Consider the following 55956-nt stretch of genomic DNA (forward strand, 5'->3'; position numbering starts at 1 on the left):
GGTGGGGACGGTGCAAGGCGGTGTTGCAAAAGGCGTCGTTTCGCTTAGAATCCTATCGCATTCTGAATTCAGAAGTCCATAAAATCTTCGGTGTTCAGAATTCAGAACACGATGAAACCCCAAAGGAGACACCGCCATGAGCCACCTACTGACCATTTCAGACGCCGTTTCGACCCACGCCAGGCTGACGCCGGACAAGCTCGGCACACGCGATTCGAAGCGTTCGCTGACCTACGCGCAGTGGGACGAACGCGCGAGCCGGCTCGCGGCGGGGATGCTCGGGCTGGGCCTGGGGCGGGGCGACCGCGTGGCGGTGCTGGCCTACAACTGCGTCGAGTGGATGGAGATCTACGTCGGCCTGGCGCGCGCCGGGCTGGTCGCGGTGCCGCTCAACTTCCGCCTGACCGCGCCCGAGATCGCCTACATCCTCGGCAATTGCGAGGCCGGGGCGCTGATCGCCGGCTCCGAGTTCGTCGAGACGGTCGATTCGATCGGCGCAGAACTGGGCGCGCTGCGGGGTCGCTGCGTCGTCATGGGTGGCGAGGGGCCCGCGGGGGAGGGCTGGATCGCCTATGAGGACCTCGTCGCGCGGGCGAGCGCCACGGTGGAGTTCCCGCGCGTGAATCCGGAAGAGATGTGCGCGCTGCTCTACACCTCGGGCACGACGGGCAAGCCCAAGGGGGCGATCCGCGCCCACGCCGGCAGCACGCTGATCGCTCTGGCGACAGCGCTGGAGATGGGCTTCACGCGCGAGGATACCGGGCTGCTGGTGATGCCGATGTGCCACGCGAACTCGCTGTACTTCGGCACGACCTTCATCCACATCGGCGCGACCTGCATCGTCGACGACCGCCGCAGCTTCGATCCGGAAGGCCTCGTCGCGACGCTCGCGCAGGAAAAGGTCACCTTCACGTCGCTGGTGCCCACGCACTACATCATGGTCCTCGCGCTGTCCGAAGAGGTGAAGAAGCGCTACGACGTGAGCAGCGTCGGCAAGCTGATGATCTCGTCCGCGCCCGCGCGCAAGGACACCAAGCTCGCGATCCTCGAATACTTCTCCAACGGCAGGCTGTATGAGCTCTACGGTTCGACCGAGGCCGGCTGGGTCACGCTGCTGCGGCCGGAGGAGCAGATCGTCAAGCTCGGCTCGGTCGGTCGCGAATGGGCGGGCAGCGGCGCGATCCGCATGCTAGACGAGAACGGGCAGGAAGTGCCGGACGGCGAGGTGGGCGAGCTCTTCTCGCGCACGTCCTACGTGTTCGACGGCTACTGGAAGAACCCCGAGAAGACCGCCGAGGCCTTCCGCGGCGAATGGTGCTCGGTGGGCGACATGGCGCGCCGCGACGAGGACGGCTACATCTGGCTGGTCGATCGCAAGAGCAACATGATCATCAGCGGCGGCGAGAACATCTACCCGTCGGAAGTCGAAGGCGTGCTCGGTGGCCATCCCAAGATCAAGGACGTCGCCGTGATCGGCATCCCGCACGACAAGTGGGGCGAGACCGTGCAGGCGGTGATCGTGCTGCACGACGGCCAGAGCGCCGACGCCGAGGAGATGCAGGCGTGGTGCCGGGAGCGCCTGGCGGGTTTCAAATGTCCGCGATCGGTGGTATTCATCGCGGACTCCGAGATGCCGCGCACCGCGACGGGCAAGATCCTGCACCGCGTGCTGCGCCAGCGTCTCGTTCCCCCCGAGGCCCTTTCGGCCTGACGGGGCGAGGGCGGCGGTCCGCATGGAGCGCCGCCCCACCGATTTCCCGGCCTCGCGGTGAGGAGGCGATCCCGACAAGAGAGCGTGCATGCAACAGATCCTGCTGGTGACCTTCCCCTTCTTTGCGCTGGTGCTGTGCGGCTATCTCGCCGGGCGCCGCCGTATGCTGCCGCTGGAGGCGATCCCGGGCCTGAATACCTTCGTGCTGTACTTCGCGCTGCCGTGCATGCTGTACCGCTTCGCCGCCGGCACGCCGATCGTGAAGCTCCTCGACGTGGGCGCTTTCGCGCTCTGGGTGGTGTGCGCGCTGGTGATGGTGGCGCTGACCATCGTCACGACGAAGAAGGGCGCCATCGGCTGGAACGATGCCTCCTTCGGCGCGCTCGTCGCCGCCTTCCCCAACTCGGGCTTCATGGGCATGCCGCTGCTGGTGTCGCTGCTCGGCGCCCGCGCGGCCGCGCCGGCGATGGTGCCGCTGGCCGTCGACATGGTCATCACCTCTTCGCTGTGCATCGCGCTGTCGCGCCTGAGCGCCGCTAATGCGGGCGGGGCGCGGCGGGCTGCCGTGAATGCCTTGAAGAGCGTGCTGGTGAATCCGCTCCCCTGGGCGATCATGCTCGGCGGGCTGTCGTCGGCGACCGGCTTCCTGCCGTGGAAGCCGCTGATGCGCGTGGTCGAGATGCTGGCCGATGCCGGCTCGCCGACGGCGCTGTTCACCATCGGCGCGGTGCTCGCGCGCTCGCAGATGTCCGTGCAGGCGCAGCACCCGGCGCGGCGCGGCGTCGGCGACGTGCCGCTGGTCGTGCTCTACAAGCTGATCGTGCACCCGGCGCTGATCTTCGGCGTCGGCACGCTCGCGATGTGGCTGGGCCTGCCGCTGGACCCCTTCACGCTGACCGTGCTCGTGCTCGTCGCGGCATTGCCCAGCGCGAGCAACGTGCCGATGCTCACCGAGCGCTTCGGGGCCGATACTGGACGGGTTGCGCGGATCGTCCTGCTGACGACCGCGTGCGCCTTCCTGACCTTCTCTGCCGCCGTTGCGCTGCTGGTAGAGTAGGGCAGGCAGGAGATCGAGGATCGCGCCGGCCCCGGTGGCGCTTTCCTGGCGGGTCGCCCGGCCCGATTTTCCCGGCTGATCGTCCCACCGCCGGGCCCGCTTCTGCGGGGGCTGCCGAAAGCCTTACGGGCATTGTGGAGTTCTGAATTCAAAAAATTTAGAAAATTCATTGCACTCTGAATTCAGAATTTGTAGAGTGTATCCACGATACCAATCAGAAGAACTCCCGCGCAAACCCTGGGCAGGGAGTCGAACCGATGGAGACGACTCGAATGAAACGCAAGCCCTCCCGCGTGGCCCTTGCCGCGCACATTCCCCAGCGATCGGTTCTCGCGCGAGCGTCGATACCGAGCTGAGCGACGCGTCCCGGCACGGCCGGGCACGATACCTGATCGTGTCCGCCGGTCGAGCGATGGGTACCCAATGCCCTTCGTCCTTGCCGGGACAGCGGTCGCAACACCCGTACAAATCGCCCGTCGTCCCGCCAGTGGCGGGGAAACCCTGGCTTGGCACCGGCTCCTGGGGCTGGTCGACATCGCGCCCGCGCCGCGTTCAGCGCCGGGTGCCGATCGTCACCCCTTCCAGTTCGGGGCTCGCCGGGACAAGCCGGGTGGCAAGCATCCCATAGGCAATGGCCGATTGGATTCATCGAAGAAGTGAAAATCTGGAGACATCAATGCTGAAGAAACTGCTTCTCTCTGTCGCCGGTGCCGCAGCGCTGGCCCTCACGTCGCTGACGGCCGCCGCGCAGGACGTGAGCTGGCGCCTGGCCCACGTGTTCCCCGAGCAGAGCTCGGTGGGTGAGGCCGCGAACATGTTCGCGAAGCTCGCCGCGGAGCGCAGCAACGGCCGCATCAAGATCGCCGTTTTCCCGTCCGGCCAGCTCGGCGGCGACGAGGCGATCGGGCGCGAGCTGGTGCGCGGCACGATCGAGATGGGCTTCGTGAACCCGAACTCGATGGTGGGCATGGACCCGCTGTTCGACTTCCACATCCTGCCCTTCATCGCGACGAGTTATGCGGATGCGGATCGCATCTACTACGGCGAGGACAACATCCTCCGCCAGACGCTGCGCGAGACGATCGAGCGCAATCGCATGAAGATCCTGGGCTACTTCGAGAACGACTTCCGCGCGATCTCGAACTCGAAGCGCCCGGTGAAGACGGTCGATGACCTCAAGGGCCTCAAGCTGCGCGTCGTCCCCTCGCAGTCGCTGAAGATGTTCTTCGAGAAGGCCGGTAGCCAGGTCGTCATCATGCCCTTCCCGGAGCTCTTCACGGCGCTGCAGCAGGGCACCGTCGACGGCCAGGAGAACGGTGTCATCCTCATCAAGCAGGCGCGCTTCTACGAGGCACAGAAGCACGTCACGCTGCTCAACCACTCCTACGTGATGTCGACGATCACGGCGAGCCAGCGCGCGCTGGGCAAGCTGTCCCCGGCCGACCAGGAGCTGCTGCAGAGCATCGGCAAGGAAGTCGGCGAGTGGCAGGTGAAGCGCAACCGCGCGAATTCCAAGGTCGCGCTGGATGAGCTGCGCAAGGCCGGCATCGAGATCCACGAACCGACCGCGCAGGAGATCGCGCAGTTCCGCGCGCTGGGCGAGAAGGTGTGGGCCGAGATGACGCCGGTGTACGGCGAGAAGCGCATCGCCGAGCTCAGAAAGCTCGTCGCAGCGAAGTAAGTCCCGGAGGTCGCCATGAAATCGAGTTCCCCAGGCAAGGGTTCCACCTGGTTCCGCAGGACGAGAAGAGTGGAGCACGTGGTCTATTCGGTCGAAAAGGCCATCTGCGGCGCCTCGCTCTTCGTGATGTTGTTCGCGACGGCCTTCACGGTGGTCGCGCGCAACCTGAAGCTGTCCTGGCCGAACTACGGGGAACTCGGCCTGGCGGCCTTGATTCCGCTGACCCTGGTCGGCGGCGCGATGTGCACCTACCTCGGGTCGCACATCGCCGTGGAGCTTGCGCAGGCGGTGCCGTCGCGGCGGCTGAAGAATTTCTGTCACTTCGCCGTCGCCGTGGCGACGATCGCGTTTGCGGCCATCTATGCATACAGCGGCGTCGTGCTCGTCGATGAGTTCCTCCTCACCGGCGACAAGATGCTCGACCTCGACACGCCCTACTGGATCCTCGCGCTGTTCTTCCCGATCGGCATGGGGCTGATGATTTTCCACGCGTTGATGCAGATCCTGGCGATCCTCACCGGGCATTCGCTGAATGCGGAAGCGGAGGCCGCCCGATGATCGCCCTGCTGTTCATATTCCTGCTGGTCGGCGTCCCCGTCGGCATCGCGTTCTCGCTCGCGATCCTGGTCCAGGCCGACAAGTGGAACGTTTCCCTCGAGTTCGTCGCGCAGACGACGCTCGACGCGCTGCTGAATTACCCCTTCCTCGCCATTCCCCTGTTCATCCTGAGCGGCGAGCTGATGTCGCGTGGCGGCATCACGCGCCAGCTGGTGCGCTTCAGCACGCGCCTGTTCGGCTGGTCGCAGGCCGCGATGGGCCATGTGATGATCCTCGCCAGCGCCATCATGGGCGCGATCACCGGCTCGTCCGTGGCGGCGGTCGCCGCGATCGGCCGCGCCATCGGCCCGGAGATGCTCAAGCGCGGCTACCAGCCGGGCTACGTCGGCGCGTTGAACGCCTCCGCGGGCCTGCTGGGCGTGCTCCTGCCGCCTTCGATTCCCCTGATCCTGTATGGCTCCGCGGTCGGCGTGTCGATCACGACGCTGTTCCTTGCGACCCTGGTCCCCGGTCTCATGTTCGCCGCGGCCTTCATGATCGTGCATGCCCTGCGGGCGCGGCACGTGCTGCAAGGGGGCGTCGAATTGGCCGTCGATGCGAGCGCCGAGTCGGCCTCCGCCGGCGGAAACGGCAGATTCGGACTCGTCGCGGCGCTGTTCATGCCCATCCTGGTTCTCGGGGGCATCTATTCCGGAGTCCTCACGCCCACGGAGGCGGCGTCGGTGGCGGCGCTGTATGCGCTGTTCTATGCGATCCTGAATCGCAGCGTACGGATGATGGAGCTCGGCGATGCCTTCGTGAAGGCTGCGGCGAGCGGCGCCGCGATCATGTTCATCATCGGCTTCACGACCGTCTTCAACCGCGGCCTGGTCCTGCAGCAGATACCGCAGCAGATCGCGGCGCTGTCGACGAGCTACATCGACAGCCCCCTGGTGTTCCTGCTCGTCGCGAACCTGGTGCTGCTGCTGGTCGGCATGTTCATGGAGACCAGCGCGGCGACCCTGCTGATGGGCCCGCTGCTGGCCCCGGCGGCCGTGCAGTACGGCATCGACCCCATCCATTTCGGCATCATCCTCGTCATCAACATCGAGATCGGCCTGCTGACGCCGCCGCTGGCTGCGAACCTGTATGTCGCGGCACTGGTGAACAAGATTCCGCTGATCCCGCTGATACGCCAGCTGGCGTGGTTCCTCGGCGCCTGCCTGGTGTGCCTAGCCCTGGTGACCTACGTGCCGGAGATCGCGCTGTGGTACGAGTTCCTGCCGTGGAAGCCTTGAATGAAGACCATCGACACCTCCCTGCTGCGTGTCGGCTATGAGGAGTTCAACCCCGCCGCGACCCGCTCGGTCGTGCTGCTGCACGGCTGGCCGGACAGCATCCGCACCTGGTCCGAGGTCGCGTCAGGATTGGCCGAAGCGGGCTGGCGCGTCATCGTGCCCGCGCTGCGCGGCTTCGCGCCGACACGCTTCCTGCACGCGGACACGCCGCGCGCGGGCCAGCTCACGGCGCTCGGGCGCGACCTGCTCGAGTTCATCGATGCGCTGGGCCTGGAGCAGCCGGCCCTGGTCGGGCACGACTGGGGCGCACGCGCGGCGGGCATCGCCTGCGGGCTGCGGCCGGGCGTGGCGAGCCATCTCGCGATGCTGTCGGTCGGCTACGGGACCAATGATCCCTCTCAGCCCTTGAGCGTCGAGCAGGCCCGCAACTACTGGTACCACTGGTTCATGGCGACGCCGCGCGGCGACCGCATGGTCCGCGAGAAGCGGCGCGACTTCGCCCGCATCATGTGGGACACCTGGGCTCCTGCGGGCTGGTATGCGCAGGACGAATTCGACACGACGGCCGCCGCGTTCGACAACGAGGACTGGCCGGACGTCACGCTGCACTCCTACCGGCACCGCTGGGGACACGCCGAGGGCGATCCCCGCTACGACGCCGACGAGGCCGCGATGCGCCCCGCGCCCGTGCTGCAGGTCCCGACGCTGGTGCTGCACGGCGAGGAGGACGGGGTCAATCATCCCGACATGTCGGCGGGCAAGGAGTCGTACTTCACCGGCCCCTACGTGCGCCGGCTGCTGCCCGGAGTCGGACACTTTCCGCAGCGCGAGGCGCCGCAGCAGGTGCTGGACGCGCTCCTGCAATTCCTGAGGGAAGGCCGCTAAGGCCGCATCTACCTCGTCGAACGCCTATCCTTGCTCATAATGTGGGAATTCTGAATTCAAAAAAACGCAAAAACATCTTGCACTCTGAATTCAGAATTTGTAGAGTGTGCAACACACGAATCACCCACAAGAATCCTCACGCAAGGGATCGCGCAGGGGGTCAAACGATGGAGACGAGTCGAATGGAAGAGAAAGTCGCTTGTGGTTGCGCAGCGCCTGCGCCCGTCAATACGGAACGCCGCAAGATCTTCAAGATTGCCGCGGTCGGACTTGCTGCAGGAATGGGCCTTCAGGGGCGTAGCGCCCATGCCCTCGAGACGGTGCCCGAAGCGCTGCGCCACGCAACCGGCGATCTGTTGGTCGAGGAAGATGCCGAAGGTGAGCCCGCCCCGCTGAAGGTCGCGGACCTGCGAGTCGGCAAACCGCTGCTGGCATTCCCCTATCACCCCGAATCGAAGCTGGTTCGTTCCGAGACCCGCCTGAACAAGGTCGTCCTGCTCCGTTTCAAGGAAGAAGACCTTGATGCCGAGACCAAGGCGCTGTCGGCCGGCGGCGTGCTGGCGTTCTCGGCGATCTGTACGCACATGGGCTGCGACATCAAGACCTTCATGACCAGCGAGAAGGTGTTCGCGTGCTTCTGCCACGCGTCCAAGTTTCGTCCGCTCGAGCGCGGATCGGTTGCCGGCGGTCCTGCCCCGCGTCCGCTCCCCGTGCTGCCGCTGAAGCTCGACGGCGACACGCTCGTCATCGCGGGGCCGTTCGCGACTCCGCCCGGATTCACCGCGCAGGCCTGAGCCCGCCCCGGTTTTGCATCCCCGTGGCCTCGCTTGCGGCCGCGGTTTCCAACAAAAGAGAGGAGACAAGAAGATGAAGGGTCTGATGAAGGGCATCGCCGTTTGTGCCGTCGCCGTGCTGCCCGCGGCGGTGTCCGCTGCGCTCGGCGACTACGCGCCCGTTACCGATGCGCGGCTCAAGAACCCGGAAGCCGGCAACTGGCTGCAATATCGCGGCAACTACGCGGGTTGGGGCTATAGCCCGCTGTCGCAGATCACCGACAAGAACGTCGGCAAGCTGCAGCTCGCCTGGGCGTTCGCGACCGGCCAGAAGGAAGGCCACCAGTCGCCGCCGATCGTGAACAACGGCTACATGTTCGTCACGACCCCCGGCGCCCAGGTCATCGCCCTCGAGGCCAAGACCGGCAAGGAGCTGTGGCGCTACAAGAAGGAACTGCCGGGCGAGATGCTGCAGCTGCATCCGACCAACCGCGGCGTCGCGCTGTACGGCGACCGCGTCTATGTCGCGACCGTCGACGCGCACCTCGTGGCGCTGGACGCCAAGACCGGCAAGGAGCTGTGGGTCAAGCAGGTCGGTGACTGGAAGGCGCTGCAGTACATCACCCTCGCCCCGCTCGCGGCCAAGGGAAAGATCATGGTCGGCTCGTCCGGCGGCGAGACCGGCGTGCGTGGTTACGTCGCGGCCTTCGACGCCCAGACCGGCGAAGAGGCGTGGCGCACCTACACCACGGCGGCCCCGGGCGAACCCGGCGGCGACACCTGGCCGGGCGAAACCTACAAGAACGGCGGCGGCAGCATCTGGATCACCGGCACCTACGACCCGGACACGAACCTCGCCTACTGGGGCACGGGCAACCCGGCGCCGTGGCCGACCGAAGGGCGCAAGGGCGACAACCTGTACACGGGCTCCACCATCACGCTCGATGTCGACACCGGCGCGCTCAAGAGCTACTTCCAGTACAACCCCAACGATGCTTGGGACTGGGACGAAGTTTCCGCGCCGCTGCTGATCGACACCGAGGTCAAGGGCAAGAAGGTCAAGACCGCGGTACATGCCGGCCGTAACGGCTTCCTGTGGGTCCTGGATCGCGACGGCCAGAAGCTGAACTTCGTCGATGCCTACCCCTACGTCAATAACAACACGATCAAGTCGATCGACCCGAAGACCGGCCGCCCGACCTACATCGAGGAGCGCCGTCCGGGCATGGGCAAGGGCAACGTCCATTTCTGCCCCTCGCTGTGGGGCGGCAAGGACTGGACGCCGGAGGCCTACAACCCGAAGACCGGCCTGTTCTACATCCCGGCCAACAACAACCTGTGCGCCGAGCTGCCGGAACCGGAGCCGACCAAGTACAAGAAGGGTGACCTGTACATCGGCTACCCGATCGAGGCGATCCTGACCGGCCTGCGCTGGGAATCGGGCAAGAAGGACGCGCCGAAGACGATGGGTGAGATCCAGGCCTGGGACCTGAAGACCGGCAAGCAGGTGTGGGCGCACAAGTTCCCGACCTTCAACTGGGGTCCGCTGCTCACCACCGGCGGCAACCTCGTGTTCGGCGGCGGCACCAACGACCGCATGTTCCGCGCCTTTAACGCGACCACCGGCAAGCTGCTGTGGGAAGCGGCGACCCCGTCGGGCGTGACCGGCGTGCCGACCTCGTTCGAGGTCGACGGCGAGCAGTACATCGCCGTGCAGTCGGGCTGGGGCGTCGATGCGCAGCGCATGCAGGGCGGCGTCGATAACCTGGTTGGCTATCAGACCGTCGTCCCGCAGGGCGGCACGGTGATGGTCTACAAGCTGGCGAAGTGATCCTGGACGGGCCGTCTTTCGGCGGCCCGGTTTTTTTGTCCCGGTTCAATGAATTCAGAGTTCGAGCCGTGGGGCCGCGGCGATGCCCGCGGAGCACATGAGGACAGGCAAATGAACAAGTCGTACCGCAACTTCATCGATAACCAGTTCGTGGATGCCGAAGGCGGCGCCACCCTCGAGGTGCGCAACCCGGCGAACAACGAACTCCTGGGCGTCGTCCCGGCCTCCACCCAGGCGGACGTCGACCGTGCCGTCGAGGCCGCGCGTCGCGCCCAGCCGGCGTGGGAGCGCCTGCCGGCGATCGAGCGCGCGAACCACCTGCGCCGCGTCGCGAACAAGATCCGCGACAACAAGGAGCGCCTGGCGCGCACGATCACGCTGGAGCAGGGCAAGATCCTCGATCTCGCCCGCGTGGAAGTCGACTTCACGGCCAACTATATGGACTACATGGCCGAGTGGGCGCGCCGCATCGAAGGCGAGATCATCCCCAGCGACCGTCCGGGCGAGACGATCTTCCTGCACCGCAAGCCCATCGGCGTCACCGCCGGCGTGCTGCCGTGGAACTTCCCGTTCTTCCTCATCGCCCGCAAGATGGCCCCGGCGCTCGTCACCGGCAACACCATCGTCATCAAGTCGAGCGAGGAGACGCCGCTCAACGCGGTCGAGTTCGCCGAGATCGTCGCCGAGTGCGACCTGCCGACCGGCGTGTTCAGCCTCGTCAGCGGAGCGGGCGCCACCGGTGCCGCGCTGTGCGCGCACAAGGACGTCGGCCTCATCAGCTTCACCGGCAGCGTCGAGACCGGCATCCGCATCATGGAGACCGCGGCGCGCAACCTGACCCGCGTGAACCTGGAGCTGGGCGGCAAGGCGCCGGCCATCGTGCTGAACGACGCCGACCTGGAGCTCACCGCCCGCGCGCTGCATGCGTCGCGCGTGCTCAACACCGGGCAGGTGTGCAACGCCGCCGAGCGCGTGTATGTGCAGCGCGGCATCGCATCGGCGCTGGCCGAGAAGGTCGCTGCGCTGATGGCTGAGACGCGCTACGGCAACCCGATCGCCGAGCAGGGCCTGCACATGGGGCCGCTGGTGAACCAGATGGGGCTCGACAAGGTCGCCGCGCTGGTCGAGAGCGCACGCAAGCAGGGCGCGGAAGTGCTCACCGGCGGCAAGGTCGCGAACCGCGAGGGCTACCACTTCGAGCCGACCGTGCTGGCGGGCTGCCGCGCCGACATGGATGTGATGACCAAGGAGATCTTCGGGCCGGTGCTGCCGCTGCAGATCGTCGAGGACCTCGACGAAGCGCTCGCGCTCGCCAACGACTCGGAGTACGGCCTGACCTCGTCGATCTTCACGCGCGACCTCAACGCCGCGATGAAGGCCACCCGCGAGCTGCGCTTCGGCGAGACCTACATCAACCGCGAGCACTTCGAGGCGATGCAGGGCTTCCACGCCGGCCGGCGCAAATCGGGCATCGGCGGCGCGGACGGCAAGCACGGCCTGTACGAGTACACCGAAACCCACGTGGTCTATCTCCAGACCCACTGAACCGACTCATCCAACTGGCAGGGAGCAGGGACCGGGACCGCATCGCGCGGGTCCCGGCGGGATGACTCACGTCCGCGCGATTGAAAAAGCGGTGCCTTCGGGCGCCATCCAATAGAAGAAGCAGGAGACCGAAAGTGAAAAACCAGACGAGCCTGAAGAAGTCGTGTGTCACCAAACTGATCCAGGGCGCGGCGGTGGCGGCTCTGTGTGCGGGGGCAACCGTCGCGAACGCAGAGGTCACGCGAGGGTTTATCGGGGCGCACGAATATGCGCTGCCCGATCCCAGCGGCATGAAGCCGTGGAACGTGTTCGTCGAATACACCACCTTCCAGAAGACCAGCAAGGTGTGGAACGACAGCGGCAGCAAGAAGAGCTCCGACGACATCGAATCCTTCGTCAGCCTGTCCAAGTTCGTGCACTTCTGGGAGATCACCAACGGCGTCGGAATCGCCTGGGAACTGATCGTGCCGAAGGTGAGCGTGCAGAACCGCGACACCGGCGACGGCGTGAGCGGCATCGCCGACCTGCTGACCGGCCCGGCGTTCTGGATCAAGCCGAACGAGAACTGGACGCTCGGCACCGACATGGCCTTCGTGCAGGTGCCGGTCGGCGACCGCGACCTGCGCAGCACGCGCTGGAACGTCGTCGCGTCGGTGTTCTGGGATGCGCAGTACGGCAAGTTCAACTACACCGGCAACCTCGGCACGACGATCAACGGTCCGACCGAACGCAAGGGCGCGGCGGATCCGGCCAACCCGTACTACTTCAACAACCGCTTCGGCTACCGCGTGTCGCAGCTCGTCGAGCCCTACGTCGGCGTGGACTACCAGTGGCAGGACAGCAAGGACGGCGTTGCGGAAGCGCACGAGCTGGCCGGTGCGGTCGGCGTGATGTTCCACATGGCACCGAACTACCACCTTTCCGTGCATTACCAAGGTGGCATCGACGGCAAGAACATGCCGGTGTCGAACAACCTGAACGTGCGTTTCGCGTACGTGTTCTGACCTGCGTGGCGGGGGAGCTCCGGCTCCCCCGCGCGCGTGAGTACATCCGGGTCGGCGGAAGGCGCTTCCGCCGCCCGTGCCAGCAAACAAGAAGATGCCGACAATGGAACGTGCGATCCGTATCCACTCTCCGGGAGGTCCGGAGGTGCTGCGCCTGGAGGAGGTGTCCGTGGGGATGCCCGGGCCGGGCGAAGTCCGCATCCGGCACCGCGCCTGCGGCCTGAACTTCATCGACGTCTATTACCGCAGCGGACTCTACCCGCTGGACATGCCGGCCGGTATCGGCATGGAGGGTGCCGGCGTCATCGATGCGGTGGGCGAGGGCGTGTCCCACCTGAGGGCGGGCGATCGCGCGGCCTACGCGTGCCAGCCTCCGGGCGCCTACAGCAGCGCCCGCGTGATGCCGGCGAAGAACGTGGTGCGCCTGCCCGACGAGATCGATTACGAGACTGGTGCGGCGATGATGCTCAAGGGGCTCACCGTGCAGTACCTGCTGCGCAAGACGCAGCCGCAGGGCGGTTTGCAGCCCGGCGATTTCGTGCTGTTCCACGCGGCTGCCGGCGGCGTCGGGCTGATCGCCTGCCAGTGGGCGCGAGCGATGGGCCTGCAGCTGATCGGCACGGCCGGCTCGCCTGAAAAGTGCGCCCTCGCGCTGCAGAACGGCGCCACCTACGCCATCGATTACCGCAAGGAGAATTTTGTCGCGCGCGTCGCCGAGATCACCGGCGGACGCGGCGTGAAGGCCGTGTACGACTCCGTCGGCAAGGACACCTTTGCCGGTTCGATCGAGTGCCTGCGGCCCTTCGGCCTGCTCGCGGTGTTCGGCTCGTCGTCGGGGCCGGTACCGCCTTTCGGGCTGCAGATGCTCGCGGCGAAATCCCTCTACGTCAGCCGTCCGACGCTGTTCACCCACCTCGCGAGCCGTGAGGCGACGCAGGAGATGGCCGACGATCTGTTCGGGATGGTCGCGCGCGGCGAAATCGTGATTCCCGTCGAACGCCGCTATGCGCTCGAGAACGCCGCGCGTGCCCATGCGGAGCTCGAGGCCCGTCTCACCACCGGCTGCAGCGTGCTGATCCCGTGATCAAGGCGGCGCCCTTCCTCCCCTGGTCGTCGCTTGCGCCCGCCCGCGGCGTCGCGGTCCCGCGCAGCCCGGTGTCGCTCTCGTCGCGCGTCGGTCTCGTGCTCCTCGCCGTGCTGCTCGCCGCGCTGGCGGCGGGCACGGCGTGGTGGGTGGGGGAGACGCGTCGTGCGATCAAGGAGGAGGTGAACGCCGCGAGCCAGGTCGCCCAGCAGTGGGTCGTCGTCCTAGTGTCCGAAACGCTGCGCGATTCCGACGAAGGACAAGTGCGGCTGATGGAGCACCTGCGCGCGGTCGGACGGCTGCGCGCCAATCGCCTCGAAGTCGTGGGCGCCGACGGCCGCCTGCTTCATGTGTCGCCCGAATCGACCTACAAGGCGGGGCGTTTTGCGCCCGTGTGGTTTTCCGACTGGGTGGAGCCGACGCTGCAGGTGCGCCGTTTCGACGCCGGCGACCGCACTATCCTGCTGCGACCCGACGCCTCGCGCTCTGTGCTCGACGCCTGGGACGACCTGCGTGCCGGCTTGAGCACGCTGCTGCTGGTGCTGATCGCCGGCGTCGCGGCGTCGCGCTGGGCGGTGCGTCGTGCCCTGGCGCCCCTCGCCGAGATCGACCGTGCGCTGGCGCGCGGTACCGAGGGACGCTTCGACCAGCGCCTGCCCAATTACCGCGTCGCGGAACTCGACCGCGTCGCGAGCACCTTCAACCGCCTTGCTGCAGCGCTGGAGCAGAGCCGCGACCTCAATCTCCGGCTGGAGGAGGACCAGGCCTTCGCCGGGGCGGTGCAGGCGCGCCTGGAGGAGGAGCGCCGCCTCATCGCCCACGAGCTGCACGACGAACTCGGCCAGGGGATCACCGCGGTGCGCGCGATCTCCGGCGCGATCCTGCAGCGCAGCGCCGACCAGCCGCAGATCCACGGCAGCGCCCAGGCCATCCTCGCGATGACCAGCCAGATGCAGGACGGCGTGCGCGCGATCCTGCAGCGACTGCGCCCCACGATCGGCGAGGGTGGCGGGCTCGACCGGGCGGTGACCGAATACTGCCGCCTGTGGTCGGAAATCCATCCTTCCATCGCGATCGAGTGCGCGGTCTGCGGCTCGGTCGCGACAAGCGGCCGCCTCGGCATCACTGTTCTGCGGCTGCTGCAGGAAAGCCTGACCAACGTCGCACGCCACGCCGGTGCGACGCGCGTCGACGTGCGCGTCGCCATGCGGGGCAGCGAACTGGAACTCGATGTGTGCGACAACGGTTGCGGACTGGCACCGCAGGCGGAGGAGGGATTCGGGCTGCGCGGCATGCGCGAGCGGGTCGCCGAACTGCGCGGTGAATTCCGCATCGAGACCGCCCCCGCGGGCGGCCTGCATATCGCGGTGCGTTTGCCGGTTCTGCTCGATCACGAGGAAAACGAACATGGCTGCCATGCTTGAAGGTCTGCGCCTGGTCCTCGCCGACGACCATGCCGTCGTGCGCATGGGATTCCGCATGCTGCTCGAAGGGGCAGGGGCCGAAGTCGTCGCGGAAGCCGCGTCCGGCGAGGCTGCGCTAGCCGCCTTCGCCGAGCACCGTCCGGACGTGCTGGTGATGGATGTGACGATGCCGGGCCTCGGCGGCCTGGGGGCGCTGGAGCGCCTTCTGGCCCATCACGAAGGGGCGCGCGTGCTGATGCTGTCCGCGCACGACGACATGCAGATTCCGACCCGCGCGCTGAAGGCAGGTGCGGCCGGTTACCTCTCCAAGCGCGCCCAGCCGACGGAACTGGTCCGGGCGGTGGCGCAGATTGCGCGCGGCCGGCGCTACGTCGACCCCGAAATCGCCTCGCATCTGGCGCTCGCCCAGTTCGGCGACGGCGCCGACCCGCTCGCCGTCCTCACCGACAAGGAGTTCGCCGTGTTCCTGCAGCTCGCCAAGGGCCGCGACGTCCGCGAGGTCGCGGATTCGCATGGCGTCAGCGCGAGCACGGTGGGAACGCATCTGTACCACATCAAGCAGAAGCTGCAGGCGGGGAATGCGGCGCAGCTCGCGCTGATCGCCGTGCGCGCGGGACTCATCGAGACCTAGCGGCCGCCGGTTCATACACAACAATCTCAATCAACAAATGGAAGGCAGTCGAATCGTGGGCATCAGGAACGTAGGGATCGTCGGGGCGGGCACCATGGGCAGCGGCATCGCGCAGGTATGCGCGGCCGCAGGATTCCGCGTGACCCTGCTGGATGTGTCGACCGAGGCCGTCAGCAAGGGCGTGGAGACCGTCTCCCGCAACCTCGAGCGGCTGGTGGTGAAGGAAAAGCTCGCTGCGGGCGACAAGGCTGCGATTCTCGAGCGCGTCTCCCCCACCACCAGCAACGGCGACCTCGCCGCGTCGGATCTCGTCATCGAGGCCGCGACCGAGAACGAGACCCTGAAACAGCGCATCCTGCGCGACATCGACGCGATCGTGTCGCCGACAGCGATCATCGCCACCAACACCTCTTCGATCTCGGTGACCCGGCTGGCCGCCGTGACCGGGCGCGCGCCCCAGTTCATCGGCATGCATTTCTTCAATCCGGTGCCGGTCATGGCGCTCGTGGAGCTGATTCGCGGACTGCAGACTTCCGACGAGACGCTCGCGACGGCCCGCGGCTTTGTCGAGGCGCTCGGCAAGACCGCGGTGGTGGCACGCAACAGCCCCGGCTTCGCCGTCAACCGGATCCTCTGCCCGATGATCAACGAAGCGATCTTCGCCTTGCACGAGGGGCTCGCGAGCGCCGAGGAAATCGACGCCGGGATGATGCTGGGCTGCAATCACCCCATCGGGCCGCTTGCGCTGGCGGACCTCATCGGCCTGGACACGATGCTCTCGGTGATGGAGGTGTTCTATGACGGCTTCAAGGATCCGAAATACCGCCCGGCGCCGCTGCTCAAGGAAATGGTCGACGCCGGCTTCCTGGGCCGCAAGAGCGGCCGCGGTTTCTTCAATTACGCATGACCGACGGTTTCGTACGGAAAGGTGCCTCGTCTAACGCTCGAATGGTGGATTCCTTCTCTCCTCCTGCCTTCTTGCCGGCACCTTTCTCTTTTTATTCTGTAGTCGTGGAGGGCGCATTGCATGACTCGTGAGTGACGCCGCGAGGGTACGTTTCGATAACGAGGTGACAAAATGAAAAAAATCCTGGCGATTTCCCCAATCTTTTCCGCCCGTGGCTCCAGCGTCCATCAAGGCTGGAAGACGATCTTCAGGTCCGTTGGCGTCGCGCTCTTGCTGAGCGTTGCCGTCAGCGGTGGAAATGAAGCGCAGGCACGGGAGCTGTCGATCGGCGATGGCTCATTCAAGTGCCTGAACGACATGGTCAAGGTACGCCATTTCTACGTGGACAATCTCCTGGGCAATCGCAAAGCCACGATCAAGGTCGCCGAGAAGGGAACCGGCGCGTATCCGCCGGGCTCCGTGGTGCAACTGATTCCCGGTGAGGTCATGGTGAAGCACCCGAAGGGCTTCAACCCTGCGACCAAGGACTGGGAATTCTTCGAGCTCGACGTCTCCAAAGAGGGCACGAAGATCCGCAAGCGCGGTTTCGTCGATGTCGTCAATCGCTTCGGCGGGAACTGCTTTGCTTGCCACGTCAAGGCGAAACCCGAGTTCGACCTCGTGTGCGAGGTCGAGCATGGCTGCGATCCGATCCCCATCACGCGCCGCATGCTGGCCGCGGTGCAGAAGACGGACCCCCGCTGCACAGCGCCTGCCGCCCTGACCGAGGACGATCAGCTCGCGCTGAAGGAACTGGACGAGGTGTTGAAGACCATGACGATGCCCGCGGCGCCGAAGTGAGCTGGCGGTGATCACGCGTGCGGGCGCCGTCCCGCACGAGGCGGGGCGCTCCCCCAGGTCCCGCGCCATTCCTGTCGAATCATGCAGAGACTGAACTCATGCGATACAAGAAATCCCTGACCTTGCTTGCCGCCGCGATGAGCTTCGGCGCGACGTTCGCTGCCCACGCCTTCGAGCTGAAGAGCAACCTCCGGAACGGCCAGGCGGTCCCGCCGGAGTATTACCAGAACAACTTCGGCTGCACGGGCCCGAGCCATTCGCCGATGCTGGAATGGAAGAATCCGCCCAAGGGCACCAGGAGCTACGCGATCACGTTCTTCGACAAGAGCGCACCGACCGGCTCCGGGTTCTGGCACTACCTCGCCTACGATCTTCCGGCGGACACGACGAGGATCGAGGAGGGCGACCTGACGACGGCCAAGCTGCCGGCCGGGGCCAAGGAAGGAAACACCGATCTCGGCAAGCCCGGCTACTTCGGCCCGTGCCCGCCGGTCGGGCGCAAGCATACCTACGTGTATACGGTGCATGCGCTGAAGACGGACAAGCTGGACGTGCCGGCTGGCGCGACGTCGGCGATCATTTCCTTCTATATCTGGCAAAACACGCTCGGAAAGGCGTCCCTAGAGGTGTCAGCCGGACCCAGGACGGGCAAGTAGGACTGAGTACGTGGCGCGATCACGCAATCGCGCCACTCATATGCCGCTTTCGCGCCAAGTCGCACCTCCATTGCGGTTCAGCGTTGTCGGGGCGGGTCGTGCATTGGTCCGGCGTCGATGCAGGCCGTGCTCTTCCGGAGCAAATGCAGCGCAACACGCCGAGCGCGATTTCGCACTGCTACTCCTCAACTAATAACTACGACTAAAATAGTCCACGTTTTTCTTGCGAATTCAAACGCGGAGTTATATAGTCTTAGTTATGGCGCACATCACTACCAGCGTTGAATACGCGATCCACTGTCTCCTCTGGCTCGTCGGCTCGGACGGCACCGCCCTGAGCAGCCGGGATCTTGCGGAGTTGCAGGGCATCTCGCCGAGTTTTGTGGCGAAGATCCTGCCCAAGCTGGAAAAGGCGGGCATCGTCGTGGCGAACGAAGGGGTTCGCGGCGGGTATCGCCTGTCGCGCCCGCCCGAGCAGATCAGTTTTCTCCAGATCGTGGACGCGATCGAAGGCGAGAAGCCGCTGTTCGACTGCCAGGAAATCCGGAGTCGCTGCGCGGTCTTCGGCGAGGAGCCGCCCGCGTGGTCGGTCGCAGGCGTCTGCGGGATCCACGCCGTGATGCTGAAGGCCGAGCAGGCGATGCGCGCCGAGTTGGCCGCGAATACGCTGGCGGATGTCGCGCGCACCTTCGAACGCAAGGCGCCGACCGAATTCTTCGTCCAGGTCCATGACTGGGTCAGCGACCGGATCGACAGTCGCCGACCGGGACGTCCCCCCAAGACGCCGAAGCCCTCGTCCTGAGGCCATCCGGGCCTGGTTCCCCCGGGAACATCGCATCGATCTGACTCGCGGTCCTTCGCCGGACGGACCGGGAGCGCACTGCCGCACGTCCGTGGCAGGGAGTCGTTCGTCCGGATCTTTCCAAAGGAATACGCAAAATGCGACACCACATCGTTATCGCCGGGTCGGGCTTTGCCGGTACTTGGGCTGCGATTTCGGCCGCGCGTGCCGTCGCCCTCGCCGGCAAGGAGGGGGAGGTGGATATCACGGTCGTTTCGCCGTCCGCGAATATGGTGATCCGTCCCCGTCTGTACGAAGCGGCGATCGAGAACATGAACCCGGATATCAAGCCGCTGCTCGACGCGATCGGCGTGCGGCACGTGGCCGGGATGGTGACGGAAATCAGTCCCGACGCGCACCGGCTTGCGGTCGCCCGCGCCGACGGCTCTCAGGTTCCCATGTCCTACGACAAGTTCGTCCTCGCCACCGGCAGCCAACTGTTCACGCCGCCGATCCCGGGACTCAGGGAACACGCGTTCAACGTCGATCAACTGGACAACGCGCGCAAGCTCGAGGCGCATATCGCAGGCTTGCCTGCCCGCGCGGCGACGCAAGCGCGCAATACGGTGGTGATCGCCGGAAGCGGCCTGACCGGCATCGAGACCGCTGCGGACATGCCGGCACGCTTGCGCGCGGTGCTGGGGGACGATGCCGCGATTCGCGTCGTTCTGGTCGAACAGGCATCGGTCATCGGCCCGCACCTCGGTGCCGGCCCGCGCGCCGTGGTCGAGGAAGCGCTTGCCGAGTGCGGCGTCGAGTTCGTGGTGGGCGCCGCCGTCGTGTCGATCGACGCACAGGGCATCGAGCTGTCGTCGGGGGAGCGCATCGAGACCGAAACCGTGGTGTGGACAGCCGGCGCCAGAGCCAATGCCCTGGCCGCGCAGATCCCCGGAGAACATGATCGACTGGGCCGTCTGGTCGCCGACGCCTACCTCCATGCCCAGGGCACTTCGGACATTTTCGTGACCGGCGATGTCGCGCGCGCGGCCGCGGACGATCTCGGCAACGTTGCGCTGATGTCCTGCCAGCACGCGCTGAGCCTTGGTCGGGTGGCCGGGCATAATGCGGCGGCCGAGCTGGTCGACCTGCCGCTGCACCCCTACAGCCAGCCGAAGTACGTGACCTGCCTGGACCTGGGCCCCTGGGGGGCGCTGTATACGGAAGGCTGGGAGCCGCAAATCTCCTTGATGCGGGAGGATGCCAAGTCGCTCAAGCGGGAAATCACGACGAAGTGGATCTATCCGCCGGCGCCGGATCGTGACGCCGCCTTCGCGGTCGCCAATCCGGACTTCGTCATCGTGCCGTGATGGCAGGCTGATCCGATGAATTGTGGCGTTGCGGCACAAGAAGGCTGTCGTGCCTGACGAGACGACCAGGCATAAGCGGGCAGCAATGCCTGAGCTGCCCCACGACGGGCTTCTTGGCCGTAAGCTTGTCCGAGGTGCCGCCGAGCCGTCCGTCAGCGTGCCCGCAACATCCACTATCCGACATCGGTCGCAGCACGTTTCGGCAATACCCATCCGGCCCGCGGGAAGTGGCAGGTGTAGCCGCCAGGGTATCGTTCGAGATAATCCTGATGCTCCGCCTCGGCCTCCCAGAAATCGCCGACGGGCTTGACTTCGGTCACCACGCGGCCCGGCCAGAGGCCGGACGCGTTGACGTCCGCAATCGTGTCGAGCGCAATCTGCCGCTGATGCTCATCGGCGTAGTAGATCGCCGAACGGTAGGACGTGCCGATGTCGTTGCCCTGGCGATTGCGGGTGGTCGGATCGTGAATCTGGAAGAAGAACTCCAGCAGACGACGGTAACTCAGACGCTCGGGGTCGAACAGGATCTCGATCCCTTCGGCATGCGTGCCGTGATTGCGATAGGTCGCATGGGGCACATCGCCGCCGGTATAGCCGACACGGGTGGCGAGGACGCCGGGCAGGTGCCGGATCAGGTCCTGCATGCCCCAGAAGCACCCGCCCGCGAGTACGGCACGTTGCGAGTTGGCCATGATCACGCCTCCACCTGGCCGATGTATTCCCCGTAGCCCTCGGCCTCCATCCGGTCGAGCGGGATGAAGCGCAGGGACGCCGAGTTGATGCAGTAGCGCAGCCCGCCGCGGTCGCGCGGACCATCCGGGAAGACGTGGCCGAGATGACTGTCGCCGTGGGTCGAGCGGACTTCGGTGCGGAGCATGCCGTGGCTGGTGTCGCGCAGTTCGCTCACGAATTCAGGGGCGATCGGCTTCGTGAAGCTGGGCCAGCCGCAGCCCGATTCGAACTTGTCGCTGGATGCGAACAGCGGTTCGCCCGAAACGATGTCCACGTAGATCCCCGGGGCGTGATGGTGAAGATACTCCCCCGTGCCAGGCCGTTCCGTTCCGCTTTGCTGGGTGACGCGGTATTGCTCCGGCGTCAAAGCGGTGATGGCGGCTTCGTTTCTCATGTAGCGCTTCATTGCGTTCTCTCTCCGGTTGCGATGCTGCCGCAGCAGCGACAGGCGTGGGGTCCGCCGCGATTGTGAGCGGGCATATGTTTTGTCGTAGCAGGATCGCTGAATCTTACAAATGGCGGCGACCGATTTCGCGCGCATCGCGGCACTCGCGGGGCATCGCCGCGGTCTGAGTTTGCGGAGGCCGTGCTGCGGCCGTTTTGTGGAGGAAGGGAGCATGTCCAGCCCGTCGTCCCCGATGGTTGCCGGCCGCGAAATGACGCGGGCGGAATTCTTGCGCCTGGCGGCGGGTGCGGCGGCGGGACTTCTCGTCGGCGGCAGGGCCACGGCGCAGACGCCCGGCGAATCTTCCGGTGCTGCGATGCCGACGCGCCCGATTCCTTCGACCCTGGAGCCCTTGCCCGTGATCGGCCTGGGCACCTATGTGGGTTTCGATGTGCAGCGCGAGTCGGACGAGTATCGCCGGCTGCCGGAGGTGTTGCGGGCCCTGTTCGAGGCCGGCGGGGCGGTGATCGACACGTCGCCGATGTACGGGCGGGCGGAAGCGGTGACGGGGGAACTGCTCGCTGCGGGCGGGCTGCGCAGCCGCGCCTTCGTCGCGACCAAGGTGTGGACGCGCGGGCGGGCCGAGGGGATCCGGCAGATGCAGGAGTCGATGCGGCTGCTGCAGGTCGAGCGCCTGGACCTGATGCAGGTGCATAACCTCGTCGATTGGCGGGTGCACCTGGCGACACTGCGTGAGTGGGAGGCCGCGGGGCGCGTGCGCTACATCGGCATCACGCATTACACGCAGGGCGCCTACGGCGAGCTGGAGGCGGTGATGCGCGAGGCGCAGTTCGATTTCGTGCAGGTGAATTATTCGGTCGACGAGCGCGAGGCGGAGCGGCGCATCCTGCCGCTGGCGGCCGAGCGCGGCATGGCGGTGCTGATCAACCGGCCCTTCGGCGGCGGGCGGGTGTTGCGCCGCCTGCGCGACCGGCCGTTGCCGCCGTGGGCCATGGAGATCGGGGCGACGAGCTGGGCGCAGGTGCTGCTGAAGTTCGTGCTGAGCCACCCGGCGGTGACCTGCGCGATTCCGGGCACCGGGCGGCCGGAACACATGGCGGACAACGTGCGTGCGGCCATCGGCACGTTTCCCGATGCGGCGTTCTGGCAGCGCCATGTCGATTCGATCGGCGCCTGAGCCACGGGGCAGGGCGCTGGGGGCCGTGCGGTCCGCTTTCATGCTGCGGAGGCAAGGATGAGTGCGCGAATTAGGTCCCGTTTAGGGGGGCATCTCCGACCCGGCTTTCCCTGTGATCCCGCATGCGGTCTTCCGCCCGATGGTCGGCGCCGCGAGCTGCTCTTCGCCGCCGCCGCAATGCTCGCGCTGGCCGCGCTGCCGGGTGTCGCGACCGGCGCGTCGGACGGTTTCCGCATCGGTATCATCGGCACCGGGCGGATCGGGGGCGCGCTGGCGGAGCTGTGGGCGAAGGCCGGGCACGAGCTGCTGGTCTCCTCGCGCCATCCTGACGATCTGAAGCCGCTGGCGGCGCGGCTGGGTGCCAACGTGCGGGTGGGAACGCCGCGTGAGGCGGCCGGGTTCGGCGATGTCGTCCTGATCGCGGTGCCGTATGGGGCCCTGCCGCAGGTAGGGCGCGACTATGCGGGCTTGATGGCGCGGAAGGTGGTGCTGGAAACCGGCAATCCGCGGCGCGAGCGCGACGGGCCGATGGCAACGCCTGCACTGGAGCGGGGCACCGGCGTGGCGTCGGCCGAGTATCTGCCCGGCGTGCGCCTGGTGCGGGCCTTCACATCGGTGCCGTATCTGGCGTTGCGCAGCGAGGCGCACCGCGCCGGCGAGCGTGTCGGGGTGCCGCTGGCGGCGGACGACCGCGATGCGCTGGCGGTTGCCGCACGCCTGGTCGAGGACGCAGGTTTCGAGCCGGTGCCGGTCGGAGGGCTGGCACGTGCGCGGGACTTCGACATCGGTTCGCCGGTGTTCGGTCGGGCGCTGACGGCGCGCGAGCTGCGACAGGTGCTGGGCCTCGCGCGTTGAGGGGGCTGGCGATGGCCGCGCGGGTCGAATCCTCGTTCGGCGCTTCGGCGGGCGGGTGAGGGATGTGCGCGACGCTCGTCCGCCGCGTGGTTCCGGTGCGCGAAGGCGAGACGCTGCCCTTGCTGCTGGCGACGGCCTACGGTTTCGCGATCCTGTATTCCTACTACCTGTTGCGTCCGGTGCGCGACGAGATCGGCGCGGCCGACCGCGGCAACCTGCAACTGCTGTGGACTGCCGTCTTCCTCGTCATGCTGCTGGCCGTGCCGCTGTATTCGGCGGCCGTGGCGCGCTGGCAGCGGGCGGTGTTCGTGCCGCTGGCGAACCGCTTCTTCGCCGCCAATCTGCTCGTCTTCCTTGCCGCGCTGTACCTGTTGCCGGAGTCCGCACGGACGTGGATAGACCGCGTGTTCTACGTGTGGACGAGCGTGTTCGCGCTGTTCGTGGTGACGGTGTTCTGGGGCTTGGTCGCGGATCTCTTCCGTCACGAGCAGGGTAAGCGCCTGTTCGGCTTCATCGCGGTCGGCTCCTCGCTCGGCGGCATCGCGGGTTCGGCGACGACGGCGGCACTGGCACAGCACGTGCCGGTGTTCCTGCTCCTGCTGTTCGCGGTGCTGCCCCTGGAGGCGGCATCGTGGTGCGCGCGGGCGCTCGACCGCCATGCGCAGCGCACGCCGGGGGTGCTTGCGCGCGAACCGCAGGCGCGGATCGGCGGCAGCGCGTGGAGCGGGGTCGGGCTCGTGTTCTGCTCGCCCGTCTTGCTGCGCATTGCAATTTGGCTGCTGCTGATGACCTTTGCCTCGACGATCCTGTACTTCGTGCAGGCGCACCTGCTGGGCGAGGCCTATTCCGACCGGGCGCTGCGGCGCGTCTTCCTGGCGCGCGTGGACCTCGTCGTGAATGGGCTGACGATCGCGACGCAGATCTTTCTCACCGCCCACATCCTGCGTCGTGTCGGGGTGGGCCTGACGCTGGCCCTGCTGCCGGCCGTGGCGCTCGTCGGTTTCGCGGTGCTCGGCATCGCACCGGCACTCGCCGCGTTGGTGGCCGTGCGCGTGCTCTACGACAGCACCCGCCATGCGCTCGCGAAGCCCGCGCGCGAGGTGCTGTTCACGCTGGTCGGCCGTGAGGAGCGCTACAAGGCCAAGGCCTTCATCGACGCCGTGGTGTATCGCGGCGGCGATCTTGCGAGCGGCTGGATCTACGCGGGGCTCGCCGCGCTGGGCCTCTCGGCTGGGGCGATCGCCTTGGTTGCGGCGCCGGTCGCGGGCGGCTGGATCCTCGTCGCGCGGCAGTTGGGGCGTGTGGAAGAGCGCGATTCCACCTGAACCCCGGCTGCCGGGCCCGCAGCGTTGAGGATTTCACCGAGTGGCGGGCCGCCGAATGCTACCGTGCATTCCACGACTATAATTGCAGATCGTGTCGAGGCTGGCATATTGCATATGACATATCATCGATGTTCCGGTTTGCGGGGCTTCCGACATTTTCCGTTCGAACGGTCATCGCGAGAGCTCTGAATGAATCTGCCAGATTTCCGGTGGCGAACGCTCAACACGCGCATCACCCTCGTCACCCTCCTCATCTTTGTCGTCAGCATCTGGTCGCTGGCTCTTTATGCGAGCAGTATCCTGCGCGAGGATATGCAGCGCCTGATGGGCGAGCAGCAGTCGTCGGCGGCAACCATCATGGCTGCGTCGGTCAACGACGATCTTGCCGAACGCCTGCATGCGCTGCAGGTCGTCGCGGCAACCCTGGGCGGCACCGTCGGGCGGGACCGGTCGGCCCTGCCGGCGCTTCTCGAGCGACAGCCCGTCCTCGCGGACCTGTTCAACGGCGGCGTGGTGATCGTGGATGCCGAGGGCACGGCGGTCGCCGACATGCCGCGTGCGATGGGGCGCATCGGGCTCAATTACATGGAACGGGATCACGTCGCCGCTGCGCTCCGCGAGGGGCGTTCGACGGTCGGCCGGCCGGTCATCGGCAAGAAGCTCTCGGCACCGGTGCTCGCGATGTCTGCGCCGATTCGTGATGCACGGGGGAGGGTGGTTGGGGCGATCTTCGGCGTAACCGACCTGTCGAAACCGAATTTCATCGACAAGATTGCCGGAAACGTCTATGGCCGTACCGGAGCCTACCTGCTCGTGGCGCCGCAGTCCCGGCTGATCGTCGCAGCGTCCGACAAGAGCCGGATCCTGGAGACCTTGCCCGCCTCCGGCGTCAGCGCGGCGATAGACCGCTTCGTCGAGGGCTACGAAGGGTCGGCGGTGTTCCGGACATCGGACGGTGTGGAGGTGCTCGGCTCGGCCAGGAACATTCCGCAGGCGGGCTGGTTCGCCTGGGTCGCTTCGCCCATCGAGGAGGCCTTTGCGCCCATTCGTGCCGTGCAGCAGCGCGTGCTGGCGGGGGCGATCGTGCTCACCCTGTTTGCGGGGGGGCTCACCTGGGCGATGCTGAGGCGCCAGCTCGCGCCCATGCTCAATACCGTAAAGACGCTCGCGGCGCTCTCCGACACGAGCCACTTCCCGCATCCCCTTCCGGTGGTCCGGCGCGATGAGGTGGGGGAATTGATCGGCGGGTTCAACCGGCTGCTGGATATTCTTTCGCAGCGCGAACGAGCCGTGCACGACAGCCGCATCTTCGTTCAGGGGGTTCTCGACTCCGTGCCCAGCCAGATCGCCGTGCTGGATGGAGACGGGGTGATCATCGCCGTCAACGAACCGTGGCGGCGATTCGCGATCGAGAATGGTGTGGAGCCGGGAACGGCCGCACCGAACACGGGGGTCGGCACGAGTTACCTGTCGGTGTGCGGTGACGACGAGCGTAGTGGAGGCGACGCAAGTGACGGGATACGGGCCGTGCTCGAAGGCCGCTCGCCGGGCTTCAGCCATGAATATCCCTGTCATTCCCGGCACGAGCAACGCTGGTTCCACATGACCGTGAGTCCGCTGGAAGGCGGGCGCAAGGGGGTGGTGGTGGTGCATAGCAACATCACTGCCCGCAAGCTCGCAGACGACCGGCTGCGCCTTGCCGCAAGCGTGTTCACGCATGCCGACGAGGGCATCGTGCTCACTTCGGCAACGGGACGGATCATCGAGGTGAATGACGCGTTCTGCCGCATCACCGGTTACAGCCGCGATGAAGTGCTGGGCCGCAATCCACGCATCTTCAAGTCCGGGCGGCACGACGATGCGTTCTATGCCGAACTCTGGCGGCAGATCACCCGGGAAGGCACCTGGAAAGGCGAGATCTGGAATCGTCGCAAGAACGGCGAGATCTATCCCGAGCAGAAGACCATCAGTGCCGTGCGCGACGATGGCGGCAAGGTTCGGCATTACCTCGCGCTGGGCTCCGACATCACGGAGCGCAAGAACATGGAGGACCAGATCCGCCGCCTCGCCTTCTATGATCCCCTGACCAACCTGGCGAACCGGCGGCTGTTCCACGACCGCGCGCGGCGGGCGCTGGCGGGCAGCAAGCGCACCGGTCGTCCGGGCGCGCTGCTGTTCATCGACCTGGACAACTTCAAGCCGCTCAACGATACGTATGGGCATGACGTGGGCGACCAGCTGTTGGTGGAGGTCGCGCAGCGGTTGCGCAAGTGCGTGCGCGAGGTCGACACCGTGGCGCGTTTCGGTGGCGACGAGTTCGTCGTGATGCTGTGCGAGTTGCCGCCCGAGGGTACGGAGCCGCGCCGTCAGGCCGGGGTGGTTGCGGAGAAGATCCTGGCGCGCCTGTCCGAGCCTTACGTGCTGGGCGCCGACCCCGCTGCGCCCGACGCCGCGAAGATCGAGCATCGCTGCTCGGCAAGCATCGGCGTGACGCTGTTCACGGGGAGCGACGCGAACGAGGATGAAGTGATCAAGCGCGCGGATGCCGCGATGTATCAGGCCAAGGAGGCAGGCCGCGGCGCCGTGCGCTTCGTGGATCCGGAGGCGAGGCCGTCGCTTCAGGCAGCGAAAGCGGTCGGTTGAGCGCGGCGCGGCGCCGCCGCGCCGCCGCGCGAAAGTGCCACGGGCGGGCTCACTTCCCTTTCGCCAGTAGTGCTTTCAGATCTGCGAAGGGGTTGTGCGTCGATACCGCGCCGTTTTCCGTCTGGATCGAGCTGCCCGCCTGCGCTTCGAGCTGCCGCTGGTGTTCGTTGTCGTGGCAGTAGATGCACAGCAGCTCCCAGTTGCTGCCGTCGGGCGGGTTGTTGTCGTGGTTGTGGTCGCGGTGGTGCACCGTCAGCTCGCGCAGGTTGGTTACGGTGAATTCGCGCGCGCAGCGCCCACAGATCCACGGGTAGATCTTCAGTGCGCGTTCGCGGTAGCCGTCGCTGCGCGTGTCGGCGTTGCGCCGGGCGTCGGCGACGATGCGGTCGAGCTTGCCGTGGTCGAAGGTCTTCATGGCTGGACGATCTGCTTGTTGTTCATGGATGTTTCGATTCAGGGGGTAGCTGCCGGTTCATCGGGAGCAAGGGTGTCGGTCCCGGCCTGTTCAGAGCAGCGCTTCGATGTCGTCGGCAATGGCTTCCGGCGGCGTCATCGGGGCGTAGCGCTCGACCTGCGTGCCGCTGCGATCGACGAGGAATTTCGTGAAGTTCCACTTGATCGCCTCGGTGCCGAGCACGCCCTTCGCATGCGCCTTCAGCCACACATAGAGCGGGTGGGTGTTGTCGCCGTTGACCTCGATCTTGGCGAACATCGGGAAGCTGACACCGTAGTTCGTCTCGCAGAACGCGGCGATCTCGGCGGCGTCGCCCGGTTCCTGCGCACCGAACTGGTTGCACGGGAAGCCCAGCACCACCAGCCCGCGCTCGCGGTACTTCCGGTAGAGCTGTTCAAGTCCGGCGTAGTGCGGGGTGAAGCCGCACTGGCTGGCGGTATTCACGATCAGCAGCACCTTGCCGGCGTATTCGCCCATCGTCGTGCTATCGCCGGCGAGGCGTTCGACGGTGATGTCATTGAGGCGCGTATCCATGGCTTGTCCCTCTTTGTTGTCACGTTAACCACAAATACAACATAGCAGCCTGGGTCAGCGCAGATGCTCCCTCCCCAAGGCAGTCGCGCAGATCTTCGTAGGGCGGGAGGAGCGCAGCGTATCCCGCCAATCCACGGGGTGACGGCACTCCAGGGCCGCATGGCGGGATCCGCCTTCGGCTCCTCCCGCCCTACGAGCCGGTGCCCGACGGACGATTCCCGGAGGAATCCTGCGACACCGCCTTGCCTGCCGTCACAGCAGCCCTTCGGCCTTCATCGCCGCGACGACCGCGGGGCGGGCGGCGACGCGGGCCTGGTAGGCTGCGAGCGAGGGCCATTGCGACAGGTCGAGCTCGATGTATTTCGCCCAGCTCATCACCGTGAACAGGTAGGCATCGGCCACGCTGAAGTCGGCTCCCATCAGGTAGTCCCTGCCGGCGAGCTGGTCGGCCACGTGGCCGAAGCGGCGCTCCAGGTTCGCGCGGCACATCGACTTCCACTCGGCGGGCGTCGCCGGGTTGAAGAAGGGGCTGAAGTTCTTGTGGATCTCGGTGCCGATGAAGGTGAGCCAGCCCTGCAGCGTGTAGCGCTCCATGCTGCCGTTGGCCGGGGCGAGCTTCCTGGCCGGCACCTGGTCTGCGAGGTACTGGACGATCGCGGGGACTTCGGTGATCACGTCGCCGTTGTCGAGCTGCAGTGCGGGGACGTACCCCTTGGGATTGATCTTCCAGTAGTCCTGCCCCGATGCGGTGACCTTCTTCTGCAGGTCGACGGTTTCCGTCTCGTACTGCAGGCCCGCTTCCTCGAGGACGATATGGGAAGACAGCGAGCATGCACCGGGTTTCAAGAACAGCTTCATTGATGGGCTCCTTCGTGGGGTGGAGGGATGCGAGAGAATCCGTGCCGCGCGATGCGTGCGCGACGACGCGACATCTGGCGATCACGATGTCCGCGAACGCCCGCCGCAGGCGGCGCAGGCGTGTGGCAATGACTTCCGGATTGCGTTCCGGGTTCCCCGGAGCCTACTCGCCGGCCGCGCAGGTGGCAATCGGATGAGGCGCAGACCGCGCAGGCATGGCCGCGAGGCGCGGGAGTTTGCGATACTCGCGTCTCCGCAATCACGTCCCGCCGTAGCACATGAACCATCGCGAGCGCCTTCTCGAGCTGCAATCGGAGCTGCATGCACACGAGGCGTTCTGGCGCCCCTCGCCGTTCCAGGTGCGGCGGCCTGCCTGGTGCGAGGCACACCCGGCGCTCGCCGATGCGGTGCTCGGGCTCGACGAGGCGACGCTCGACCGTTTCATTGTCGATCCCGACGCGGTGCGCGCGTGGCTCGCGCCGCGCCTGTCCGTGGCCGAAAGACTGGAGGCGCTGTGCGCCGTGCGCGAGGTTGCCCCGCGCGGCCTGCCGCCCCGCGACCCGCGCGCCGACCTGTTCATCCCCGGCCGCAAGCTTGCGCAGATCGAGGCCTTCGCCGCACACGGGCCGGCCGCCGCTGCGCCGGTGCTGGAGTGGTGTGCGGGCAAGGGACACCTGGGGCGCCGGCTGGCGCTCCTCGACCGGGTGCCGGTGCGCCTGCTGGAGATCGATGCCGCACTGTGCCGCGCCGCCGAGCGGCTGGGCGAAGGAAGCGGGGTGGAGCAGAGCGTGACCTGCGGCGACGCGCTGGACGAGGGCGCCCGCCGCCATGTGCGCGGCCATGCTGTCGTCGCGCTGCATGCCTGCGGCGAGCTGCATCGCACGCTGGTCCGCCATGCCGCCCACGATCATGCGCACAGCTACCGCATTGCGCCGTGCTGCTATCACCTCGGCGCGGCGGACGGCTACCGGCCCTTGAGCCGCGAGGCGACGCTTGCGCTCGATGAGCGTGCGCTGCGGCTGGCGGTTACGGAGACGGTCACCGCGCCGCGCAACGTGCGCCGGCGTCTGGCGCGCGACCAGGCGTGGAAGCTGGGCTTCGTCGCGCTGCGCAACGAGCTCGAGGGCGAGGCCGTGCGCAGCTTCAAACCGGTGCCCGCGTCGTGGCTGTCGCTCGATTTCGCCGACTACTGCCGCGCGCTGGCCGTGCGCGAAGGCGTGAGCCTGCCGGCGGCGGTGGATTGGGATCACTGGCTCGCCGTCGGCGAGCGGCGCCGCGACGAGGTCCGCCGCCTCGAGGTGGTCCGGCATGCCTTCCGCCGCGCACTCGAAGTGTGGCTGGTGATGGACCTCGCGCTCGGGCTGGAGGCAGCCGGGTTCCACGTGCAGGCTGGCACCTTCTGCGAACGCGCGCTCACGCCGCGGAACCTGCTGCTGCTGGCGCGACGCGCGGCGTGACGATTGGAAACGTGCGATCGGTTCGGGCAGGAGGATAATATCCGGTCGTAATGATCCGGCTTGCCGGCGCGCTGCAGCGATGCGGGCGCGCGGCGATCGGCGGTGTCATCCGTTCGGGAGAATGCACATGTACAAGAAGCTCGTGCTTGCATCGCTCGCGGCTCTCTTGCTGAGCGCGTGCGTCGTCGCGCCACCGCGCGGCGCGGTGGTCGTGGCGCCGGCACTGCCGGCGATCGTCGAGTTCGACGTGGAGCCGTATTACTATCACCGCGGCTATTACTACTACTACGAGAATTCCCGCTGGCGCTACGCGAGCTCGCGCTCGGGCCCGTGGGTGGAGCTGCCCCGCAGCCACTACCCGCGGGAAATCCGCTTCAAGGCGCGCCGGGAAGAGTGGCGCGGCGACCGCTACGAGCGCTTCGAGCGCGATGATCGGCGCCGGGATCGCGACGAGCGCCGCTGGGAACGAGAGCAGGAGCGCCGCCGCGATCGCGACGACGATCGCCGGCGCGACCGCCGGGGTGACGACGGCGATCGCCCCTGGTGGGATCGCAACGACGATAGGAATTGAGCGTCGGGGCCGGTCGGGCGTCGCCTGATCCGGCCTCATCTTCGCTGTCCGGGCCTTGTCGACCCGTTTCAGGCCGGAAGTCCGGATACCCGTTCTACCAGATGTTGCGCGGGCTCCAGCAGCGGCGCCGGCGGGCTGAGTCATTGGCCGCGGTGTCCGCACCGCGCAGACGCCGGAACAGCTCGGTGGTGACCTGCTCGACCTGTGCAGCCGTCAGGACGTCGGTGTCGAAGAGGATGGCCCCCAGCAGACGGTGGCCCTGGCCGCTCAGTTCCTCGCGGACCTGGCAGGCCAGTGCGTCGGTGAGTTGCGATTCGGTGATGAAGCCGAGCTCGATGGCGATCTGGCCGAACCGGGGGCAGTACTTCCGGGATAAATCCTTGCGCAGTGAGCTGAACATGGTCCTGGGCTGGCAGCAAAGTCACTCGTGCGGTCCGGCGTGGCGGCGGTGGGATGCCCCGCGATACGACGGAAAAGTGCCAGCATACTACAACGGCGGCATTGCGACTGGATGACGAAGCGCTAACGGGTGGCCGTCGCGCGAACCCGCGTAGGGCGGGTGGAGCGAAGCAGATCCCGCCAATCCGATGCTGCCCCGCGGTCGCTACCCGCGTGAAGTCCGCTTCAAGGCGCGCCGGGAAGAGTGGCGTGGCGACCGCTAGGAGCGCGATGATCGGCGCCGGGATCGCGACGACGATCAGCGCTGACACTTCCTTTAAGTCCGACAGGCTCCTAGGTCGGGGAGTCCTTGTCTGCGCGCGGATTCAGCACGAAGGCATTCTCCGCCGTTTCCTCGTAGGTGGTGCCGAAGCCCAGAAGGATCTCCTTCGAGCGGGCGTTCGGGTTACCCCAGCACTGGCAGGTGATCTTGTCGCAGGCGTCGATCAGGGTCGCCAGTGGCACCCTGCCTTTTTCATTGGCCAGATGCGCCTCGAACGCCGCGTCGGTTGCATAGATCTCCGTCCATTGGCTCACGCGCGGTGACGGGTAGTCGGCGTGATAGCAGATGACGCCCGGGTGCTCCAGCATTACCTTGCACAGCGCCGCCTGGTTCGTCCGGAAGTCGGCTTCCCGGCCGACCTTGATGTCCCACTGGATCTTCAGCATGAACGCCATCGTTTCCTCCTGTTCCTCAGAGCGGTTGCCGGGTGTGCTTCGTGCCCGCGGCGTATCTCCGGCGCGGCCGTTGCCTGCGGGGGAACTCCATACTAGGACAGGAACTCGCCACTCGTCGTGAAAACAGTCGCTTCGATGTTTCGCGCATTCGCTTCGTGCGGGAAGTCCGGCGGAGCGGTGTTCAGGCTTCGATCAGGCCGGAGCGCACGGCGATCAGGGCGAGTTCGGCAGCATTCGCCGCGTTGAGCTTCTGCTTGATGTGGTAGAGGTGGGTGCCGACGGTGCTGGGGCTGAGCTTGTGCGTATCGGCGACCTGGGTCACGGAATTGCCTTTCGCGAGTTCGAGGAAGACGGCGAATTCCTTGTCGGTGAGCGCGTCGGCGGGGTCGTTGCTGCCGCCGAACTGTGCGAGGGCGAGCTGCGGCGCGAGTTCGGGGTCGACGTAGCGCTGGCCGCGCGCGACCTGGGCGACGGCGCGCACCAGTTCCTGCGGCTGCGCGCGTTTGGAGAGGTAGCCGGTGGCCCCGGAGCGCAGCGCGCGCATCGGGATCTGCGAGTCCTCGTGTGCCGAGAGCATCAGCACACGGGCGCCGGGGTGGCGCGCGCGCAGGCGGTCGAGGGCGCACAGGCCGCCCAGCCCCGGCATTGTCACGTCCATCACGAGGGCGTCGGGCTGGTGTTCGCCGAATGCGGCGATCGCGGCCTCGCCGCTGTCGGCCTCGGCGACGATGGTGGCGCCGGCGCCTTCCAGCAGCATGCGGAAGCCCATGCGGACAATGGCGTGGTCGTCGGCGAGGACGAGGCGGAGGTTCTCAAGACTGTGGGCCATGGATGCTTTCCTCGGTGCGAATCTCGGGGGGATTGGAGTGCGGCAGGCGGGCGCAGACGCGCAGGCCGCCGCCGGGGGAGGTGTCGAATTCGAGTTCGCCGTGCAGTTCGGCGACGCGCTCGCGCATGCCGGTGAGGCCGTAACGGCCCGGGCGCGGGTCGGAAGGCAGGCCGCGGCCGTTGTCGCAGACCTCGAGCGCGACGGCGCCGGGCTGGAAGTCGAGCCGCACTTCGACCCGCGTGGCGCCCGAGTGGCGTGCGACGTTGGTGAGGCTTTCCTGCAACAGGCGCAGCACGGTGAGGCCCAGCGCCTCGCTGGTCGGCGCACTGGCGGGGACGGTGCGGCAGTCGACGCGGATGTCGGGGTGGTGCCCGGACCACAGGCGGCAGTAGTCGGCGACGGCGCGGTCGAGCTCGCCGGCGCCGGTGCTTGCGGGACGCAGGCGTTGCAGGATCGCGCGCACGCCGTCCTGCATCTGGCCCGTCATCGCGAGGATGGCCTGGGCGCTGCCGTGAAGCTGAGGCTGGTCGTCGCTGCGCTGCAGGATGGCGCCGGAGATCGCGCGCACCGCGGTGATGGCCTGGCCGAGTTCGTCGTGCAGCTCGCGCGCGATCACGCGGCGCTCCTCTTCGAGGCGGGCCTGCACGGCACGGGCGAAGGCCTGGTCTTCCTCGAGGCGCAGGTTGTGCGCGCGGGTGTCGTCGAGCGTGTCCGCGAGGCGGTTGTAGCTGGCGGCCAGCCGGTCGAGCTCGGCGACGCGGTAGCCGGGCAGGCGTACATCGAAGCGGCCGTCGGCGCCGCGTGCGAGGGCGGCGTCGATCTGTGCCAGCGGCGCGAGCGCGCGGTGCAGCGCGAGGCGGGCGGCCAGGGCGAGCACCAGCAGCAGCGCGAGGGCGGTGCCGAGACCGGCGGCGAGATCGTCCCAGGCGTCGAGCACGGCGCGCGAGGCGTCCGGGCGCAGCACGATCTGGCGGTCGCCGGCGTCGAAGTGGCGCACGGGCAGCGCAGGTGTCATGCGCTCGGCGAACCAGTCGGGGGCGAAGCGGCCGGGCTTGTAGGTCGATTCGGGCGACACGTAAAGGCGGGTGCCGTCGGGGGCGTGCACCTCGAGCTGGTTGGCGCGCAGCCGCCCGACCGCACGCAGGTGCGCCATCAGGCGCTCGGGGCCGTCGGCGCGGTCGCGCAGGGTCTCGGACACGAGTACCGCGACCCATTGCTGCGCGACGTGGCTGGCGGCGAGCACTTCCTCGTGGATCGACTTGCGCGTCTCGCGCACCCACCAGCCGGTGCCGGCGAGCAGCACTAGCGCGAGGACCGCGGCCAGGACGAGGCCGACACGGGTGCCGAGGGTGGTCGATCTAGCGCGCACGGGCTTTCTCCAGCACGGCCTGTTCCTCGGCCGGATACAGATGCACGACCGAGCGGCGGTATTCGCGCTCCACCTCGGCGAGGCCGTGGAAACGCTGCGGGATGGGGCGGGCGAGCATCTCGGTCATGTCGAGGCCGGACTCGGCGCCGTCGCGCATCGTGGCCGCGAGCCATTCGAGGTAGCTGCGCGTCTGGCGGATCGGTGCGTCGTCGCCCGCAGGGTCGCCGTGGCCGGGTACCCACCGTTTCACGGGAATCGTTTCGAGGCGGTCGAGGGCGGCGAGCCAGTGTGCGAGGTTCGCATGGGGCGTCGTCGCGGCGCGGTCGTGGAAGAGCAGGTCGCCCGCGAACACGGTGCCGGTTGCGTGGTCGACCACGACGAGATCTGCCGGAGTGTGGCCGTCGAGCGCGACGATCTCGATGTCGCGTCCGCCAACGCTGCGCCGGCCCGGTGCGAGCGCCTGGGCGGGCGTCACGCGCTCGGTGCCCTTCATCCAGTCGCCCGACATGCGGTAGAGGTTCTCGTTGAAGGCTTCGCCGTCCTTCTGGATGCCGCGCAGCGTCTCGGGCAGCGCCGCGAGCGTGGCGGCGGGGAAGGCCTGGTTGCCGAGGAAGTGGTCCGGGTGGTGATGGGTATTGATCGTCAGCACCACCGGCAGCGCCGTCACGCGCCGGATCGCCGCGAGCATCTGCTCGCCGTAGCGGCGCGAGGGGCCGGTGTCGATGACTATGACGCCGTCCGTGCCGACGAGGAAGCCGGTATTGACGATGTTGCCGCCGTTGGCCGGGGTGAAGTCCTCGCGCAGGCCGACGAAGACGTGCACGCCGGGCGCGATTTCGCGCGGATCGAGGCGGTAGTCGAAGTGCGCCGCGTCGGGAACCGCGGGAACGGCAGGGGGGGCGGCGGTCGAGGTCAGTGCGGGCGTCAGCGCTAGGCCGACGAGCAGCAGTGCGCGCGGCAGGGCGGGCGGCCTCATTGTGTCACCCATGCGTCGATGCGGTTGCCGTTGTTGTCGCGGCCTTGCGCACGGATGCGCTTGCCGGCGGCGGCCCCGCCGGGCATGTCGATCGTGAATAGCGGGTTCTCCGATACGGGTTCGTAGGCGCGGATGTGCATCAGCTCGGCGCCCGATTCGTCGGAGAGGGTCAGCTCCTCGATGTGGAATACCGGGATGCCGGGCGCAAGGCCGGTATCCATCGGGTGGATCACGCGCATGCGCAGGCGTTCGCCGCCGTCGATGCGCGGGAAGATGCGGCCGCTGACCTCGTTCAGGCGCTCCTGCCACTCGGGCGAGCCCGAGCCGGTCGAGGGGGCGGTGCAGCCGCCGCCGGTCGCCGTGATCCACGTGCCGCCGACGTGCCATACGCCGTCGGCAGTGCGGGCGGCGGCGCGCACCGGCGAGGATTGCTGCAGCTTGAGGCGGAAGCCGAGGGCAGGGCGCGCCTTCTTCGGCTCGAAGCGCAGCACCGCGAGGATGGGATTGAAGTCGGCGAACACGAGCACCTCCTCCACGCCGGGCAGCGCGCTCGCATCGACGGAAACCGGGACGTTGAGCGAGTCCTCGGCGATCGCAGGGGCGGCGACCTTCACGCGTGCATCAAACACCACGCGCTTGTTCGGGAAGAAGGTCTTCACCATGTCGCCCCAGCGCGCGGAGTCGAGCGGGTCCGCCGCGACCGCCTCATCGGCCGTGGCAACGGCCGGGGGGGCGGCCGGCGCCTCCGTCAAGGGGTACAGCCAAAACATCGCCAGCACGATCAGGGTCGAACTGCGCATCGGTCTCCTCCGCGGGGGCGGTCGATGCCGCCCTCCTTCTTTGTGCAACGATATCAGCAAGGGATGTGCCACGCGGCGGAGCAGCGCATCTGTGCAGGATGTCGACCGTAGTTGCTCCAAAATGGAACAGGTGCTGTCAATCAGAGCAATGAAAATCGCTAGCTGTTCCGATTGCGCCTTGAAAAAACCGTTCCTTGGGCCATGTTTCAGGAACCGGAGCGGATTTTCGCGGGGCGCGGCACGGTGGCACGCCCTTTGCGAATCCTGTAGCCGAATCCGGTCGCCCGGTCAGGGAGGCGGTTTCCAACAATACGACGAGATTCGAAAAGGAGGATTCAAATGGAGCAGATCCGGAAACGTGCAGGCTGGTCGGTCGCGGTATCCGCCCTCGCGCTGTCCCTGGCAAGCATGGGGAGCGTGCAGGCCAAGGAGGTGACCGACGCCGACATCCTCGCGGACGGCACCGGCAACACCACGCAGATCGTGACCTACGGCCTCGGCACCAAGGGGCAGCGCTTCAGCCCGCTGGCCAAGGTCAACCCGCAGACGGTGAAGAACCTCGTCCCCGTGTGGTCGTTCTCCTTCGGTGGCGAGAAGCAGCGCGGGCAGCAGTCGCAGCCGATCATCTTCGACGGCAAGATGTACGTGACCGCCTCCTACAGCCGCATCTTCGCGCTCGACGTGAAGACCGGCGAGAAGCTGTGGAAATACGAGCACCGCCTGCCCGACGGCATCATGCCGTGCTGTGACGTGATCAACCGCGGTGCCGCCATCTACGGCAACCTGGTGATCTTCGGCACGCTCGACGCGCAACTCGTCGCGCTGGACAAGGACACCGGCAAGGTCGTGTGGAAGGAGAAGATCGAAGACTACAAGGCGGGCTATTCCTTCACCGCCGCACCCCAGATCGTCAAGGGCATGGTCATCACCGGCAACTCCGGCGGCGAGTTCGGCATCGTCGGGCGCGTGGATGCGCGCGACGCGAAGACCGGCAAGCTGGTGTGGACGCGCCCGGTCGTCGAAGGCCACATGGGCTTCAAGTACGACAAGGAAGGCAAGCAGGTCGAGAACGGCATCAGCGGCACGACCAACGCGACCTGGCCGGGCGACCTGTGGAAGACCGGCGGCGCGGCACCCTGGCTGTCGGCCTATTACGATCCGGACGTGAACCTGATCTTCATCGGCACCGGCAACCCCGCGCCGTGGAACAGCTGGCTGCGCCCGGGCGACAACCTGTACTCGTCCTCCACCGTCGCGATCGACCCCGACACCGGCAAGATCGTGTGGCACTACCAGACCACGCCGCACGACGGCTGGGACTTCGACGGCGTGAACGAATTCGTGTCCTTCGAGTACAAGGATCCGAAGAGCGGCAAGATGGTGAAGGCCGGCGGCAAGGCAGACCGCAACGGCTTCTTCTTCGTCAATGACCGCACCAACGGCAAGCTGCTCAACGCCTTCCCGTTCGTCAATCGCATCGACTGGGCCAAGGGCATCGACCTGAACACCGGCCGGCCGATCTACAACGACGACAAGCGTCCGGGCAACCCCTTCACCGAAGGCGGCGGCGACGGCAAGAAGGGCGAGGTGGTGTTTAACGCACCGTCCTTCCTCGGCGGCAAGAACCAGATGCCGATGGCGTACAGCCCGAAGACCGGCTACTTCTACGTGCCGGCCAACGAGTGGGGCATGGACATCTGGAACGAGCCGGTGTCGTACAAGCGCGGCGCGGCCTACCTGGGTGCGGGCTTCACGATCAAGGCGCTCAACGAGGACTACATCGGCGCGCTGCGCGCGGTCGATCCGGTCAGCGGCAAGATCGTGTGGGAGGTGAAGAACAACGCTCCGCTGTGGGGCGGCGTGCTCACCACCGGCGGCAACCTGGTGTTCTACGGCACCCCCGAGGGCTACCTGAAGGCGGTCGACGCGACCAACGGCAAGGAGCTGTGGAAGTTCCAGACCGGTTCCGGGATCATCGCGCCCCCGATCACCTGGGAAGACGGCGGCGAGCAGTACGTCGCGGTCGTTTCGGGTTGGGGCGGTGCGGTGCCGCTGTGGGGCGGCGACGTCGCCAAGCGCGTGAACTTCCTCGAGCAGGGTGGTTCCGTGTGGGTGTTCAAGCTGCACAAGTCGTAAGCGCATCGCGGGACGGCGTCGTGCCGTCCCGCGCGCAGCCCCCCGGTTCGCCGGGGTGGCCGGCTGAGCCTGCCTGGGCCTGCCCGCTGGCGCCCGGGCGGGTTCAGCCGACCATCTCGCCAACGGTTCAAATTCCGCTTTTCCGCATATCGCCCGAAAGGATCTGCACGTGAAAAAACTCCCCCTGAAGTCGTTCGCCGCCGCGACCCTGCTTGCCCTTGCCGCGCAGTCCGCCACGGCGGTCGATCGCAGCACCCCGCGCGAAGCCCGCACGCTGTTCGAGCAGGCGGTCAAATACATGGAAGCGAACGGCCCGGAGCGCGCCTTCGCCGCCTTCAACGACCGCAGCGGCCAGTTCGTGCGCAAGGATCTGTACGTGTTCGTGATCGACGACAAGGGCGTGTACCAGGCGAGCGGCGCGGCGCCGGAGGCGCTCGTCGGCCTCACCGTGCTGAACACCACCGACGCGGCGGGCAACCCGCTGTTCCGCGAGATGATCGACAGCACGCGCGTGACCCCCGAGGCGACGGTGCGCTACATGTGGCTCAACCGCGTGACCAACAAGGTCGAGCCCAAGGTGAGCTACGTGCGCAAGATCGGCGGCTACGTGCTGGGCGTCGGCTACTCGGCTCCGCGCGCGAGCGCCGACGACGCCCGCGCGATGCTAGATCGTGCCGTCTCGCTTGCCCGCGCCGACGGCCATGCGAAGGCCGCTGCCGCCTTCAACGACCGCCGTGGCGCCTTCGTCAAGGATGACCTCTACGTGTTCATGGTGAACATCGACAACGGCAAGTTCGAGGCGATGGGCATGAATCCCGCGCTGTCGGATACCGACGCGCGCGGCTTGGCGGATGCCGAGGGACACAAGATCGTCGCCGAGATGATCGAGAAGCTGAAGTCCGCCGACGAAGCCACCGTCGATTACGTGTGGCGCAATCCCGTCACCAACCGCGTCGAGAAGAAGCGCTCCTACGTGCGGCGCGAGGGCGGCTCGCTGATTGGCGTCGGGCACTACATGGAGTAAGCACCCGGCTGCACACCGGGCGCCAGCACTCCGGGCGCCCGTGGCGGGCGAGCCACGCAGGCAGGGCAAGCTTCCGGGGAGAAGCTTGCCCTGCCTCAATTGGCCGCGTAGCCCGGCGGGTGCCGGGCCCTCCGGGCGCCTCCCGGGCCGCGCTCCAGTTGGTACCACGCCGCGGCGGCCGGGGCATCGAGCAGTCCCGCCAGCTCATCCGCCGCCATCGGGCGGCCGAACAGGTAGCCCTGGGCCTCATGGCAGCCGTGGCGGCGCAGCAGCGCCGCCTGCTCGACGGTTTCCACGCCCTCGGCGATCACCCGGTGATTGAGCGAGCGGGCGATCTGGATGACCGCGCGCGCGATCGCCCTGTCTTCCGCGTTGCTGCATACGTCGGTCACGAAGGAGCGGTCGATCTTCAGCTTGTTCAGCGGGAAGCGCTTGAGATAGGCCAGGCTCGAGTAGCCGGTGCCGAAATCGTCGATCGCGAGGCCGTAGCCGGCGCGTTTCAGCGCGTCGAGCACTTCGCGCGCCGCGTTCACGTCTTCCATGAGGGTCGATTCGGTGAGCTCGAGCTCGATCATGCCGGGCGCCACGCCGGTATCGCGCTGTACGGCAGCGAGCGTCGCGATGAGGTCCGAGCGGTAGATCTGTCTCCCCGACACGTTGATGCTCACCTGGATGGGCAGCCCCGCATCGCGCCAGCACCGCGCCTGGCGGAAGGCCTCGTGGATCACGTACTCGCCGATGGGCAGGATCAGGCCGCTTTCCTCGGCGACCGGGATGAAGCGGGCCGGGCTCACCGGCTCGCCGTCGCGCGGCGTCCAGCGCAGCAGGGCCTCGGCGCCGAATACGCGCCCGGTGCGCAGATTGACCTGCGGCTGATAGACGAGGCCGAGTTCGTCGCGCCCCAGCGCCTGCCGCAGGCGGCCGTGCAGGACCAGGCGTTCGGCCGCCTTGGCGTTCATCTTCTCGTCGAAGTAGCTGAAGGTGCCGCGGCCGCATTCCTTCGAGTGATACATCGCCGTGTCGGCCTTCTGCAGCAGGGTGTCGAAATCCCGCCCGTCGCCGGGAAAGACCGCCACCCCGATCGAACCGCCGATGCTCAGCACCTGGCCCTCGATCTCGACCGGCGCCTCCATGCAGGCCTCGATCTTGCGGGCGACGCTCACGACGTCCTCGGGGCTGGGAACGTGTTCCAGCAGGATCACGAACTCGTCGCCCCCTAGGCGGCTGATCATGTCGCTGCCGTACAGGGCATGGCGCAGGCGGTCGGCCACGGCGATCAGCAGCGCATCGCCCACCGGATGGCCGAGCGAGTCGTTCACGCGCTTGAAGTGGTCGAGGTCGAGGAACAGCAGGGCGAGGTGGTGACCGGTGTGCAGGGCATGCTCTGCGGCCTGGGCGAAGCGCTCGCGCAGCAGGCTGCGGTTGGGCAACCCCGTGAGCGCGTCGTGGCGCGCGAGGAAGCGCACGCGCTCCTCCGCCTGTCGGCGCCGCGTCACGTCCGAGAAGGCCCCGACGAAGTGCGCAACGCGCCCGGCGTCGTCGCGCACGACGGAGATCGACAGGCGTTTGGGATAGATTTCGCCGTTCTTGCGGCGGTCCCAGATCTCGCCCTCCCAGCGGTTCTCCGCCAGCAGGATCTCCCACATCCGGCGATAGAATTCGCCGTCGTGGCGCCCGGACTTGAGCAGGGCGGGCGTGCGGCCGATCACCTCCGCCGCGGCGTAGCCGGTGATGCGCGTGAAAGCCGAGTTCACGCTGATGATGCGGTTCTCCGCATCGCACATCATCAGCGCCTCGCTGCTGTTCTCGAACACCGTGCCCGCCAGTTCGAGCTGGCGCTGCTGTCGCTTGTGCGCGTCGATGTCCGAATACACCCAGATCGAACCGCCGTGGGGGCGCTGGGGGTCGAGCGGGCGGCCGATGCGGTAGCACCACATCTGCTGCCCGTCGCGCCGCTGCAGCAGCACCTCGTCCTCGCTGAAACCCTGTGCTTCGAGCCGGTGATAGAGGCGGATGCCGTTCTCGCGCCAGTCGCGGTTCGACGGGTAGAGCATCGCGGTCTTCTGGCCGACCAGGTCCTGCGGTCCCGCATAGCCGAAGAGCTCCGCCATGCGCGGATTGCAGCGCAGGATCACGCGATCCTGGATATAGGCGATGCCGACGTGCGCGTTGTCGAAGATCACGCGCTGCTCGTCCAGCAGCTCCTGCAGGCGGCGCTCCGCCTCCTTGCGCTCGGTGATGTCCTGCAGGGTCTCGATCGCCCCGATCACGCAGCCGCGCTCGTTGCGGATCGGCGCCGCGGTGAAATGCAGCCACATCCCGCCCTCGCCGAGGTGGGGGAAGAAGTCCTCCGCCTCGTAGCTGCCGGGGATGCTCTTCGACGGCCGATATTTGCCCGCGTAGTACGACGGGATGAGCATCTCGATGCATCCCGAGGCGACCAGGTCGGCCATGACGGGACGGCGCTCGGCGTAGAAGGGGCGCCACTGCTCCGTCGTGCCGACGATCTCTTCCGCGGATACGCCCAGCATCAGCTCGCACGCATGGTTCCAGTAGCGGACGCGGTGCTCGCCGTCTATGACGAAGGTTGCCACCGGCGAACCGTTGACCAGTTCGCCGACTCTTGTCTCCAGAATTTGAACCATCTCGGATCGGGGTAAGTCAGTTGTTTTATAGGAATTATTTATGGGGTTATATAACGAACAGCTTACTGGCAACTTGCAGTCCGAGGCCAGCAAGTTGCGTACCTCCCTCATCTCGCCGTGAAACCCGCGAATTCAACGGCTTTTTCCGGGACAGTCGCGACCGTGGTGACAGTTTTGCGACATTTGCTATCAGCTTTGCCCCCTCCCGCGCGGACGCCGCGCCTGCGGATGTGCCGGATTGACAAGGTGAGAGCCTTGTAGCAATGAGGCTTTGCGCGGATTGGCGATTTCGCCGCGCAAACATACTGCGCTGCAAAAACGGTGGAGAGCCCTCATTGAGGTGCGGGGGATTTTTTGCCACCATGCGCAGCGTTTCCTGTTGTTGATCCTATGTTGTCGTGGTCTTTCCTGCGCCCCGACCCCGGGCGCGAAGCCGCTGTGAAGAACTCATGAGGAATTCCGGATGAAAAAGACTGCACTGATCTTCGCCATGCTCGCCCTGACCGCGGGCGGCGCCTTCGCAAAGGACTGGAAGGAGATCCGCCTGGCGTCCGAGGGCGCCTACCCCCCGTTCAACATCACCGCCGCCGACGGTTCGCTGCAGGGCTTCGATGTCGATATCGGCAACGCGCTGTGCGCCGAGATGAAGGCCAAGTGCACGTGGGTGAAACAGGAATGGGACGGCATGATCCCCGCGCTGGTCGCGCGCAAGTTCGACGCGATCATCGCGTCGATGTCGATCACCGATGAGCGCAAGGCCAAGGTCGATTTCACCGACAAGTACTACGCCTCGCCGCTGGCGCTGATCGCCAAGAGCGGCTCGCCGCTGCGTCCCGACACCGCCTCGCTGAAGGGCAAGAAGGTCGGCGTGCAGCGCGGCACCGTGTCGGACAACTTCGCCACCAAGTACTGGGAAGGCAAGGGTCCGGAGCTGGTCCGTTACGCCAAGCAGGATGAAGCCTACCTCGACCTGAAGTCGGGCCGTCTGGATGCGGCGTTCGCCGACTACCTCGAAGCCTACGGCGGCTTCCTCACCAAGCCCGAGGGCCAGGGCTACGACGTCGCCGGCGATCGCCTGTTCGGCAAGAACGCCGAAGAGAAGGGCGTGATCGGCGAGGGCATCGGCATCGCCGTGCGCAAGAAGGACAAGGAGCTGACCGCGCAGCTCAACAAGGCGCTCGCCGCCATCCGCGCCAACGGCAAGTACGAGGAAATCCGCAAGAAGTACTTCCCGATGGACATCTACGGCAACTGATCGCCGCCAGGAAAGAAGCGCCGGATTGCACCCGCAAGCGGCGCTTTTTCTTTTCCCGTTTTCCCGGAGTCAGTGAGCGATGGATGCCCTGATCGAATACTCCCCCAGCCTGCTCGGCGGCGCGTGGGTCACCCTCAAGGTGGCGCTGCTGTCGCTGGTGCTGGCGGTCGCCAGCGGCCTGTTGGGGGCCGCGTGCAAGCTGTCGAACCTGCTGCCGCTGCGCCTGTGGACCATGCTCTACACGACGATCGTGCGCGGCGTGCCCGATCTCGTGATGATGCTGCTGGTGTTCTACGGCGGCCAGCTGCTGCTCAACGAGGTCATCGATTACTTCGAGTGGGAGTTCATCGAGATCAACCCCTTCGTCGCCGGCGTGCTGACGATCGGCTTCATCTTCGGCGCCTACTTCACCGAAACCTTCCGCGGCGCCTTCCTCTCCGTGTCCGCGGGCCAGCTCGAGGCCGGGCGCGCCTACGGCATGACCGGCTGGCAGGTGTTCCGCCGGATCATGTTTCCGCAAATGTTGCGCTTTGCGCTGCCCGGCATCGGCAACAACTGGCTCGTGTTGCTGAAGAGCACCGCCATCGTCTCGATGATCGGCCTCTCCGACATGACCTCGCTCGCCGACCAGGCGGGCCGCTCGACGCATCAGCCCTTCACCTTCTACCTCGCCGTGTGCGCGCTCTACCTCGCGATGACGGCGGTGTCGGGCTACGTCCTCAACCGGATGACCACGCGCTACAACGTGGGCGTGCGCGAAGCCAACGTCTGACGGAGCCATCATGGAACTGTTCGATTTCCAGGTCATCACCACCAGCCTGCCGGAGTTCTGGCGCGGCCTGCTGATGACGCTGCAGCTCACCGGCATCGCGCTGCTGGCCGGCTTCGCCGGCGCCGTGCCGCTGGCCGTGGCGCGCGTGTCGAAGAACCGCTGGGTGAGCGGCCCGGTCGCGGCCTACACCTACTTCTTCCGCGGCACGCCGATGCTCGTGCAACTGCTGCTGATCTACTACGGCGCCGGCCAGTGGCAGTGGATGCAGGAGGCGTGGCAGGCGGGCCATCCCTTCTGGCTGCTGTTCCGCGAACCCTTCTTCTGCGCGCTGCTCGCCTTCGGCCTCAACACCTGCGCCTACACCATCGAGATCATCGCCGGCGCGATGCGCAACACGCCCCACGGCGAGATCGAGGCCGCCAAGGCGATGGGCATGAGCCGCTACAAGGCGCTGCAGCGCATCGTGCTGCCGTCGTCGCTGCGCCGCATGCTGCCCTCGTACAGCAACGAGGTGATCCTGATGCTGCAGGGCTCGGCGATCGCCAGCGCGGTGACGCTGGTCGACATCACCGGCGCCGCGCGCAACGTGTACTCGCGCCATTTCGCACCCTTCGAGGCCTTCGTCTTCGCCGGCCTCGTCTACCTCGTGCTCACCTTCGTGCTGGTCGGGCTGTTCAAGTACGCCGAGGGCCGTTGGCTCGCGCATCTCGCGCCGCGCAAGGCCGGAAAGAAACTGGAGGCATAATGATGAATAACACCGCGACTCTCGGACGGATCAGCGTCGATGATACGCACAACTCCCGTGCCAGGCAGGACGTGCTCAGAAGCGCTGGGCCCGCCGTCACGCAAGGAAACGCAATGAACCAGACCGCTACCGTCGAACAGGTCCGCGTCGAAGACTTGCACAAGTCCTACGGCGACAACGAGGTGCTGAAGGGCGTGTCGCTGTCCGCGAACTCGGGCGACGTCATCAGCATCATCGGTTCCTCTGGCTCGGGCAAGAGCACCTGGCTGCGCTGCATCAACTTCCTCGAGAACCCCACCTCCGGCCGCATCGTCGTCGGCGGCAAGGAAGTGGGCCTGACGCGCAACCGCAAGGGCGACCTCGTCGTCGCCGACCCGAAGCAGTTGCAGCAGATCCGCACGCGGCTGTCGATGGTGTTCCAGCACTTCAACCTGTGGAGCCACATGACGGTGCTGGAGAACGTCATCGAGGCGCCCATCCACGTGCTGGGCATCCCCAAGGCCGAGGTGATGGAGCGCGCCGAGCGCTACCTCGAGCGCGTGGGCGTGTGGAACCTCCGCAATGCCTACCCGGCCCACATGTCCGGTGGCCAGCAGCAGCGCGTCGCGATCGCGCGTGCGCTGGCGATGGAACCCTCGGTGCTGCTGTTCGACGAGCCGACCTCGGCGCTCGACCCGGAGCTCGTCGGCGAAGTGCTGAAGGTCATGCGCTCGCTCGCCGAGGAGGGGCGGACCATGCTCGTCGTCACGCACGAGATGGGCTTCGCGCGCGAAGTCTCCAATCACGTGATCTTCGTCCATCGCGGCCGCGTGGAGGAGGAGGGCAATCCGAAGGAAGTGCTGGTGCGCCCGCAGAGCGAGCGACTGCAGCAGTTCCTGTCGGGCAGCCTGAAGTAATCGCGCGTTCGCGTCGGCGGACGAGCGCAGCCAAGGGGCGGCCACGATGCGCTGGGACCGACCCGTCGACGCGGAGCGCGGTGCACCGCCGCTCGATGTCGCCGTGCTGCTGCTGCCGCCGGTGTCGCTCGGCACCCTGGGCGCCATCGTCGACCCCTTCGTCGAGGCCAACCGGGTGGGCGGGCAGCGCTATTACGCCGTGCATCTCGTCTCGGCCGACGGCGCCCCGGTCGCACTGCCGGGCGGCGGACGCCTGTCGGTAGGCGGGGCTCTCTCGTCGCTGGTGCGTTGCGATGCCCTCGTCGTGGCCTCGGACCTGCACCAGCCCGGCGCCAACGCGGCGGACATCGTCTCGCAACTGAAGCGCATCGCGCGCGTCGGCGCCGCCTTCTGCGGCAACCGCGGCGGTGCCGGCTGGCTCGCGGCGGCGGGCCTGCTGGAAAACCGCCGTGTCGCCGTGCATTGGGAAGACATGACGCTCTACCGCGAGCGCCATCCCGAGCTGGTGCTGTGCGCGACCCTGTACGAGATCGACGCCGACCGCCTCACTGCCTCCAGCAGCCAGGCGACGCTCGACATGATGCTGTGCGTCATCGCGCAGCAGCTCTCGCCGCGGCTCGCCGACGACGTCGCACGCCAACTCGGGCTCGACCGCATCCGCCCCGGCCACGAGAAACAGGCCGTGCCGGCGACGAGCCGCATCTCGCAGCATCCCCCGAAGCTCACCGAGGCGCTGCTGGTCATGGAAGCCAACCTCGAGGAGCCGCTCGGCTCGGACGAGATCGCCGAATGCGTGGGCATCTCGCGCCGCCAGCTGGAGCGCCTGTTCAAGCAGAACCTCGACATCCTGCCGTCGCGCTACTACCAGGAACTGCGGCTCGAGCGCGCGCGCCAGCTCATCGTGCGCACGCAGCAGTCCATCGTGCAGATCGGCCTGTCCTGCGGCTTCTCGTCCGGCTCGCACTTCGCGACCGCCTACCGCGCCCATTTCGGCATCACGCCGCGCGAGGACCGCTCGCGCGCCACGCTCACCGGCAGCCAGGCAACGGAAACCCGCGCCGCCGGCGCGCCCCCCACGGAGCCCTCATGCTGACGATCCGCCCCGCCCGGCTTTCCGACCTGGAAGCCCTGGCCGAGACCGCGGCGCGCGCCGGCGCACCCGACGTCTCGCTGCCGAACGACCCCAGGCTGCTCGAACGCCTGATCGCCCTGAGCGAGGACTCGTTCGCCGCCGACATCGACTTCCCCGGCGAGGAGCAGTACCTGCTCGTCGCCACCGACGACGATGCGCTCGTCGGTGCGATGCTGGTCGCCGCCGCCGCGGGCTATCCCGGCGCCGACTACTCCTTCCGCAACGAGACCATCATCCATGCCTCGCCCGAGCTGGGCGTGAATCACCGCATGTATGCACTGACGCTCAGCCACGAGCTCTCCGGCTTCACGCTGCTGCGCCCGCCGCTGGTGGCCCATGATGGCCGCCGCGCCCGTGTCGAGCGCGCGCTCGTGCAGGCCGCGCTGGCCTTCATTGCGGCGCATCCCGGGCGCTTTGCCGAAGACCTGATCGCGCCGCTGCCGGGCATGGTCGACGACGAGGGCGAATCGCCGTTCTGGTCCGCCGTCGGCAGCAAGTTCTTCGGCGTCTCCTACCGCGAGGCCGAGCGGCTGGCGCTGGGCAAGGACCGCAGCTTCATGGCTGAGCTGATGCCGCACCATCCCATCTACGTGCCGCTGCTCCCCGAGGGCGCGCAGAACGTGCTCGGCCAGACCCGCGCCGGCTACATGCCGACCTACGGCCTGCTGATCGACGAGGGCTTCGAGGCCGAACGCTACGTGGATGTGTTCGACGGCGGGCCGACCTTCTGCGTCAAGCGCGGGCTGGCGCGCTCCATCCGCGTCGCGCAGCAGCTTCCGCTGGTGGTGGATGGCACCATCGGGCGCAGCGAACCCGAATGCCTGCTTGCGAACGGGGAAGCGAGCCGCTTCCGCGCCGTGCTCGCGCCCGCGCTGCGGCGCCCCGACGGCCGCCTCGCGACGACCGCGGATGCTGCGAGCCGGCTCGAACTGATCGACGACGACGAGGTGTGCTGTGTCCCGGCATGAACAGGCTTCCCTTCCCGCTTCCGCCGGACGCTTCATCGTGCGCGTCGCGCGTGCGGACGACGCCGCGGCCTTCCATGCGCTCGTGATCGAGGCGGACGGCGCGCTCGAGCGCCATGCCGAATCGCCCGAGGCCAGCCGCGCGACGCTGGAGCGGGTGGAGCGCAGCCTGGCCGGCAAGGCGAGCGACGCAGAGCGCGGCTACATGCTGCTGCTGGAAGATTGCGCGAGCGGCGAAGTCGCCGGCTGCGTGCAGCTCGTGTGCAGCATCGGCCTCGACCAGCCGTTCTACGACTACCGCCTGGGCAAGATCGTCCATTCCAGCTCGCGCCTGCAGTCCTGGCGCTGCCACGACGTCCTGTACCTGTGCAACGACCTCACCGGCTGCAGCGAACTGCACAGCCTGTACGTGCGCCGCGCCGCGCGTGGCATGGGCGGCGCGGCGCTGCTGACCAAGGCGGCGCAGCTTTTCATCGCCGGCCGACTGGCCGAATTCGCCCCGCGTACCATCATCGAGATGCACGGCGTGCGCGGTCCCGACGACACCTCGCCTTTCTGGGAAGCGGTCGGGCGGCACTTCTTCAAGGTCGACCAGCGCGGTGCCGAGCGCCTCGTCGCGCAGGGTCGCAAGGCCTTCATCGCCGAGCTGATGCCCAAGCACCCGGTCTACCTGAGCCTGCTGCCCGAATCGGCGCAGGCCACCGTCGGCGGCATTCACCCGGTCGTCGCCGGACTCGTGCCGCTGCTGGAGCAGGATGGCTTCCACTTCGAGAACCATGTGGACATCTTCGATGCGGGCATGGTGCTGGAGGCGCACACGCGCACGCTCAACGGTGTCGCGAACAGCCGCGAGCTGCTTGCGGACGCCGACGAGGCGGGCGAGGGCGCGCAGACATGGTGGCTCGCGGCCGGGGAAGGGGAGGGCTTCCGCGTGATGGTGGGAGCGGGCGCGCCCGAGGGCGAATGCCTGAGCATTTCGCCGGAGGTAATGCGCCGACTCGGAATGGTCGCCGGCGGCAAGGTCCGCGCGCTGGCGGTGTAGGAACGTAGGGCGGTGGATCGGCGGGACGCGCTTTGCTCCTCCCTCCCCACGTTTGTGCCTTTACGCACAAACGATCGTCTATGCGCCCGAGTCTGTGAGCGCCTCGAGCCAGCGCCGCAACAGCCCTGCGTGGAGCGGCAGGCGGCTGAAAATCGCGATCGCCAGTTCCTCGTTGTACGTGTGCGAGGTGAGATTGCGGTCGTCGATCATGTCCATTGCGGCGCGGGCGTCGTCTTCGGTCATGAGTCCATTCTGCGCACAGGCGCGGACAACCGGCTTCGGGCTGGCGAGTTCGGTTCCGTAGCGCTCGGACAACACGCCGCGGGCCGCTTTCCAGCATGCTTCGACCGTGTATTCAAAGCGCTGGATCGCCGCGTCGCGTTCGATCAGGCTCGGCGACGCGATGCCGGCGAGCTGCTCCAGCGAAGCCAGGGCACGCGCCGCCTGTTCCAGCCGGTGTGTCAATCGGTCCATGCGACTCCCTCAGTCTTGATCGCGTCGCGCAAGGTCTTGCCGGCCTGCGACAGATCGATCAGATCGACGTCCAGAAGAATGCTGGATTCGGCGAGAAGCTCCCGCAGTTCGGCGAGCGTGCCGGCGGGAAGTTCGGTCAGCGGCTCCACCGCGATGTCGATGTCCGACCAGCGCCGCGCATCGCCGCGCGCGCGCGATCCGAAGAGCCACAGGCGTGCCTGATCGGCGGGCAGGAGGCTCCGGATGATGTCATGCGCGGTCTGGATATCGCGATCCATGGCCATTCAACGAGGCTTGCGTCAGCAGTGGATGAGTTGATCTTACGACAGCCGGGGGTATCGATCAAAACACCGCTGATTCTTGGAACGTTGAGCAGTCGCATTCATGTCTGTTGGTCGTTGTCGCAAGGCGGCCGCATGGGACTGGGAAATGACGCTCGCTGGCAGAACGGGCCCTGCTTCGAAACCTTCCCCTTTCCCGACGCCACCGCCGCCCAGCAATCCCGCATCCGCGACCTCGCCGAACAGATCGACGCTCACCGCCGCCGCGTTCTTGAATCGTCCGTGGGACGGGATACCCCGTTCGCCCTGAGCCCGTCGAAGGGCGTCGGCATCGAAGGGGCTTCGACAGGCTCAGCCCGAACGGTTTCAGGTGGCACAGGCGCCGCGTCCGCCGCCGCACTCACGCTGACCGGCATGTACAACGTGCTCGAAAAGCTCCGCAGCGGCGAGGCGCTATCCGCCAAGAACAAGCTCATCCACGAGCAGGGCCTGGTGTCAGTGCTGTGCGAACTGCACGACGCGCTCGACACCGCGGTGTTCGACGCCTACGGCTGGAACGACCTCGCCGCCAGCCTCGTCGGCCGCCCCGGCGCGACGACCCCGCTGCCCGACAAACCCGAGGCGCAGGCGGAAGTCGAGGAGGAACTGCTGCGCCGCCTCGTCGAACTCAACGCCCAGCGCGCCGCCGAGGAAGCGCGCGGGCTGGTGCGCTGGCTGCGTCCGGACTACCAGAACCCCGGCGCCGCGACCGCGCCGCAGCAGGTCGAAGCCGAGCTCGGCGCAGCGGACGAAGCGGAAGCTGCGCCCGCCGCCGCGCCCGCGGGCAAGCTCGCGTGGCCGAAGAACATGCGCGAACAGGTCGCCGCCGTGCGCGCCGCGCTCGCCCGCCAGAGCCTGCCGCCTGAAGCGGTCGCCAGCCAGTTCAAACGCTCCCCGAAAGCCGCCGTGCTGTCGGTGATCGAGGCGCTGGAAGAGCTGGGCATGGTGCAACGCGAGGGCGAGGCGTACCGGCTGCAGGGGTGAGCGGCGCGGCGACGGTTCCATTATGATGCCAATGGCACCGGACATTCCTGTGGACAAAAATTCGCCTCAAACAACGCCAAGCAATTGATATTACGATATAAGCTGCCATATCAGTCACGGACATTCCAGCGGACATGATCGCCCCAGAAATCCCCGACATCCGGCTTCGCGTCGACACCGACCGTTTCGGGCCGGTGCTGTTCGAGATCGGCGTCGATCCAGAACAACTCCGTCTGACGATGCAGCGCGTCGAGGATGCCCATACGCGGTTTGCGCACTCCCCCTTGGCGCAGGTCGCCAACAAGCTCGAACGCGAGGTCATCGCAAGCAGCATCTACGGGACCAACACGATCGAAGGTGGCGCCCTCACCGAGGACGAAACCCGCGCGGCGATGGATCTCGACCCTGCACAGGTGCAGGAGATCGAGCAGCGGCGAGTGCTCAACATCAAGGCTGCTTACACGCGGGCGCGGCAGGCTGCACTTGATCCGGCGTGGGCGCTCTCGATCGATTTCATTACCACCATCCACGGGTTGGTCACCCAGGACGTCCCCCACGCCGACAACCGGCCGGGGCTGATCCGAAACAACCCGAAAGGCCGCATTACGCACGTCGGCAGCCCGCAGCATGGCGGGCGATACAAGCCGCCTCAGTATGAGCGCGACATCTGGCGGCTGCTGGAGGGTTTGATAGCCTGGCACCAACAACTCGTGGAAGCCGGGGTTCATCCGCTAGTGCGTGCGCCGCTGGTGCATTACTACTACGAACTGATCCATCCCTTCTGGGATGGCAATGGGCGTGTGGGGCGGGTCATCGAGGCCACGCTGCTGCAGGCAGCCGGCTACGAGTACGCCCCCTTTGCATTGGCGCGCTATTACCTCGACAACATCGACGCTTATTTCACGCTGTTCAATACCTGCCGCAAGGCGGCCGAAAAGCATCAGTCGCATCCGAACACGGCCTTCGTGCTGTTTCACCAAGAGGGGATGCTCCTGACGATCAACGCGCTGCATGATCGCGTCAATCGTCTCGTCAGCATCCTGCTTTTCCAGAGCCGGACGCGTGAGCTACTGGACAGCAAGGCGATCAATTCGCGCCAATACACGATCGTGTCGCAACTGCTGACCCAGGGCCGCCCCGTGCCGCTTGGCGAACTTCGGCACACGCCGTGGTATGCGAGCCTCTACCTGAAGCTGAACGACAAGACGCGTAGCCGCGACCTGAAGAAGCTCAGAGAGCTGGAACTGCTCGTTCTCGATCAGGAGGACCAGTTGTGGCCGGGCTGCGTGCAGGTCCGCAACCCCAGAGCGCTGTGACCCTCCTGGCTCGCGCGTCGTTGAACGAGCTGGGTGCGATCAAGGCGGGGCTATTCTTCGAGCCGCCCCTGCGATTGCGTATAGACGTGGTTCCGGTCCCGGCGCCCCACGGCAATCACGGTCACGAAGACGACATCCTCGTCGACGCGATAGACGAGTCGGTAACCGACGCTTCTCAGCTTGATCTTGAAACAGTCGGGCATGCCCGCGAGTGCGGCCGAGGGAACACGAGGGTTGGCCAGCCGCTCTTCCAGCTTCTTCTTGAACTGTGCGCGCAGGCTGCCGTCGAGATTTTTCCACTCCTGCAGCGCGAGTTCGTGAAAGCGCAGCCTATAGGTCATCGAGACCGACCTCGACGAACGGGCCGTCGGCGCGCTCGCGCACCGTCCGGGCGTCTTCGAGGTCTTCGAGGTAGGCCATCAGCCGCTCGTAGTGCGCGGCCGAGAGCAGGTAGGCTTCGGGCCGGTTGTGGTTCAGGACGGCCACGGGACAGTCGTCGGCCTCCCTGAGAATGCCCGCGAAGTTGCGTTTGAGCTCGGTCACGCTCACCGTCATGCTGGCGATGATCTTGTCCATCGGGCACCTCGTTGAAAAAAGACATCAAATTTGATGGCAAATATAGCATGCCGATGCTTGGAAGAAGGCGCGTTCGCCGAGTGCTTGCGGCGCCACGCGGCCGTCCGCAGCTGACTCAGGCCGTCGCGGCCGGCAGCGGTGCGAGCAGCGCGGCGATGTCGTCCGCGCCGAACTTCGCGAGCGCGTCGGCGTCTTCCGACAGCACGCCGGCGGCGAGCGCCGCCTTGCGGTCCTGCAGCGCGAGGATGCGTTCCTCGATGCTGCCGGCGCAGATCAGCTTGAAGACGAACACCGGCTTGTCCTGGCCGATGCGGTGGGCGCGGTCGGTGGCCTGGTTTTCGGCGGCGGGGTTCCACCACGGGTCGTAGTGGATCACTGTGTCGGCCGCGGTGAGGTTGAGGCCGACGCCGCCCGCCTTCAGGCTGATGAGGAACACGGAGGCGCGCCCCCGCTGGAAATCCTCGACCGGCGTGCGACGGTCGCGCGTGTCGCCGGTCAGGCCGACCCAGCTGATCCTGGCGCGGTCGAGTTCGGCGGCGATCAGCGCGAGCATCTGCGTGAATTGCGAGAACACGAGGATGCGGCGGCCCTCGGCGATCAGCTCGGGGAGCATGTCCATCAGGTAGTCGAGCTTGGCGCGCTCCTTGACCCTGGCCGCGGCAGCCGTGCTCTTCAGCAGGCGCGGGTCGCAGCACACCTGGCGCAATTTCAGCAGCGCGTCGAGGATCACGATCTGGCTGCGCGCGAAGCCCTTCGCGGCGATCTCGTGGCGGATCTTGTCGTCCATGGCCGCGCGCACGGTCTCGTACAGGTCGCGCTGCCCGCCTTCGAGGCCGACGCTGCGCACGATCACGGTCTTGGGTGGCAGCTCCTTCGCGACGTCTTCCTTGCGCCGGCGCAGCATGAAGGGCTTGATGCGGGCGGCGAGGAGGTCGCGCCGCTGGGTGTCGCCGCGCTTTTCGACCGGCGTGCGCCACAGGCGGGTGAAGTCCTTGCTGGTGCCGAGGAAGCCGGGCAGCAGGAAGTCGAACTGCGCCCACAGCTCGCCGAGGTGGTTTTCCAGCGGCGTGCCGGTCAGGCCGAGGCGATGGCGGGCGCGCAGCTGGCGGATGACCTGGGCGCCCTTGCTCGCGGCGTTCTTTACCGTCTGCGCCTCGTCGAGGATCAGCAGGCTCCATTCGTGCGCCTGCAGCGCGTCGGCGTCGCGCCACAGCAAGGGGTAGGTGGTGAGCGCGACGTCGATGCCGTCGAGCTGCTCGAAACGGCTGTGGCGGTCGGGGCCGTGCAGGTTGAGCACGCGCAGGCCGGGCGTGAAGCGTGCCGCTTCGGCCTGCCAGTTGAACACCAGCGAGGTCGGCAGGATCACCAGAGCAGGCCGGTCGAGCCGCCCGGCGTGTTTTTCCGTGAGGAGGTGGGCGAGCGTCTGCGCGGTCTTGCCGAGGCCCATGTCGTCGGCGAGGATGCCGGCCAGATCGTGGCGCACGAGGTGTTGCAGCCACGCGAGCCCTTCGAGCTGGTAGGGACGCAGCACGGCGTTGAAATCCGCGGGAGCGGCGACGGCTTCGATGCCGCGGGCGTCGCGCAGGTGGTGGGCGAGCTCGGCGAGCGCGTCGCGACCGCGCCCGGGCAGGTCGAGGTCGGCCAGCCGCGCAGCGTCCAGACGCGACACGCGCAGCGCCCCTTCGGGGCGGTCGAACAGGTCCACCAGCGCACCGACGAGCGGCTTGAGGCGCCCGGCCGCGATGCGCAGCCGGCCGAGGTCGTCGTGGTGCAGGATGATCGCCTCCTCGTCGGCGATGCGATGGAGGCCGCCGCCCAGCCAGCGCCCGTCGCGCCCGAAGAGTTCGGCCAGCAGCGGCGCGAGGGCGAGCGTGCGGCCGTCGACCTCGATGCCGGGCGAGATGTCGAGCCAACCGCCATCGGCTTCGTCGACGTCGAGCGTCACGTCGGTGATGTCGATGGCGTGGTGGCGGAAATCGGGCGGCAGTTCGATCGCCCAGCCTTCGGCGCGCAGGGCAGGGATTTCGTTTGCCGTGAACGGGCCCCAGGCGTCCTCGCTGGCGAGGCCGAAGGCATGTTCGGGGAGGGCGCCGTAGGCGCTGGAGACGCTGCGCAGGCCCACCTTGCCCAGCCCGGCCTGACCGAGGCGCCGGAGGGCGGCCGATTCCGCCTTGGTGTCGCGCTGCAGGCGGGCACTGCGGCCGTCGGGCAGGGTGTGGAACATCGGCGCGTTGCCGGGCGGGATCGTCAGCGGGCCGTAGCGGAACGCGAGCGTCGCGTAGTCGAACAGCGTCGCGCCATAGCGCGGGTAGTTGCGGAAGTGGACGTCGTATGTGGAGAGCGTGTCGATGCGCAGCACCGGCACGGGCGGGCCGGACAGTTCCAGTGGCGGTTCGCCGAGCGTGCTCGGCAATGGCAGGGCAGGGGCGAGTTCGGCCAGCGTCGCGCTGATCATCTCGGCTTCGACCGGCGTCAGCGGCGGCAGCCACAGCAGGCGCACGACATGTTCGGCGGGGGCGTCGAGGGTGACGGGGCCGATCTCGTTCGCCTTGCGGTCCACGTACCAGGGCGGCAGCAGCGGCAGCACGACCTCCGCCGGAGGCGTCAGGCGCAGTCCCGGCGCGCGTCGCCCGTCCGCAGTGCTGTGCCACTCCGGCGACCCGGCGCGTGCTTCGCCCAATCTCAGCGGGGTTGTGCCAAGGTCATTGAAATGCGTGCGTCCGCAGCGCGCGAGGCGTGCCATCAACTGTTCGGCGTTGCGGCCATCGAGCGGCAGCGCGTCCTGGAAGAAGCGCCCGCGCGGGCGTTGGCTCCAGAGCAGGCCCAGGATCTCCAGGTCCGCGTCATTGACGAAGGACGGCGGCGTGTCGAGCGCGCGCTCGATGTTCTGCCAGCTCTCGGCCTGTCGAACCGAACCGTCGCGGCCGCGCCGCGCCTTGAAGCAGGTGATGGCGTACTGCTGGTAGCCGTTGTGGAAGCGGATCAGATAGAGGAGCGCGTGCTGCGCGGTGGGCGCGGGCTTGCGCGTCGCCGGCGGCTGCTGTGCCGTGATGCCGCGGAATGCCTCGATCCAGGCGAGGATCTGTTCGCGCGGGCGTGATGGATCGCTGCTGCGCACCGTGAGCCAGCGGAGCAGGGTCGCGGCGACGTGCTTGCAGTCGATGGCGACGGGGCAGGAGCAGTATGAGACGGGTCGCGCGGAACGGGAATGCGAGGCGCCCATGAATTGCACCACCACCTGGTAGGGCCGCGACCGTGTGCCCTGGACGCGGGCGCGCAGGGTTTCGCCATCGCGGGCGAGGTCGGATACCGCGCCCAGATAGGCGCGCCCCTTGGCGACCTCGTGGGGCCCGAGCCAGCGTGTGATGTCGGTTTCGGTGCAGGTGTCGAGGATGCTCATTGGGTCGGAGGCGAGGAGCAGGGGAGCGGGGCGCTTGCGTGACGCCGGTGTGTCAGTCGGGGCGGGATTCGCGGCGCCGCCGTAGAACGAAGGATGGGCGGCTCACCGCCCTCGGCTCGGCTTACGTGCAAGTCGCACGGATCAGCCCGGCCGGTCGAGC

Annotated in this window: 54 protein-coding genes (1 of these 54 only partly in view); 35 read left to right on the forward strand and 19 right to left on the reverse strand. The window is 67.1% G+C overall.

Features of this window, described 5'->3' with window-relative positions; genetic code table 11:
• Positions 1-136 precede the first annotated feature (136 nt).
• The 18 genes from GO615_RS12865 to GO615_RS12950 all read left to right on the forward strand — a co-directional run bounded on the left by GO615_RS12865 (position 137) and on the right by GO615_RS12950 (position 20012).
• The gene (locus GO615_RS12865; protein WP_169128601.1) at positions 137-1711 is read left to right on the forward strand and encodes a class I adenylate-forming enzyme family protein; all 1575 of its coding nucleotides are present in this window, start codon (positions 137-139) and stop codon (positions 1709-1711) included.
• An 88-nt stretch (positions 1712-1799) separates the two neighbouring features.
• Positions 1800-2768: an AEC family transporter gene (locus GO615_RS12870; RefSeq protein WP_169128603.1), complete on the forward strand. Its 969-nt coding sequence runs from the start codon at positions 1800-1802 to the stop codon at positions 2766-2768.
• A gap of 676 nt (positions 2769-3444) precedes the next feature.
• Positions 3445-4449, forward strand: a complete 1005-nt coding sequence (locus GO615_RS12875; protein WP_169128605.1) for a TRAP transporter substrate-binding protein — start codon at positions 3445-3447, stop codon at positions 4447-4449.
• 15 nt (positions 4450-4464) lie between these two features.
• Positions 4465-5007: a TRAP transporter small permease gene (locus GO615_RS12880; protein ID WP_169128607.1), complete on the forward strand. Its 543-nt coding sequence runs from the start codon at positions 4465-4467 to the stop codon at positions 5005-5007.
• Complete coding sequence (locus tag GO615_RS12885) at positions 5004-6284, forward strand: TRAP transporter large permease (protein ID WP_169128609.1); 1281 nt, start codon at positions 5004-5006, stop codon at positions 6282-6284. The genes GO615_RS12880 and GO615_RS12885 overlap by 4 nt, the downstream gene beginning before the upstream one ends.
• Entirely contained in the window at positions 6285-7169 is an 885-nt protein-coding gene (locus GO615_RS12890) for an alpha/beta fold hydrolase (RefSeq protein WP_169128611.1), read from the forward strand.
• 182 nt (positions 7170-7351) lie between these two features.
• The gene (locus tag GO615_RS12895; RefSeq protein WP_169128613.1) at positions 7352-7963 is read left to right on the forward strand and encodes a QcrA and Rieske domain-containing protein; all 612 of its coding nucleotides are present in this window, start codon (positions 7352-7354) and stop codon (positions 7961-7963) included.
• A 73-nt stretch (positions 7964-8036) separates the two neighbouring features.
• Positions 8037-9773, forward strand: coding sequence for a PQQ-dependent dehydrogenase, methanol/ethanol family (locus tag GO615_RS12900; protein ID WP_169128614.1), 1737 nt, complete (start codon positions 8037-8039; stop codon positions 9771-9773).
• A 111-nt stretch (positions 9774-9884) separates the two neighbouring features.
• Positions 9885-11318: an aldehyde dehydrogenase gene (gene aldA, locus GO615_RS12905; RefSeq protein WP_169128615.1), complete on the forward strand. Its 1434-nt coding sequence runs from the start codon at positions 9885-9887 to the stop codon at positions 11316-11318.
• Between the two features lie 134 nt (positions 11319-11452).
• Positions 11453-12322, forward strand: a complete 870-nt coding sequence (locus GO615_RS12910; RefSeq protein WP_169128616.1) for a transporter family protein — start codon at positions 11453-11455, stop codon at positions 12320-12322.
• A 103-nt stretch (positions 12323-12425) separates the two neighbouring features.
• The gene (locus GO615_RS12915; RefSeq protein WP_169128617.1) at positions 12426-13406 is read left to right on the forward strand and encodes a quinone oxidoreductase family protein; all 981 of its coding nucleotides are present in this window, start codon (positions 12426-12428) and stop codon (positions 13404-13406) included.
• The gene (locus GO615_RS12920; RefSeq protein ID WP_339380026.1) at positions 13403-14830 is read left to right on the forward strand and encodes a histidine kinase; all 1428 of its coding nucleotides are present in this window, start codon (positions 13403-13405) and stop codon (positions 14828-14830) included. Before GO615_RS12915 ends, GO615_RS12920 begins: the two co-directional genes overlap by 4 nt.
• Entirely contained in the window at positions 14814-15461 is a 648-nt protein-coding gene (locus GO615_RS12925) for a response regulator (protein WP_169128618.1), read from the forward strand. Before GO615_RS12920 ends, GO615_RS12925 begins: the two co-directional genes overlap by 17 nt.
• A gap of 55 nt (positions 15462-15516) precedes the next feature.
• Complete coding sequence (locus tag GO615_RS12930; protein WP_339380027.1) at positions 15517-16368, forward strand: 3-hydroxybutyryl-CoA dehydrogenase; 852 nt, start codon at positions 15517-15519, stop codon at positions 16366-16368.
• A gap of 171 nt (positions 16369-16539) precedes the next feature.
• Positions 16540-17208, forward strand: a complete 669-nt coding sequence (locus GO615_RS12935; RefSeq protein ID WP_169128620.1) for a hypothetical protein — start codon at positions 16540-16542, stop codon at positions 17206-17208.
• 98 nt (positions 17209-17306) lie between these two features.
• Positions 17307-17864 carry a YbhB/YbcL family Raf kinase inhibitor-like protein gene (locus GO615_RS12940; protein ID WP_169128621.1) on the forward strand — a complete coding sequence of 186 codons (558 nt, stop codon included), beginning with the start codon at positions 17307-17309 and terminating at the stop codon, positions 17862-17864.
• A gap of 259 nt (positions 17865-18123) precedes the next feature.
• A complete protein-coding gene (locus GO615_RS12945; protein ID WP_169128622.1) occupies positions 18124-18666 on the forward strand; it encodes an RrF2 family transcriptional regulator in 543 nt (180 codons plus the stop codon).
• Positions 18667-18803: 137 nt separating this feature from the next.
• Positions 18804-20012, forward strand: coding sequence for an NAD(P)/FAD-dependent oxidoreductase (locus GO615_RS12950; RefSeq protein ID WP_169128623.1), 1209 nt, complete (start codon positions 18804-18806; stop codon positions 20010-20012).
• Positions 20013-20185: 173 nt separating this feature from the next.
• Here the strand turns inward: GO615_RS12950 and msrA are convergent, their stop codons facing one another.
• Both msrA and msrB read right to left on the reverse strand, forming a co-directional pair.
• Positions 20186-20704 (reverse strand): peptide-methionine (S)-S-oxide reductase MsrA, encoded by a 519-nt coding sequence (gene msrA, locus GO615_RS12955; protein ID WP_169128624.1) that lies wholly within the window; start codon positions 20702-20704, stop codon positions 20186-20188.
• Positions 20705-20706: 2 nt separating this feature from the next.
• The gene (gene msrB, locus GO615_RS12960; protein WP_439328731.1) at positions 20707-21285 is read right to left on the reverse strand and encodes a peptide-methionine (R)-S-oxide reductase MsrB; all 579 of its coding nucleotides are present in this window, start codon (positions 21283-21285) and stop codon (positions 20707-20709) included.
• 76 nt (positions 21286-21361) lie between these two features.
• Between msrB and GO615_RS12965 the strand changes: the two genes are divergently transcribed.
• From GO615_RS12965 to GO615_RS12980, 4 genes are all read left to right on the forward strand, one after another.
• A complete protein-coding gene (locus tag GO615_RS12965) occupies positions 21362-22327 on the forward strand; it encodes an aldo/keto reductase (RefSeq protein WP_246262262.1) in 966 nt (321 codons plus the stop codon).
• A gap of 177 nt (positions 22328-22504) precedes the next feature.
• Positions 22505-23182: an NADPH-dependent F420 reductase gene (locus GO615_RS12970; RefSeq protein ID WP_246262263.1), complete on the forward strand. Its 678-nt coding sequence runs from the start codon at positions 22505-22507 to the stop codon at positions 23180-23182.
• 62 nt (positions 23183-23244) lie between these two features.
• Complete coding sequence (locus GO615_RS12975) at positions 23245-24507, forward strand: NTP/NDP exchange transporter (protein WP_169128626.1); 1263 nt, start codon at positions 23245-23247, stop codon at positions 24505-24507.
• A gap of 189 nt (positions 24508-24696) precedes the next feature.
• The gene (locus tag GO615_RS12980) at positions 24697-27150 is read left to right on the forward strand and encodes a sensor domain-containing diguanylate cyclase (RefSeq protein WP_169128629.1); all 2454 of its coding nucleotides are present in this window, start codon (positions 24697-24699) and stop codon (positions 27148-27150) included.
• 49 nt (positions 27151-27199) lie between these two features.
• Here GO615_RS12980 and GO615_RS12985 read toward each other — a convergent pair whose 3' ends face one another.
• From GO615_RS12985 to gstA, 3 genes are all read right to left on the reverse strand, one after another.
• Positions 27200-27565, reverse strand: coding sequence for a YajD family HNH nuclease (locus tag GO615_RS12985; protein WP_169128631.1), 366 nt, complete (start codon positions 27563-27565; stop codon positions 27200-27202).
• A 90-nt stretch (positions 27566-27655) separates the two neighbouring features.
• Positions 27656-28138: a glutathione peroxidase gene (locus GO615_RS12990; protein ID WP_169128633.1), complete on the reverse strand. Its 483-nt coding sequence runs from the start codon at positions 28136-28138 to the stop codon at positions 27656-27658.
• Between the two features lie 252 nt (positions 28139-28390).
• Positions 28391-28996, reverse strand: a complete 606-nt coding sequence (gene gstA / locus GO615_RS12995; RefSeq protein ID WP_169128635.1) for a glutathione transferase GstA — start codon at positions 28994-28996, stop codon at positions 28391-28393.
• A 278-nt stretch (positions 28997-29274) separates the two neighbouring features.
• Here gstA and GO615_RS13000 point away from each other — a divergent pair, with 278 nt between their 5' ends.
• Both GO615_RS13000 and GO615_RS13005 read left to right on the forward strand, forming a co-directional pair.
• Positions 29275-30453 carry a methyltransferase gene (locus GO615_RS13000; protein ID WP_169128637.1) on the forward strand — a complete coding sequence of 393 codons (1179 nt, stop codon included), beginning with the start codon at positions 29275-29277 and terminating at the stop codon, positions 30451-30453.
• Positions 30454-30580: 127 nt separating this feature from the next.
• Positions 30581-31024, forward strand: a complete 444-nt coding sequence (locus tag GO615_RS13005; RefSeq protein WP_169128639.1) for a hypothetical protein — start codon at positions 30581-30583, stop codon at positions 31022-31024.
• Between the two features lie 94 nt (positions 31025-31118).
• On the opposite strand, the gene GO615_RS13010 is transcribed toward GO615_RS13005, so the two are convergent.
• From GO615_RS13010 to GO615_RS13035, 6 genes are all read right to left on the reverse strand, one after another.
• Entirely contained in the window at positions 31119-31424 is a 306-nt protein-coding gene (locus GO615_RS13010) for a hypothetical protein (RefSeq protein ID WP_169128641.1), read from the reverse strand.
• A gap of 332 nt (positions 31425-31756) precedes the next feature.
• Entirely contained in the window at positions 31757-32140 is a 384-nt protein-coding gene (locus GO615_RS13015; RefSeq protein ID WP_169128643.1) for a putative quinol monooxygenase, read from the reverse strand.
• A gap of 181 nt (positions 32141-32321) precedes the next feature.
• Positions 32322-32969: a response regulator gene (locus GO615_RS13020; protein WP_169128645.1), complete on the reverse strand. Its 648-nt coding sequence runs from the start codon at positions 32967-32969 to the stop codon at positions 32322-32324.
• Positions 32953-34338: an ATP-binding protein gene (locus tag GO615_RS13025; RefSeq protein ID WP_169128647.1), complete on the reverse strand. Its 1386-nt coding sequence runs from the start codon at positions 34336-34338 to the stop codon at positions 32953-32955. Before GO615_RS13025 ends, GO615_RS13020 begins: the two co-directional genes overlap by 17 nt.
• Complete coding sequence (locus tag GO615_RS13030) at positions 34328-35314, reverse strand: quinoprotein relay system zinc metallohydrolase 1 (protein ID WP_169128649.1); 987 nt, start codon at positions 35312-35314, stop codon at positions 34328-34330. The genes GO615_RS13025 and GO615_RS13030 overlap by 11 nt, the downstream gene beginning before the upstream one ends.
• Entirely contained in the window at positions 35311-36114 is an 804-nt protein-coding gene (locus GO615_RS13035) for a quinoprotein dehydrogenase-associated SoxYZ-like carrier (RefSeq protein ID WP_169128651.1), read from the reverse strand. Before GO615_RS13035 ends, GO615_RS13030 begins: the two co-directional genes overlap by 4 nt.
• Before the next feature lie 339 nt (positions 36115-36453).
• Here GO615_RS13035 and GO615_RS13040 point away from each other — a divergent pair, with 339 nt between their 5' ends.
• Both GO615_RS13040 and GO615_RS13045 read left to right on the forward strand, forming a co-directional pair.
• The gene (locus GO615_RS13040; protein ID WP_169128653.1) at positions 36454-38250 is read left to right on the forward strand and encodes a methanol/ethanol family PQQ-dependent dehydrogenase; all 1797 of its coding nucleotides are present in this window, start codon (positions 36454-36456) and stop codon (positions 38248-38250) included.
• Between the two features lie 169 nt (positions 38251-38419).
• A complete protein-coding gene (locus GO615_RS13045) occupies positions 38420-39274 on the forward strand; it encodes a cache domain-containing protein (protein WP_339380028.1) in 855 nt (284 codons plus the stop codon).
• Between the two features lie 95 nt (positions 39275-39369).
• On the opposite strand, the gene GO615_RS13050 is transcribed toward GO615_RS13045, so the two are convergent.
• Entirely contained in the window at positions 39370-41919 is a 2550-nt protein-coding gene (locus GO615_RS13050; protein ID WP_169128655.1) for a sensor domain-containing protein, read from the reverse strand.
• Positions 41920-42382: 463 nt separating this feature from the next.
• On the opposite strand from GO615_RS13050, the gene GO615_RS13055 reads away from it, so the two are divergent.
• The 7 genes from GO615_RS13055 (at position 42383) to GO615_RS13085 (ending at position 48726) form a co-directional block, all read left to right on the forward strand.
• Positions 42383-43174 carry an ABC transporter substrate-binding protein gene (locus tag GO615_RS13055; RefSeq protein ID WP_169128657.1) on the forward strand — a complete coding sequence of 264 codons (792 nt, stop codon included), beginning with the start codon at positions 42383-42385 and terminating at the stop codon, positions 43172-43174.
• A gap of 79 nt (positions 43175-43253) precedes the next feature.
• On the forward strand, positions 43254-43946 hold the full coding sequence (locus GO615_RS13060; RefSeq protein WP_169128659.1) for an ABC transporter permease: 693 nt from the start codon (positions 43254-43256) through the stop codon (positions 43944-43946).
• A 10-nt stretch (positions 43947-43956) separates the two neighbouring features.
• Positions 43957-44691: an ABC transporter permease gene (locus tag GO615_RS13065; RefSeq protein WP_169128661.1), complete on the forward strand. Its 735-nt coding sequence runs from the start codon at positions 43957-43959 to the stop codon at positions 44689-44691.
• A 113-nt stretch (positions 44692-44804) separates the two neighbouring features.
• Positions 44805-45587: an ABC transporter ATP-binding protein gene (locus GO615_RS13070; protein ID WP_169128669.1), complete on the forward strand. Its 783-nt coding sequence runs from the start codon at positions 44805-44807 to the stop codon at positions 45585-45587.
• 46 nt (positions 45588-45633) lie between these two features.
• Positions 45634-46680, forward strand: a complete 1047-nt coding sequence (locus tag GO615_RS13075) for a GlxA family transcriptional regulator (protein ID WP_169128671.1) — start codon at positions 45634-45636, stop codon at positions 46678-46680.
• Positions 46674-47687, forward strand: coding sequence for an arginine N-succinyltransferase (locus GO615_RS13080; protein ID WP_169128673.1), 1014 nt, complete (start codon positions 46674-46676; stop codon positions 47685-47687). The genes GO615_RS13075 and GO615_RS13080 overlap by 7 nt, the downstream gene beginning before the upstream one ends.
• On the forward strand, positions 47674-48726 hold the full coding sequence (locus GO615_RS13085) for an arginine N-succinyltransferase (protein WP_169128675.1): 1053 nt from the start codon (positions 47674-47676) through the stop codon (positions 48724-48726). Before GO615_RS13080 ends, GO615_RS13085 begins: the two co-directional genes overlap by 14 nt.
• A 78-nt stretch (positions 48727-48804) precedes the next feature.
• On the opposite strand, the gene GO615_RS13090 is transcribed toward GO615_RS13085, so the two are convergent.
• The gene (locus tag GO615_RS13090) at positions 48805-49200 is read right to left on the reverse strand and encodes a nucleotidyltransferase substrate binding protein (RefSeq protein WP_169128677.1); all 396 of its coding nucleotides are present in this window, start codon (positions 49198-49200) and stop codon (positions 48805-48807) included.
• Positions 49188-49478, reverse strand: coding sequence for a nucleotidyltransferase family protein (locus tag GO615_RS13095; RefSeq protein WP_169128679.1), 291 nt, complete (start codon positions 49476-49478; stop codon positions 49188-49190). Before GO615_RS13095 ends, GO615_RS13090 begins: the two co-directional genes overlap by 13 nt.
• Before the next feature lie 138 nt (positions 49479-49616).
• Here GO615_RS13095 and GO615_RS13100 point away from each other — a divergent pair, with 138 nt between their 5' ends.
• Positions 49617-50504, forward strand: coding sequence for a hypothetical protein (locus GO615_RS13100; RefSeq protein WP_246262264.1), 888 nt, complete (start codon positions 49617-49619; stop codon positions 50502-50504).
• A 110-nt stretch (positions 50505-50614) separates the two neighbouring features.
• Here the strand turns inward: GO615_RS13100 and GO615_RS28880 are convergent, their stop codons facing one another.
• A complete protein-coding gene (locus GO615_RS28880) occupies positions 50615-50767 on the reverse strand; it encodes a hypothetical protein (RefSeq protein WP_246262265.1) in 153 nt (50 codons plus the stop codon).
• 21 nt (positions 50768-50788) lie between these two features.
• Here GO615_RS28880 and GO615_RS13105 point away from each other — a divergent pair, with 21 nt between their 5' ends.
• The gene (locus tag GO615_RS13105; RefSeq protein WP_246262266.1) at positions 50789-51820 is read left to right on the forward strand and encodes a Fic family protein; all 1032 of its coding nucleotides are present in this window, start codon (positions 50789-50791) and stop codon (positions 51818-51820) included.
• Positions 51821-51870: 50 nt separating this feature from the next.
• Here GO615_RS13105 and GO615_RS13110 read toward each other — a convergent pair whose 3' ends face one another.
• The 4 genes from GO615_RS13110 to GO615_RS13125 form a co-directional block, all read right to left on the reverse strand.
• Positions 51871-52161: a type II toxin-antitoxin system RelE family toxin gene (locus GO615_RS13110; protein WP_169128683.1), complete on the reverse strand. Its 291-nt coding sequence runs from the start codon at positions 52159-52161 to the stop codon at positions 51871-51873.
• A complete protein-coding gene (locus GO615_RS13115; RefSeq protein ID WP_169128685.1) occupies positions 52151-52396 on the reverse strand; it encodes a type II toxin-antitoxin system Phd/YefM family antitoxin in 246 nt (81 codons plus the stop codon). The genes GO615_RS13110 and GO615_RS13115 overlap by 11 nt, the downstream gene beginning before the upstream one ends.
• Before the next feature lie 115 nt (positions 52397-52511).
• Positions 52512-55796 (reverse strand): DEAD/DEAH box helicase, encoded by a 3285-nt coding sequence (locus GO615_RS13120; RefSeq protein ID WP_169128687.1) that lies wholly within the window; start codon positions 55794-55796, stop codon positions 52512-52514.
• A gap of 141 nt (positions 55797-55937) precedes the next feature.
• Positions 55938-55956, reverse strand: partial view of an Lrp/AsnC family transcriptional regulator gene (locus GO615_RS13125; protein ID WP_169128690.1) — the end only. 413 nt of this gene lie beyond the right edge of the window; 19 of the gene's 432 nt are visible here — the last part of the coding sequence; the start codon falls outside the window, past its right edge — the gene reads right to left on this strand; its stop codon occupies positions 55938-55940.

The sequence above is a fragment of the Aromatoleum evansii genome, from assembly GCF_012910805.1.
In the GTDB taxonomy this organism is placed as follows: Bacteria; Pseudomonadota; Gammaproteobacteria; order Burkholderiales; family Rhodocyclaceae; genus Aromatoleum; species Aromatoleum evansii.

Excerpts from the sequence above, each read along its gene's own strand:
- GO615_RS12865 (WP_169128601.1), top strand. The coding sequence starts at position 137 with ATGAGCCACCTACTGACCATTTCAGACGCCGTTTCGACCCACGCCAGG.
- GO615_RS12870 (WP_169128603.1), top strand. The coding sequence starts at position 1,800 with ATGCAACAGATCCTGCTGGTGACCTTCCCCTTCTTTGCGCTGGTGCTG.
- GO615_RS12875 (WP_169128605.1), top strand. The coding sequence starts at position 3,445 with ATGCTGAAGAAACTGCTTCTCTCTGTCGCCGGTGCCGCAGCGCTGGCC.
- GO615_RS12880 (WP_169128607.1), top strand. The coding sequence starts at position 4,465 with ATGAAATCGAGTTCCCCAGGCAAGGGTTCCACCTGGTTCCGCAGGACG.
- GO615_RS12885 (WP_169128609.1), top strand. The coding sequence starts at position 5,004 with ATGATCGCCCTGCTGTTCATATTCCTGCTGGTCGGCGTCCCCGTCGGC.
- GO615_RS12890 (WP_169128611.1), top strand. The coding sequence starts at position 6,285 with ATGAAGACCATCGACACCTCCCTGCTGCGTGTCGGCTATGAGGAGTTC.
- GO615_RS12895 (WP_169128613.1), top strand. The coding sequence starts at position 7,352 with ATGGAAGAGAAAGTCGCTTGTGGTTGCGCAGCGCCTGCGCCCGTCAAT.
- GO615_RS12900 (WP_169128614.1), top strand. The coding sequence starts at position 8,037 with ATGAAGGGTCTGATGAAGGGCATCGCCGTTTGTGCCGTCGCCGTGCTG.
- aldA (WP_169128615.1), top strand. The coding sequence starts at position 9,885 with ATGAACAAGTCGTACCGCAACTTCATCGATAACCAGTTCGTGGATGCC.
- GO615_RS12915 (WP_169128617.1), top strand. The coding sequence starts at position 12,426 with ATGGAACGTGCGATCCGTATCCACTCTCCGGGAGGTCCGGAGGTGCTG.
- GO615_RS12925 (WP_169128618.1), top strand. The coding sequence starts at position 14,814 with ATGGCTGCCATGCTTGAAGGTCTGCGCCTGGTCCTCGCCGACGACCAT.
- GO615_RS12935 (WP_169128620.1), top strand. The coding sequence starts at position 16,540 with ATGAAAAAAATCCTGGCGATTTCCCCAATCTTTTCCGCCCGTGGCTCC.
- GO615_RS12940 (WP_169128621.1), top strand. The coding sequence starts at position 17,307 with ATGCGATACAAGAAATCCCTGACCTTGCTTGCCGCCGCGATGAGCTTC.
- GO615_RS12945 (WP_169128622.1), top strand. The coding sequence starts at position 18,124 with ATGGCGCACATCACTACCAGCGTTGAATACGCGATCCACTGTCTCCTC.
- GO615_RS12950 (WP_169128623.1), top strand. The coding sequence starts at position 18,804 with ATGCGACACCACATCGTTATCGCCGGGTCGGGCTTTGCCGGTACTTGG.
- msrA (WP_169128624.1), bottom strand. The coding sequence starts at position 20,704 with ATGGCCAACTCGCAACGTGCCGTACTCGCGGGCGGGTGCTTCTGGGGC.
- msrB (WP_439328731.1), bottom strand. The coding sequence starts at position 21,285 with ATGCGCGCGAAATCGGTCGCCGCCATTTGTAAGATTCAGCGATCCTGC.
- GO615_RS12965 (WP_246262262.1), top strand. The coding sequence starts at position 21,362 with ATGTCCAGCCCGTCGTCCCCGATGGTTGCCGGCCGCGAAATGACGCGG.
- GO615_RS12970 (WP_246262263.1), top strand. The coding sequence starts at position 22,505 with ATGCTCGCGCTGGCCGCGCTGCCGGGTGTCGCGACCGGCGCGTCGGAC.
- GO615_RS12975 (WP_169128626.1), top strand. The coding sequence starts at position 23,245 with ATGTGCGCGACGCTCGTCCGCCGCGTGGTTCCGGTGCGCGAAGGCGAG.
- GO615_RS12980 (WP_169128629.1), top strand. The coding sequence starts at position 24,697 with ATGAATCTGCCAGATTTCCGGTGGCGAACGCTCAACACGCGCATCACC.
- GO615_RS12985 (WP_169128631.1), bottom strand. The coding sequence starts at position 27,565 with ATGAAGACCTTCGACCACGGCAAGCTCGACCGCATCGTCGCCGACGCC.
- GO615_RS12990 (WP_169128633.1), bottom strand. The coding sequence starts at position 28,138 with ATGGATACGCGCCTCAATGACATCACCGTCGAACGCCTCGCCGGCGAT.
- gstA (WP_169128635.1), bottom strand. The coding sequence starts at position 28,996 with ATGAAGCTGTTCTTGAAACCCGGTGCATGCTCGCTGTCTTCCCATATC.
- GO615_RS13000 (WP_169128637.1), top strand. The coding sequence starts at position 29,275 with ATGAACCATCGCGAGCGCCTTCTCGAGCTGCAATCGGAGCTGCATGCA.
- GO615_RS13005 (WP_169128639.1), top strand. The coding sequence starts at position 30,581 with ATGTACAAGAAGCTCGTGCTTGCATCGCTCGCGGCTCTCTTGCTGAGC.
- GO615_RS13010 (WP_169128641.1), bottom strand. The coding sequence starts at position 31,424 with ATGTTCAGCTCACTGCGCAAGGATTTATCCCGGAAGTACTGCCCCCGG.
- GO615_RS13015 (WP_169128643.1), bottom strand. The coding sequence starts at position 32,140 with ATGGCGTTCATGCTGAAGATCCAGTGGGACATCAAGGTCGGCCGGGAA.
- GO615_RS13020 (WP_169128645.1), bottom strand. The coding sequence starts at position 32,969 with ATGGCCCACAGTCTTGAGAACCTCCGCCTCGTCCTCGCCGACGACCAC.
- GO615_RS13030 (WP_169128649.1), bottom strand. The coding sequence starts at position 35,314 with ATGAGGCCGCCCGCCCTGCCGCGCGCACTGCTGCTCGTCGGCCTAGCG.
- GO615_RS13035 (WP_169128651.1), bottom strand. The coding sequence starts at position 36,114 with ATGCGCAGTTCGACCCTGATCGTGCTGGCGATGTTTTGGCTGTACCCC.
- GO615_RS13040 (WP_169128653.1), top strand. The coding sequence starts at position 36,454 with ATGGAGCAGATCCGGAAACGTGCAGGCTGGTCGGTCGCGGTATCCGCC.
- GO615_RS13050 (WP_169128655.1), bottom strand. The coding sequence starts at position 41,919 with ATGGTTCAAATTCTGGAGACAAGAGTCGGCGAACTGGTCAACGGTTCG.
- GO615_RS13055 (WP_169128657.1), top strand. The coding sequence starts at position 42,383 with ATGAAAAAGACTGCACTGATCTTCGCCATGCTCGCCCTGACCGCGGGC.
- GO615_RS13060 (WP_169128659.1), top strand. The coding sequence starts at position 43,254 with ATGGATGCCCTGATCGAATACTCCCCCAGCCTGCTCGGCGGCGCGTGG.
- GO615_RS13065 (WP_169128661.1), top strand. The coding sequence starts at position 43,957 with ATGGAACTGTTCGATTTCCAGGTCATCACCACCAGCCTGCCGGAGTTC.
- GO615_RS13070 (WP_169128669.1), top strand. The coding sequence starts at position 44,805 with ATGAACCAGACCGCTACCGTCGAACAGGTCCGCGTCGAAGACTTGCAC.
- GO615_RS13075 (WP_169128671.1), top strand. The coding sequence starts at position 45,634 with ATGCGCTGGGACCGACCCGTCGACGCGGAGCGCGGTGCACCGCCGCTC.
- GO615_RS13080 (WP_169128673.1), top strand. The coding sequence starts at position 46,674 with ATGCTGACGATCCGCCCCGCCCGGCTTTCCGACCTGGAAGCCCTGGCC.
- GO615_RS13090 (WP_169128677.1), bottom strand. The coding sequence starts at position 49,200 with ATGGACCGATTGACACACCGGCTGGAACAGGCGGCGCGTGCCCTGGCT.
- GO615_RS13095 (WP_169128679.1), bottom strand. The coding sequence starts at position 49,478 with ATGGATCGCGATATCCAGACCGCGCATGACATCATCCGGAGCCTCCTG.
- GO615_RS13100 (WP_246262264.1), top strand. The coding sequence starts at position 49,617 with ATGGGACTGGGAAATGACGCTCGCTGGCAGAACGGGCCCTGCTTCGAA.
- GO615_RS28880 (WP_246262265.1), bottom strand. The coding sequence starts at position 50,767 with ATGGGCATCCTCGACGCGCTGCATCGTCAGACGGAGTTGTTCTGGATC.
- GO615_RS13110 (WP_169128683.1), bottom strand. The coding sequence starts at position 52,161 with ATGACCTATAGGCTGCGCTTTCACGAACTCGCGCTGCAGGAGTGGAAA.
- GO615_RS13115 (WP_169128685.1), bottom strand. The coding sequence starts at position 52,396 with ATGGACAAGATCATCGCCAGCATGACGGTGAGCGTGACCGAGCTCAAA.
- GO615_RS13120 (WP_169128687.1), bottom strand. The coding sequence starts at position 55,796 with ATGAGCATCCTCGACACCTGCACCGAAACCGACATCACACGCTGGCTC.